This is a genomic window from Flavobacterium hydrocarbonoxydans, from assembly GCF_009789235.1.
Taxonomy (GTDB): Bacteria; Bacteroidota; Bacteroidia; order Flavobacteriales; family Flavobacteriaceae; genus Flavobacterium; species Flavobacterium hydrocarbonoxydans.
On sequence record NZ_WSTB01000005.1, the window covers coordinates 1 to 57,671 of the forward strand.

Annotated in this window: 51 protein-coding genes (1 of these 51 running past the window's edge); 20 read left to right on the forward strand and 31 right to left on the reverse strand. The window is 34.8% G+C overall.

All coding sequences use genetic code 11. The annotated features are described in order from the left end of the window. Positions 1-266: 266 nt before the first annotated feature. From GON26_RS10075 to GON26_RS10090, 4 genes are all read right to left on the reverse strand, one after another. Entirely contained in the window at positions 267-911 is a 645-nt protein-coding gene (locus tag GON26_RS10075; protein WP_160374689.1) for an alpha/beta hydrolase, read from the reverse strand. Positions 912-1,017: 106 nt separating this feature from the next. Then, positions 1,018-1,344, reverse strand: coding sequence for a hypothetical protein (locus tag GON26_RS10080; RefSeq protein WP_160374690.1), 327 nt, complete (start codon positions 1,342-1,344; stop codon positions 1,018-1,020). Positions 1,345-1,349: 5 nt separating this feature from the next. Then, on the reverse strand, positions 1,350-2,603 hold the full coding sequence (locus GON26_RS10085; protein WP_160374691.1) for a dihydroorotase: 1,254 nt from the start codon (positions 2,601-2,603) through the stop codon (positions 1,350-1,352). Positions 2,604-2,793: 190 nt separating this feature from the next. Next, on the reverse strand, positions 2,794-4,722 hold the full coding sequence (locus GON26_RS10090) for a vWA domain-containing protein (RefSeq protein ID WP_160374692.1): 1,929 nt from the start codon (positions 4,720-4,722) through the stop codon (positions 2,794-2,796). 243 nt (positions 4,723-4,965) lie between these two features. On the opposite strand from GON26_RS10090, the gene GON26_RS10095 reads away from it, so the two are divergent. Further along, positions 4,966-6,075, forward strand: coding sequence for a lactonase family protein (locus GON26_RS10095; protein WP_160374693.1), 1,110 nt, complete (start codon positions 4,966-4,968; stop codon positions 6,073-6,075). A gap of 306 nt (positions 6,076-6,381) precedes the next feature. Here the strand turns inward: GON26_RS10095 and GON26_RS10100 are convergent, their stop codons facing one another. From GON26_RS10100 to GON26_RS10135, 8 genes are all read right to left on the reverse strand, one after another. Continuing rightward, positions 6,382-7,734: a DEAD/DEAH box helicase gene (locus GON26_RS10100; protein ID WP_160374694.1), complete on the reverse strand. Its 1,353-nt coding sequence runs from the start codon at positions 7,732-7,734 to the stop codon at positions 6,382-6,384. Positions 7,735-7,843: 109 nt separating this feature from the next. Continuing rightward, a complete protein-coding gene (locus tag GON26_RS10105; protein WP_160374695.1) occupies positions 7,844-8,212 on the reverse strand; it encodes a response regulator transcription factor in 369 nt (122 codons plus the stop codon). Positions 8,213-8,222: 10 nt separating this feature from the next. Further along, positions 8,223-10,430: a DUF4838 domain-containing protein gene (locus GON26_RS10110; protein ID WP_230407917.1), complete on the reverse strand. Its 2,208-nt coding sequence runs from the start codon at positions 10,428-10,430 to the stop codon at positions 8,223-8,225. 2 nt (positions 10,431-10,432) lie between these two features. Continuing rightward, positions 10,433-11,686: a YaiO family outer membrane beta-barrel protein gene (locus GON26_RS10115; RefSeq protein ID WP_160374696.1), complete on the reverse strand. Its 1,254-nt coding sequence runs from the start codon at positions 11,684-11,686 to the stop codon at positions 10,433-10,435. Continuing rightward, on the reverse strand, positions 11,683-13,131 hold the full coding sequence (locus GON26_RS10120; protein WP_160374697.1) for a glycosyltransferase family 2 protein: 1,449 nt from the start codon (positions 13,129-13,131) through the stop codon (positions 11,683-11,685). Before GON26_RS10120 ends, GON26_RS10115 begins: the two co-directional genes overlap by 4 nt. Further along, entirely contained in the window at positions 13,128-14,189 is a 1,062-nt protein-coding gene (locus GON26_RS10125) for a hypothetical protein (protein ID WP_160374698.1), read from the reverse strand. Before GON26_RS10125 ends, GON26_RS10120 begins: the two co-directional genes overlap by 4 nt. 74 nt (positions 14,190-14,263) lie before the next feature. After that, positions 14,264-15,028 carry a TIGR02757 family protein gene (locus GON26_RS10130; protein ID WP_160374974.1) on the reverse strand — a complete coding sequence of 255 codons (765 nt, stop codon included), beginning with the start codon at positions 15,026-15,028 and terminating at the stop codon, positions 14,264-14,266. 122 nt (positions 15,029-15,150) lie between these two features. After that, positions 15,151-15,816, reverse strand: coding sequence for an ABC transporter ATP-binding protein (locus GON26_RS10135; protein WP_160374699.1), 666 nt, complete (start codon positions 15,814-15,816; stop codon positions 15,151-15,153). 119 nt (positions 15,817-15,935) lie between these two features. Between GON26_RS10135 and GON26_RS10140 the strand changes: the two genes are divergently transcribed. Then, entirely contained in the window at positions 15,936-16,229 is a 294-nt protein-coding gene (locus tag GON26_RS10140) for a hypothetical protein (RefSeq protein ID WP_160374700.1), read from the forward strand. 24 nt (positions 16,230-16,253) lie between these two features. Here the strand turns inward: GON26_RS10140 and map are convergent, their stop codons facing one another. The 8 genes from map to GON26_RS10180 form a co-directional block, all read right to left on the reverse strand. After that, positions 16,254-17,018, reverse strand: a complete 765-nt coding sequence (gene map / locus GON26_RS10145; protein ID WP_160374701.1) for a type I methionyl aminopeptidase — start codon at positions 17,016-17,018, stop codon at positions 16,254-16,256. Between the two features lie 43 nt (positions 17,019-17,061). Then, positions 17,062-17,466 carry a hypothetical protein gene (locus GON26_RS10150; protein WP_160374702.1) on the reverse strand — a complete coding sequence of 135 codons (405 nt, stop codon included), beginning with the start codon at positions 17,464-17,466 and terminating at the stop codon, positions 17,062-17,064. A 56-nt stretch (positions 17,467-17,522) separates the two neighbouring features. Beyond that, entirely contained in the window at positions 17,523-17,825 is a 303-nt protein-coding gene (locus GON26_RS10155) for a DUF6787 family protein (RefSeq protein ID WP_160374703.1), read from the reverse strand. Positions 17,826-17,875: 50 nt separating this feature from the next. Continuing rightward, positions 17,876-18,310: a DUF6146 family protein gene (locus GON26_RS10160; protein WP_160374704.1), complete on the reverse strand. Its 435-nt coding sequence runs from the start codon at positions 18,308-18,310 to the stop codon at positions 17,876-17,878. 492 nt (positions 18,311-18,802) lie between these two features. Continuing rightward, a complete protein-coding gene (locus GON26_RS10165) occupies positions 18,803-19,360 on the reverse strand; it encodes a DUF937 domain-containing protein (protein ID WP_160374705.1) in 558 nt (185 codons plus the stop codon). Positions 19,361-19,462: 102 nt separating this feature from the next. Then, entirely contained in the window at positions 19,463-20,413 is a 951-nt protein-coding gene (locus GON26_RS10170) for a D-2-hydroxyacid dehydrogenase (RefSeq protein ID WP_160374706.1), read from the reverse strand. A 202-nt stretch (positions 20,414-20,615) separates the two neighbouring features. Beyond that, complete coding sequence (gene serC / locus GON26_RS10175; RefSeq protein WP_160374707.1) at positions 20,616-21,686, reverse strand: 3-phosphoserine/phosphohydroxythreonine transaminase; 1,071 nt, start codon at positions 21,684-21,686, stop codon at positions 20,616-20,618. Positions 21,687-21,777: 91 nt separating this feature from the next. Beyond that, complete coding sequence (locus GON26_RS10180; protein WP_160374708.1) at positions 21,778-22,842, reverse strand: acyl-CoA reductase; 1,065 nt, start codon at positions 22,840-22,842, stop codon at positions 21,778-21,780. A 138-nt stretch (positions 22,843-22,980) separates the two neighbouring features. Between GON26_RS10180 and GON26_RS10185 the strand changes: the two genes are divergently transcribed. From GON26_RS10185 to GON26_RS10205, 5 genes are all read left to right on the forward strand, one after another. Beyond that, entirely contained in the window at positions 22,981-23,331 is a 351-nt protein-coding gene (locus GON26_RS10185; RefSeq protein WP_160374709.1) for a 4Fe-4S dicluster domain-containing protein, read from the forward strand. A 443-nt stretch (positions 23,332-23,774) separates the two neighbouring features. After that, a complete protein-coding gene (locus GON26_RS10190) occupies positions 23,775-24,854 on the forward strand; it encodes a hypothetical protein (protein ID WP_160374710.1) in 1,080 nt (359 codons plus the stop codon). A 340-nt stretch (positions 24,855-25,194) separates the two neighbouring features. Beyond that, the gene (locus GON26_RS10195; RefSeq protein ID WP_160374711.1) at positions 25,195-25,653 is read left to right on the forward strand and encodes an SRPBCC family protein; all 459 of its coding nucleotides are present in this window, start codon (positions 25,195-25,197) and stop codon (positions 25,651-25,653) included. Between the two features lie 328 nt (positions 25,654-25,981). Next, entirely contained in the window at positions 25,982-27,667 is a 1,686-nt protein-coding gene (locus GON26_RS10200; RefSeq protein WP_160374712.1) for a leucine-rich repeat protein, read from the forward strand. 136 nt (positions 27,668-27,803) lie between these two features. Next, complete coding sequence (locus tag GON26_RS10205; protein WP_160374713.1) at positions 27,804-28,967, forward strand: hypothetical protein; 1,164 nt, start codon at positions 27,804-27,806, stop codon at positions 28,965-28,967. A gap of 70 nt (positions 28,968-29,037) precedes the next feature. Here the strand turns inward: GON26_RS10205 and GON26_RS10210 are convergent, their stop codons facing one another. Beyond that, positions 29,038-31,671 carry a TonB-dependent receptor gene (locus GON26_RS10210; protein WP_160374714.1) on the reverse strand — a complete coding sequence of 878 codons (2,634 nt, stop codon included), beginning with the start codon at positions 31,669-31,671 and terminating at the stop codon, positions 29,038-29,040. Positions 31,672-31,988: 317 nt separating this feature from the next. On the opposite strand from GON26_RS10210, the gene ychF reads away from it, so the two are divergent. From ychF to GON26_RS10260, 10 genes are all read left to right on the forward strand, one after another. After that, positions 31,989-33,083, forward strand: coding sequence for a redox-regulated ATPase YchF (ychF, locus tag GON26_RS10215; RefSeq protein ID WP_160374715.1), 1,095 nt, complete (start codon positions 31,989-31,991; stop codon positions 33,081-33,083). A gap of 506 nt (positions 33,084-33,589) precedes the next feature. After that, entirely contained in the window at positions 33,590-34,267 is a 678-nt protein-coding gene (locus tag GON26_RS10220; RefSeq protein WP_160374716.1) for a TIGR02117 family protein, read from the forward strand. 8 nt (positions 34,268-34,275) lie between these two features. Further along, positions 34,276-34,953 (forward strand): hypothetical protein, encoded by a 678-nt coding sequence (locus tag GON26_RS10225; protein ID WP_160374717.1) that lies wholly within the window; start codon positions 34,276-34,278, stop codon positions 34,951-34,953. A gap of 116 nt (positions 34,954-35,069) precedes the next feature. Then, positions 35,070-36,008, forward strand: a complete 939-nt coding sequence (locus GON26_RS10230) for a YihY/virulence factor BrkB family protein (protein ID WP_160374718.1) — start codon at positions 35,070-35,072, stop codon at positions 36,006-36,008. Positions 36,009-36,056: 48 nt separating this feature from the next. Continuing rightward, positions 36,057-36,581, forward strand: coding sequence for an NADPH-dependent FMN reductase (locus GON26_RS10235; RefSeq protein WP_160374719.1), 525 nt, complete (start codon positions 36,057-36,059; stop codon positions 36,579-36,581). 54 nt (positions 36,582-36,635) lie between these two features. Then, complete coding sequence (locus tag GON26_RS10240; protein WP_317164700.1) at positions 36,636-37,571, forward strand: transglutaminase domain-containing protein; 936 nt, start codon at positions 36,636-36,638, stop codon at positions 37,569-37,571. A 76-nt stretch (positions 37,572-37,647) separates the two neighbouring features. After that, positions 37,648-38,826 carry a nicotinate phosphoribosyltransferase gene (gene pncB, locus GON26_RS10245; protein ID WP_160374721.1) on the forward strand — a complete coding sequence of 393 codons (1,179 nt, stop codon included), beginning with the start codon at positions 37,648-37,650 and terminating at the stop codon, positions 38,824-38,826. A 159-nt stretch (positions 38,827-38,985) separates the two neighbouring features. Next, a complete protein-coding gene (locus tag GON26_RS10250; protein WP_160374722.1) occupies positions 38,986-40,860 on the forward strand; it encodes a DNA topoisomerase IV subunit B in 1,875 nt (624 codons plus the stop codon). 127 nt (positions 40,861-40,987) lie between these two features. Next, entirely contained in the window at positions 40,988-41,605 is a 618-nt protein-coding gene (locus GON26_RS10255; RefSeq protein WP_160374723.1) for a hypothetical protein, read from the forward strand. Positions 41,606-41,641: 36 nt separating this feature from the next. After that, entirely contained in the window at positions 41,642-44,362 is a 2,721-nt protein-coding gene (locus GON26_RS10260; protein ID WP_160374724.1) for a DNA gyrase/topoisomerase IV subunit A, read from the forward strand. A 120-nt stretch (positions 44,363-44,482) separates the two neighbouring features. Here GON26_RS10260 and GON26_RS10265 read toward each other — a convergent pair whose 3' ends face one another. The 10 genes from GON26_RS10265 to GON26_RS10310 form a co-directional block, all read right to left on the reverse strand. Next, positions 44,483-46,267 (reverse strand): cytochrome-c peroxidase, encoded by a 1,785-nt coding sequence (locus GON26_RS10265; protein WP_160374725.1) that lies wholly within the window; start codon positions 46,265-46,267, stop codon positions 44,483-44,485. 70 nt (positions 46,268-46,337) lie between these two features. Beyond that, positions 46,338-47,819: a PhoX family protein gene (locus GON26_RS10270; RefSeq protein ID WP_160374726.1), complete on the reverse strand. Its 1,482-nt coding sequence runs from the start codon at positions 47,817-47,819 to the stop codon at positions 46,338-46,340. Positions 47,820-47,990: 171 nt separating this feature from the next. After that, on the reverse strand, positions 47,991-48,635 hold the full coding sequence (locus GON26_RS10275; RefSeq protein ID WP_160374727.1) for a 3'-5' exonuclease: 645 nt from the start codon (positions 48,633-48,635) through the stop codon (positions 47,991-47,993). Positions 48,636-48,637: 2 nt separating this feature from the next. Next, positions 48,638-50,557, reverse strand: coding sequence for a DUF294 nucleotidyltransferase-like domain-containing protein (locus GON26_RS10280; RefSeq protein ID WP_160374728.1), 1,920 nt, complete (start codon positions 50,555-50,557; stop codon positions 48,638-48,640). Between the two features lie 297 nt (positions 50,558-50,854). Continuing rightward, on the reverse strand, positions 50,855-51,226 hold the full coding sequence (locus tag GON26_RS10285; RefSeq protein ID WP_160374729.1) for a DNA topoisomerase IV: 372 nt from the start codon (positions 51,224-51,226) through the stop codon (positions 50,855-50,857). A gap of 127 nt (positions 51,227-51,353) precedes the next feature. Continuing rightward, positions 51,354-51,926, reverse strand: a complete 573-nt coding sequence (locus tag GON26_RS10290) for a DUF1572 family protein (protein WP_160374730.1) — start codon at positions 51,924-51,926, stop codon at positions 51,354-51,356. 2 nt (positions 51,927-51,928) lie between these two features. Then, on the reverse strand, positions 51,929-52,501 hold the full coding sequence (locus GON26_RS10295; protein WP_160374731.1) for a pentapeptide repeat-containing protein: 573 nt from the start codon (positions 52,499-52,501) through the stop codon (positions 51,929-51,931). A gap of 76 nt (positions 52,502-52,577) precedes the next feature. Then, positions 52,578-52,799 carry a DUF6095 family protein gene (locus tag GON26_RS10300; RefSeq protein ID WP_160374732.1) on the reverse strand — a complete coding sequence of 74 codons (222 nt, stop codon included), beginning with the start codon at positions 52,797-52,799 and terminating at the stop codon, positions 52,578-52,580. A 115-nt stretch (positions 52,800-52,914) separates the two neighbouring features. Continuing rightward, positions 52,915-53,727, reverse strand: coding sequence for an N-acetylmuramic acid 6-phosphate etherase (murQ, locus tag GON26_RS10305; RefSeq protein WP_160374975.1), 813 nt, complete (start codon positions 53,725-53,727; stop codon positions 52,915-52,917). Positions 53,728-53,888: 161 nt separating this feature from the next. Beyond that, positions 53,889-54,191, reverse strand: a complete 303-nt coding sequence (locus GON26_RS10310; protein WP_230407918.1) for a hypothetical protein — start codon at positions 54,189-54,191, stop codon at positions 53,889-53,891. Positions 54,192-54,267: 76 nt separating this feature from the next. On the opposite strand from GON26_RS10310, the gene GON26_RS10315 reads away from it, so the two are divergent. The 3 genes from GON26_RS10315 to GON26_RS10325 all read left to right on the forward strand — a co-directional run. Next, a complete protein-coding gene (locus GON26_RS10315) occupies positions 54,268-55,422 on the forward strand; it encodes a helix-turn-helix domain-containing protein (protein ID WP_160374734.1) in 1,155 nt (384 codons plus the stop codon). Beyond that, positions 55,423-56,571, forward strand: coding sequence for a helix-turn-helix domain-containing protein (locus GON26_RS10320; protein ID WP_160374735.1), 1,149 nt, complete (start codon positions 55,423-55,425; stop codon positions 56,569-56,571). It abuts the gene before it with no gap. A gap of 156 nt (positions 56,572-56,727) precedes the next feature. Continuing rightward, on the forward strand, positions 56,728-57,671 hold the beginning of the coding sequence (locus tag GON26_RS10325; protein WP_160374736.1) for a TonB-dependent receptor domain-containing protein. Its footprint extends 1,438 nt past the window's final position; only the first 944 of its 2,382 coding nucleotides appear in the window; its start codon is at positions 56,728-56,730; the stop codon falls past the right edge of the window.

The following is a 57,671-nucleotide window of genomic DNA, read 5'->3' on the forward strand; positions in this document are numbered from 1 at the left end:
GAAACGTAAGAAGTATAAAATATCTCTGTATATTTTATGCTTTTTGATTTCTCTTTTCTTGAATAAATGATTAGTTTAACTTAAATAATCAATTAAATCAATCAATAATTCATATTCAAATTTATCTCTGTTTGGAGTTCCAATTTCACCAATTAACTCAGCAGTAATTTCTTCTAAAGTATATGTTTTCATTTTAATAAAATGCTAAGGATATAGATTATTTATTTTTTGAATAATCTTACGTTATTCATCGACTCAGATTAAAACTACCCCAAAAGCCAATTCTTAAAATCAAAGAAATTCTGAGGCGCAACGCCATGACCAACAGGATATTCTTTATAAATAACCGGGATATTTAGCTTTTCTAAAGCTGCTGGTGTTTTTCTGGCCCAATCGATCGGAATTACCTGATCTACAGTTCCGTGTGAAGCGAATATTTTGAGGTTCTTGAAGTCGTTTTTCTCGTAACCTTCTTTGATGATTTCGTCATTAAAATAACCACTCATCGCTACTACACGCTGAATTTTTTCAGGATACGAAAGTGCCACAGCATAACTCAAAATAGAACCTTGACTGAAACCAATTAAGGTTACATTATTGGCATCAATTGGGTAATTAGCAACCAACTCATCTACAAAGTTTGCAATTGTATCACGCGAAATTTTCGCCTGCTCGTTATCTGAAAATTTATTCTGATCGGCATCAAAATTAATCGCATACCAGGCATAAGCTCCGTATTGCAAATCATAAGGCGCTCTGGCCGAAATAACATAATAAGTATCGGGAAGTTCTGTAGCAAAAGAAAATAAATCTTCTTCGTTACTGCCATAACCGTGCAATAAAAGTAATACTGGATTTTTATCTAAAACAACTTTTGGTGCCTGTATTTTATATTCTAAAGATAGATTCATTTTTTGAAAGTTATGCGTTTTGAGTTGTGGGTTATGAGTTGTGGGTTATGAGTTTTGTAGTTCAGAATTGAATTTTGACATTGAAATTGACATTGATATTGCAATTTTATCCGATAGTTTTAAACCATTTTTGGTACCATTCACCAACTAATGGCATAGGTCTGGTATGACCCTGAATGGCGCTAAAAATTCCATAGGTCCATAAAACAGAAACGCAAATCCACATTGGGAAAGTGATGAAAAAGCTGTCAAATGGACTGATAATTAAGGCTAACGAAATAAAAGTGAGCGATAATCCTAAAGCCTGACGTATATGAAAAGAAGCAAAACTATTTTTATTTTCAGAGTTCATCGACATTGCGATTAAAACACCAATGATTAAAATATAGCTGGTGATTGCAATTGATTTTCCCTCTTCGATTGAATTATTCATTGTAATTATTTTGAGATAACAAGTTGATTTTGATTGAAGATTCCGTAAACAGAACCTCTGATTTCAGTTCCTAAAAAAGCAGAATTTTTAGATTTAGAAAGAATGTTTTCTTTAGTAAAAATTGATTTTCCTTCAGGAGTAAACAACGTAAAGTTTGCTTTTTCGCCTTCCGTAATTGCATTATTTTCAATTCCGAAAATAGCTTTTCCTAAAGTCAGTTTTTCGATAACAGTTTCCAGAGGCAAAACATTTAATAAAGCTCCAAAAGCACTTTCAAGACCAATAGTTCCGTTTTTGGCCGTATCAAATTCCATTTTTTTGAATTCGATATCTATTGGATTGTGGTCAGAGGTAATCATATCGATCGTTCCATCCAAAACACCGTTTACGAGCGCAATTCTGTCAGCATCAGTACGCAATGGCGGTGTCACTTTATAACGGGTGTCAAAACCTTCTAACTGAACGTCTGTTAACGTCAGATGATGCACCGAAACACTGCAGCTTACTTGTAAACCTTTGGCTTTGGCTTCTTTAATTAATTCTAAAGATTTTGCTGTAGAAACCGTCGGAATATGTAATTTTCCACCTGTATATTCTAATAAAAATAAGTTTCTGGCTACTTGTAATTCTTCAGCCAGATTTGGGATTCCTTTCAAACCTAATCGGGTCGAAACGATTCCTTCATTAACAACTCCATTTCCTTTTATGTTGGCATCTTGTGCGTATGCAATTACCAAACCATCAAAATCCTGAACGTATTGCAGCGCAATTTTTAACAAATTGGCGTTGTCGATACTTTTATTATAATCGCCAAAAGCAACGGCTCCGGTATTTTTCATATCAAACAATTCAGCCATATCTTTTCCTTCGCTGCCTTTGGTTAAGGCGCCAATCGGGAAAAGTTCTGTTGCAAAACCATTTGCCTTATTTTTTACAAAATTCACCTGAGACTGATTGTCGATAACAGGGTAGGAGTTGGGTTGTAGGGCAATTGCTGTAAACCCACTTTTGACAGCCACATTCAGTCCGTTTGCTATGGTTTCGCGGTCTTCGTAACCTGGTTCTCCAAACGAAACACTGCTGTCGAACCAGCCTTGGGAAAGATGTAAATTATCGAATTTCACTTCGGTTGCGTTATCGCTTTCTAGTGAAGCTCCTATTTTTTCTATAAAACCATCTGCAATTAAAACATCAACGGTCTGGTTGTGAAACGGACTTTTTGAATCGATAATTTTGGCGCTTCTGATGATTATTTTCATATGTAGATAAATTTTATTTTAAATTAGAATCGTAATTTTTAACATTTTTAGTCATACTGTTTGTCATTCCGAGGAACGAGGAATCTCCACAAGAAACTCCGTAACCGAAAGCCAATCTTTGTCGAGCTTCTCACGGATATTCCTCGTTCCTCGGAATGACAAACTAAGAGCAAAAAGCAAACCTTTAAGTTTACTTTACGAATTTGATAATTGCCATTTCTAATGCTAAAAATAACAGTGCAAAGATAACAAACCATTTCCAAATTTGGCTGTCTGTCCGCTCAGTTTGTAGGGTATTAAAAATGGTCGAGATGGTATCAGCAGTTTTGAAATCCGAAACCACATTTGTGTTCACCTGGCTCAAATCACTTTCGCTTCGTTTGTAATTGAAACTCAGGTTTTCAACCCATTCTTTTCTGTCAAAAACACTATAATTTCCTGCTGATTCCGGCAAATCATTAAACGTTAATTTGACCTTGTTATTCAAGATTTGCTGAATCGGAATAAATGAATCGTCATTTCCTTTTACTTCCAGAATCGCATCTTTATTCATTAAAACATCCACAAAATAAGGTTGATTGTTACCAATTGTCAAGGCATTTACACCCGTTTTCTGATTGTTTTGTGCTAATTTATAAAACAACGGAACAATCAACGGAGATTGCTGAAAGTTAGAATTTACACTATTTATTGGTGCCGAAAAAACGGTAACTCCTGAAACTGGGTTTTGAATTGTGGTTACAAAAACGCTTTGGTCTTCATACGATAAAACGGCTGGATAAGCGCTTGAAATCGTGAAAGAACTATTTGTTTTTGGATATTGAAAATTTGTGATTTTATTTTCGAAAACACCTGAAAACAAAGGATGGTCAAAGTTGATTTGGGTAATTAATTTGCTTTTGGTTTCTAAATTCTGAAACTGAATTTTTCCAAAATTACCAAGGAAAGTATTCAGATTACTAACCGAACTTTTCTCTGAAGGAATCACAACTACATTGCCGCCTTTTTGTACAAAAGCTTTCAAAGTGGTTTGCAATGCTTGCGGAATATCTTCTAATTCATTTAAAATAATAGTATTTTGTTTTTCTACACTATTATAATCCAATCCGCTAATCGAAAAATTATTATAATTGAATTCGTCTGACGTATAAATTCTTGATAGAAAATTGCTTTTTTCAGGATTTCCAATACTGATAACATTTGTTTTTTTAGTTTTCGAAATGCTGAAATACAGTTTATTATCGTAAACCAAACCGTTATCTTCTATGGAAACATAACCATGAAAAGCTTCTTTTGGAATTGTAAAATTGATTTTCTTTTTCTTCGAATCGAAATTGATAATCGTTTTGGCAATCAGTTTGTTTTGATTGTATAAAGCGGTTGAAACGGGTGTGAAATCTTCGCCATAAGCGGATAAATTAACACTTATTTCGTAGAAATTCTCCAAAGTCTGATTGATAAAAACACTATCAATCGAAACATTATTTTTTTGTTCCGCTTCCGAAATTAAGAAATAGGGTTTTTCTTCAGAATCAATATTTTGAACATCTTTTTCGGCTAAACCAACAGCATCCGTTATAATGACAATATCTTTTTTATGAGCCGATTTATGTGCTTTTACTTTTGCCAAAATCGATGAAAGTTCAAACGGAGTGGCACTGTATTTCAGGTTTTGCAAATCAGTTCGAACCGATTTTATATCCGTATTCCAGTAGTTTTCAGTATTGGTAAGCAAGGAAAATTGTGCATTTTCGGGAGTATTTTCTAATAATTCCTGCACGGCACGTTTGAGCAATTCACCTTTTTTTCCTTTGGCTTGCATACTAAACGAATTATCCAGAATAATATACATTTCGTTCGAAGCATTTTTATGGTCTTTGGCTTCAAAAAAAGGTTGTGCAAAAGCTATAATGGCACAAGTCAGTAATAATAAACGCGTTGCGAGTAACAATCTTTTTTTGATTTTCGAACTTTTTCGCGTTTGAATCGAAAGCTCTTTTAAGAAACGAACATTGGTAAAATAAGAAGTTTTAAAACGTCTTAATTGAAATAAATGAACCAAAATTGGAACAATCAATAAAAAAAGAAAGTATAGAATTTCGGGCTGTTTAAAGTGCATTCGGGCTTAATTATTAGCGAGTGTATCGGTCAAAAATACAAATTTTTAATCAAACCAGACAGGCAATAGATTAGATTGTGAGTAAACATTTCTTTATTAAAAAAATAAACAAAATTAGAGGTTTCAAATTGTAGAATGCACATCGGAAAAATATAACTTTTGAATTTTCATTTGTAACAAAAATTCTATTTGCGAATGATTTAATTGCCTATTTTAGCCTATTCAAAAAACAAATTAAAAACTATGAAGAGATTATATATGCTGCTTTTTTCAACCTTTGCACTAACTAGTTTGCAGGCACAAAGCAAATTCAATTTATTGGTGGGCACTTACACCAATACGTGCGACAGTAAAGGAATTTATGTGTATGAATTCAATGCGAATACAGGTGAATTCAAATTAAAAAACGCATCAGAGAACGTTGTAAGTCCGAGTTATTTGTCGGTTTCGGCAGATAATAAATTTATTTATGCTGTTAATGAAAACGGGACGCAAAGTACCACGAGCGCTTTTGGATACGATTCAAAATCAGGAAAAGTTACTTTTTTAAATAAAAACGAATCATTAGGAGCCGATCCTTGTCATTTGATTAATGACAGTAAAAATGTAATTATTGCGAATTATTCTGGTGGAAATATTGCCGTTTTTAAGAAAAATACAGACGGAAGCATTTCGACTGCACAACAATTGATCCAGCACGAAGGTAAAGGACCAAATGTGGCGCGTCAGGAAAAAGCGCACGTACACATGGTTTGTTTCTCGCCTGATAAAAAATATGTTTTAGCAAATGATTTAGGTTTGGATAAAGTGTTTGTTTACAAATACAATCCAGATTCTAAAAACGAAATGCTGACACTAAAAGAAAGTGTCGATGTAAAAGCGGGTAGCGGGCCAAGACATTTAACATTCAGTAAAGACGGAAAGTTTGTATATTTAGTTCAGGAGTTAGACGGAACGTTAACTACTTTTAGTTACAAAGACGGAACACTGAAATTATTAGCAGAAACAAGTATTCTGGCAAAAGATTTTAAAGGTGGAACAGGCGCAGCAGCTATCAAAATTTCGCCTGACGGAAAGTTTTTATACGTTTCTGATCGTGTCGATGTCAATGCAATTTCGGTTTATAAAATCCTTAAAGACGGAAAAACAGAGTGGGTAGAGCAGGTGAGTACTTTAGGAAAAGGCCCAAGAGATTTCGCCATCGACCCAACTGGAAATTACCTTTTGGCAGGACATCAATATACCAATGATATCATCATTTTCAAAAGAGACAAAACGACCGGAAAACTTACAGACACAGGAAAGAAAATCGAATTGTGTTCGCCAGTTGGGTTGGTGTTTACTAAAATATAGATTTTTAAGTTACTAAGATTATAGACTTTGTATTATTACGATTTAAATAATTATAAAGTTGTTTTTTAGGAGCTATTTCCAGCTATCCGTTGCAATCTTTTGTGCCGAACCCCGGCACAAAAGGATTTCCACTACTATCTGGGCTAGTTCCGTTGATTGAGAGAAAACAGCCTTAACAGAATGACTAATTACAACAAAATAAAAATTCCAAATCCCAAGCTTAAACTTTGGAATTTGGAATTTTTTTATTGAAATTTTAATCTCAGAACCTTAGTACCTTAGCAACTTAGAACCTTCAAAAAAAATCTATTTATCCTTATCTTTTCTCTTCTTATCTCTGGTCTTCAGCATGTTTCTGTTGACAGAACCATGTGTTTTCTTTTTAGTTTTGGATGGGCCACCAAGATTGACTTTTTTATTCTTTTTGGCTTTTTCGTGAAAAGCGCCTTCACCATCAAGTTTTACTTTTTTCATCAAAAACTTAATCGGTTGTTTGTCTTTTTCAGGCTCGATTAATTTTGTTGAAATTTCAACTTCTTCAGGAAATTCAGTAGTTTCAAGTTCAGTATTCATCAAAACTTCTACTTCTACTTTAAATTCTTCTTCGCGAGGTGTCACAAAACTGATTGCAGTTCCGGTTGCATCGGCGCGACCGGTACGACCAATACGGTGCATATACAATTCTGGGAATTCCGGAAGCTCAAAGTTGATAACGTGCGTAATGTTCGAAATATCCAAACCTCTCGCCATAATATCAGTAGTAATCAAACCACGAAGATTTCCTTCCTGAAATTCAGCCATCGTACTCAAACGATAATTCTGAGATTTATTAGAGTGAATCACCCCAAACTGACCTTCAAAATCTTCTTCGATACGATCGTGAAGCATATCCGAAATCTTTTTATTATTCACAAAAACCAAAACACGACTCATGTCTTCGTTGTTTGCTAATAAATGTTTCAGCAAGTTTACTTTTGTATTAAAGTTAGGAACGTTGTATGTGATTTGTGTAATGTTCTCAAGCGGAGTTCCCGAAGCAGCCAAAGTAACTTCTTCCGGAAAATCAAAAAAGTCATTCAAAACGGCATCCACTTCATCGGTCATGGTTGCAGAGAAAAGAATATTTTGGCGTTTGGTTTTCATCATGGCCAATAATGCAGTCAATTGCGTACGGAAACCCAAATTCAGCATCTCATCAAACTCATCAATGACTAATTTTTGCGTTTCATCAAAACGTACAACAGCATCCAGCGCCAAATCCATCATTCGACCAGGCGTACCTACCAAAATATCAACACCTTCGTAAACGGCTTTTTTCTGAGTATTAATGTTTACGCCACCAAAAATCCCTAAAGTATTAACCGACATGTATTTAGTTAGTTTTTCAAGTTCTTCAACTACCTGAACCACAAGTTCACGGGTTGGGACAAGAATTACAATTTTTGGTGTGTTGGTGGGAGTAAATTTGTATAATTTTAAAAGGGGTAATAAATAAGCAAATGTTTTACCCGTTCCGGTTTGTGCAATTCCCATCATATCGCGGCCAGACATAATTACAGAAAAGGATTTTTCCTGAATAGGAGTAGGCGTAACAAAGCCCAATTCGTCGATTGCTTTTTGTACTGATTTTGGAAGATTGAATTTTTCGAAAGTGCTCATTTGCATTAAATTTTGTGCAAAGATAGCTATAAATAGCTGAAAATCGGCGATTGTTGAAAATTACAATGGTTTTTGGGATTCAGATTTCTCAAAAAATCAGTTTTAAATTCTATAAAAATCGTTTTATTCGCAATAAAAGCTCAGTTGGATTAAATGGTTTTGTAATAAAATCATCAACGCCCAATTTAAAAGCTTCTTCAACCGTATTTTCTTCTTCGCCTAATGATGAAAGTGCAATTACCGCCATACCTTTGAAATTTTCTTTAATATAATTGATGATTTCTAAACCTGATTTAAGGGGAATAATGATAGTAGTAATCACTAAATCAGGCAGAATAATCGGAATTCTTTCCACAGCATTGATGCCGTCTTTTGCGATGCTTATTTTATAGCCTTCTTTCTTCAGAAGAAATTTCAGGATTTCGATCGTCATTTCATCATTTTCGATAATCATGATTTTTTTGTCGCTTGTATTCATTTTCTAGTTTTTAATTTTTGTAGAGTTCCACTTCATCAATCATAATCATTGGCTTTTTGTTTTTTCTTTTTCGCCAGTCTGGTAGTTCAGTATGATTTTCAACCCGAATTTTTATTTTGGTAAAGCTACTAAAGTGCTTATTGGTAAACTCCCATGATTTTGTTGTAATTGATGTGTCTTCTGTTAAAATGTCACCATCTTTTCCCTCTAAGAGTTTCCATTTCTGGTCTTTATAACCGTAAATTTTTATTTTTTTTGGGGTAAAAACCCAATGGCGCTGATCGTTTAAAAAGTTAATTTTTAACCTTGAAAATTCTAGGTTTTGACTTAGAATCTCAAATTCGGGATTCGTTCCATACCAGCCCATCCAGTTGATGTTGAAATCTTTATATCCGCGGTTGCCATCAACTAAGCCATAACTTCCTTTTCCTTTAAAATCATCCGATGGCGGATTGATAAAATGTATTTTCAAATCTTCACCCAAATGACTGATTCTGTTTTTTACAATTTCCTGCCACTCCTTATAATAGTTGTCAGGCGTTATTCCGTCTTCGCTCAATTCATAAATTCCAAATTGCTTACATGCTTTTGTAAAAGCCAAAACTCTTTCGGTTAATCCTTCTTTGACTTCTTTTTCTCCATTATCATTTACGTAAAACATTCCATGTTGGTTTTTTCCATAAAATTTAGCCTGCTCAAAATAAACAAATTCCAAACCCAGACGCAGTTTTAGAATTCGGGAACTAAGTACCGAATCGCTTTCAACAGCAACGGAAGCTTTTTCCAAAAGAATATCATATTCAGTCATGGCTTCCGGAGTCAGAAAAGTATTTCGGGCCTGAACTGGACCGGAATAAATATCAAGATAGGTGTTGCTTTTCTTTTGCTTTTCTTCTAAAAGATTCAGGTATTGTTGAACAAACGGAGCCGCTTTTCCGTAAAAACCTCTTAAGAAATCAGCTGTTGTGGCTTCAATATCAATTTCCGTGTCCCATAATAATTTGGCTAAAAGATATTGCCTTAACTCCGAAAAATCTCCGGGCACATCAGCATAACCCTGTACAAACAATCCTTTTACTTTGTTTTTTTGAAAGGTTTTATAATTTTCTGAAAACGATTGGATATTTGGAAACGGAGACAAAAAATTAGAAAACTGAACGGTATAATCCCATAAGTACAAATGAGGAGCTGTGATAGACCAGTTTTGAAGTATTTTCATGAATGCCGCTGAATTTTCGCTGTTTAAAGTTTTACTGCGATCCAGTTCTATAGGGCAAAGAATGGTATAAATATTAGGTTCTATTTTAAGATTTAAAGGCGGTTTGAAAGTATGCAAATAGGCAAGTGTTGTAATTTTGTTGTTTGGAAAATGAGCCGCTATTTTATTCAAAAAATAATAAAATGATCCTTGTGGTCCTCCGTGTTTTTTATTGAGAGCATCGCATTTAGGGCATTCACAATATACCACATCGTCATTCTGGCTTACCGAATAAAATTGGGCATTGGGATGTGCTGCAATAATTTGTGTCATTTTTTTTGTAACCAAATCAACCACCGTATCATTAGTCATACAGAGAGATTCACTATTTCGGTCGTGTTCATAAAGCGCAAAAAGTTTTGAATTGGTTTTAAAAAAATCCTTAGCAGGAACAAGCTGATTAAAGGTGTGTCCCCAAATACCAAAATCAGCAACATGCCAGTCGAGTTTATGCCAGTCTCTAAAAGTTTCTTCGTAACAATCCGGATAAAGTAAGGTACGGTATTCAAATGCAGGATGATAGGTTTTGCTTTGATTTTGATTAAAGACAACCTGACTAATTTTCGGGATATAGGTTTCGCTGGCTGTGAATTTTCTGAATTCCCAAATCTCCAGCAAAGTATAAACCGCATAACGAAGCTGTTTTTCGTTAGAAGCTATTAAAAAAATACTATTTGAATTACTTTTGATAACAAATTCATCAGGCTTCAAGGCATCCGAAAACTGTAATACGATTGAGGATTCAGTATCATTTTGAACTTCAGAAATGATAGTAAATGATGATGAAAAAGCTTTGTCAAGATTTGTTTTTAAAAGTAACGCTGCAGGTTTTGTTTGCTCTGTTTCGGCAACAATATTACTTTTAGACGTAATGATAATAGGAGATTGTGCCATCATACTGAAGGGAATCAGGAGAAAAAAACAAATTTGAAATACGATATTGAACTGTTTTTTTCTCATTCTTAAAATTTATATTGAAAAGATAAACCGGCCTCTACTTCTTTTTGTCGGGCATTTTCGGCATATTCCTGATTGTTGTAAGTTGCTGAAATCCCTATGATGTAATGACTGCTAAATAGTTTCGAATACCCAGCGGTCATTCGATAAGAACTTAGCTGAACTCTTTGTTCTAATTGCCCTAAAGTGGTCCTGTCATCAGGAGAGGTTCCGTAGCCGCCAATTAAGGTCAGGTAATCAAATTTGGTTTTCAGATAATATCTTGAACTAAATATAAATGCCGGATTGTGTTTTTGAAGATACGTTCTGAAATTAAGCCAGAAAGAACCAATATATTTTCCGGTGCCAATATTGATAGCCGTTAAATCTGCTGAACCTGATTTGGTGTAGCGAAAACCCAAATCGGCTTCCCAGCTTTTCCAGTTATAATAAAAAGAATAAGCGAGGCGAATTTTCGGAAAAACAACATCAGGACTGTAAGCGGCGTCAAAATAGGAATATGTTTTTTTTCCGGTGTAAATATAGGATTCAGCTTCAAACTGAATTCCTTTTGCGATACTCATATCATAAGAATAACGATTCGCATAACTAACCCTGCCAATTAAGCTGCCCCATTTTTTTTGCCGGATATAATCAACGCTTCCTAAGTGCCATGGGCCAACGCCTTCTCTGTCGATAGAAGTGAGGCTATAATAAACACCAATCCGGTTAGAATTTAGAGTAGAATACAAATCTACAATCAGTTGCTGAATTTGAGGATCTTCGGGATATTTAGCTTTAATTGTTTTTAAATATTTTGCTTCATTTTTACTATCATTTTGCAAAGCATAAATGGAGATTCGCTGCAGTCGGAAATTTTTATTTTCGGGATAAATCTCAATGGCTTTGTTGACAACAACTTCGGCTTCAGTATATTGTTTGTCCTGAATGTCAAGATTAATCAGATAGAGATAAGCATCTTCGTATTTAGGATTTTTTTCAATCACATAATTATAATAATACCGTGCGCTGTCTTTTTGTTTGATAAGATCATAATTACGGCCTAAAAGCAAATGAAAATCAAGATAATCAGGAGCCAGTTTTTTGCCTAATAACGAACGTTTTATATTTTGTTGATAATCATTTTTGATTCTCATATCTTGTATAATAACATTCAAAAGACTGTCGGTATCTATTTTTTGAGCACTAATTTTAGAACTGAAAAACGATGACAGGATGAAAAAGGATATGATTATATGTAGCGTTTTACAAGGTTTCATAAGTTCAGATTTTTTTTATTGGGAAGATCAAATCCTTTTCGTACCATCGTTCCCCAGCGTTGTTCTTTTTTAGTCATAAAATACCAATATCCTTTTAAAGAAGCATACACCGTAAAGGGTTGATAAACAAAGGGTTCTATGATTGCAAATCCTATTAATATGATCAGTTCTTTATAATTAGCGTAACTTTTATATAAAAATTCATCAATCAGAATCGATATGATGGTAATAGTCAGGTAAAACAAATAGACCATAACACTAATAAGCAGCAAAAAATAACTGTTTATTGTACCTAAAATAATACTTGATACTAATGTAATAATACCAAGTGCTTCAATAATCGGAACCAAAAATTCGAACAAAAAGAAAAAGGGTAATACTAAAAATGCTGTTCTTCCATATTTGGGATTTAAAAACATTTTACGATGCAAAAAAAGCGTTTGTACTAATCCTCTTGCCCAGCGTATGCGCTGACGCAAAAAGACTTTTTTTGTTTCGGGAACTTCAGTCCAGCAGAGTGATTCCGGGATATATAGTATTAAAAATTTTTCTTTTTGTTCGTGCATGTATTTTCGCATTCGCGTCACGAGTTCCATGTCTTCACCTAATGACTGATGCCAGTAACCTCCAACTTTTATCACAATTTCTTTGTCAAACATTCCAAGACCTCCAGAAACCAGTAATAAACCATTAATCTGGCTCCAGGCCATTCTTCCAAAAAGAAAAGACCGCACATATTCTAACTCTTGAAAACGGGGATAGCAGTCTTTCGGAAAATGTACTTTGTGTAAAAAACCTTCTTTGATTTCGCATGAATTTGAAATTCGGATACCGGCACCGGTGGCAATTACTCGGGTTTCATTCTCCATGAATGGTTTGGCAAGTTTAAGAATCGTATCCCGTTTTAAAATACAATCTACATCCGTACATAAAAATAAAGGATACTGAGAGGAGTTGATACCGGCATTTGTGGCATCTGCTTTACTTTTTCCGTTTATTTTATCAACAATCAGTAATTTCGAGTAAATCGGATTGGTCGATTTATAATGCCCTCTTACTGGTTGCGTTATTATTTTTTCCTGATAATAAAAATCAACTTTAACCAAATCAAATTCTCGTATTAATTTTTCCAAAGTATCATCAGAGCTGCCATCATTAACAATTATAATTTCAAATTTTGGATAGGTGAGCGACAATAAGGATCTTACATTATATACAATGTTGACCCCTTCGTTAAAAGCCGGAGCCACAACAGAAACGCCTAATAAATGATTTGAGCGTAGTAGTACATCTTCTTCTAAGTATTTTTGATATCGTAAATGATTAATAATTGCCCAATAGGACAAGAACGACAGTACCACATAAAACAGAATGTAGGACACCGAAAAAAAAGCAACGAAAACCTCGTACGCTTTTATAAGATTCAATAAAAAATCGTGTATCATATTTGTAACTGCCTCACGTGATCAATCATTTTTTGAGTGTCCTGGTCTAGTAATCCTAAGCTATTTACGGTATTTCTATCGAGCTGGTTTAGGCAGGTCACCATTTTTAATTTTAAATCTTTCGTAGGTTCGTTTATGATTCTGTTTCTTAAAAAAGCAATGGTTTTCGGGCTTCCAATGATTTTTAGGGTTTTTAAAATTTCTAATTGTATTTCGAGTGGTTCTCTTTCAAAAAGGATTAATAATTCAGCTTCTGCTTCTTCCAGAAAAAGTTCTCTGATGGCTCTGATGACATCAATTTTTAAAGAAATATCCTCATCATGGAGTAAGTTAATGATTTCTGCTGAATTTTTCCTGTAATTATAAAAAACCATTGTCATAATGGCTAGTTTTAAAATGGTTCTATTTTTTGAAGCGATCCAGACCACGACATTTTCTGGCATCGGAATTTTTTTCGAATGAAAAATATCCATCACTTTTATCGTATTTAAAATCGAAATTTTAACCGGTAAGGTATCAACCGCCTGCCAGTCTCCTTTGGATAAGATGATGTAGGCAATATTAGCATTCGAACGGATAATTTTATTGGGGTGAAATAAGTATTTTTTGATTAATGAAATTCCAGGTTTGTAATCCAGTGACTGAAAATGATAAAAGCCCTGACATTTTTTGTAATTTCTAAAATCCCGAATTAAACCAGCCGAATAGTGATCTAAATCTAATAACTTGTAAATCCTATTCAGCGTTTTTGCCGTTTTTCCTTTCAGATTGTTTTTTAGCCGAATCATATCATCGATCAGCATTTCTTTGCACCAGGATTTATGAATTGGTATTGCCTCTTTAAATTCTGAAACTTTTTGTATTAAGGTTACATTATCCAGTTTTGATAAGGTTATTTCGGTCAAAAACGAATCGGCTTTTCTTGCAATAGAATTTTTGTAAACCAGATAATATTGATGACGAATCCTTTTTAATAACAAAAGAAAAGTGAAAAATATAGTACTGATTAAAAGAAATGGAATGACGTAATATTTGAGGTACATTATAAATTGTTCCATACAAAACCACTTTATACTGTAAATATAAGAAAAAAACAGCAATTATGTACAAAAAAAGCTGTTAATTTTTTAAGCTAAAATCCTTCAAAAACACCCAATCCAAATAAAGCGAAATCGTATTTTACAGGATCCAGAGCGTCCATTTCTCTCAATTTTAAGTCTAATTCGGCCAATGCTTTTCCGTCGTTTTGCTTACGCGAAAGTATTCCTAACTTACGGGCGACATTACCCGAATGAACGTCAAGAGGGCAGGACAAAGCAGCGGGCGAAATGCTTTTCCAAATGCCTAAATCTACTCCTTTAGTATCCTGGCGAACCATCCATCTCAGGTACATGTTGATGCGTTTTGCTGCAGAGTTGTTCAAAGGATCCGAAATATGTTTTTGTGTTCGGGGTAAATGCTCGATTTCGAAAAACAGTTTTTTAAACTCATGGATGCTTTTTTGCAAACTGTCCTGTTCCTGATGTTTTGCAAAAACATTTTCTAAACCACCATGATTGATATAAATATGTTGCAAGCCTTTTATAAAACCACCAAAATCTTTTCCGTTGAAGGTGCGGTGTACAAAATTTTCTAAGCGTTCTAAATCTTCCTCAGAATGGGACATGACAAAATCATAAGGGGTATTACCCATCAAATTCATCATTTGATGTGCATTTTTTATAATCATTTTACGATTTCCCCAAGCGATAGTAGCACTCAGAAATCCAGCAATTTCGACATCTTCTTTCTGAGAAAATAAATGCGGAATTTGCACAGGATCGCTCTCAATAAAATCCTGATTGTTATATTGAATGACTTTTTCGTCAAGAAATTCTTTGAGTTCGGTTTGGTTCATCATTAAAAAAAGTTCTTATATATTCTATAGCCCTAGCCCAGTCCCGATAGCTATCGGGAGTAACGGCATCCTTTTATGGCAGGGTTTGTCATGAAAGATATAGTGGACAGCTAGATCAGCTTCTAATTACTAATTAAACCATCAACCATTACCAGTTTTCTATCGGCCATATTTGCCAGTTCTTCATTATGCGTAACAATGACAAAAGTTTGTCCGAATTCATCACGAAGTTTGAAAAACAATTGGTGAAGATTTTCGGCAGAATGCGTGTCTAAATTCCCGGACGGTTCATCGGCAAAAATGACATCAGGTTTATTGATTAAAGCTCTTGCCACCGCTACACGTTGCTGCTCACCGCCTGAAAGCTCATTTGGTTTATGGTTGATTCTATGCGATAATCCTAAATAGTCCAGCAGTTTTTTGGCGTAAGCCTCAGTTTCAGCAGGTTTTCCGCCCGCAATATAAGCCGGAATACAAACATTTTCTAAAGCCGAAAACTCCGGAAGCAATTGGTGAAACTGAAAGATGAAACCTAAATTCAGGTTTCTGAATTTAGATAATGCTTTATCATTTAGTTTCAGAATATCTTCTCCGTTGATGGTTAGCGAAGTATCAGCTGACAATTTTTCCGGTTTGTCCAGCGTTCCTAAAATTTGCAGTAAAGTCGTTTTTCCGGCACCCGAAGCGCCAACGATAGAAACAATTTCTCCCTTTTTAATATGTAAGTCAACTCCTTTTAGCACCTGAAGTTTATCGTAATATTTCTGAATATTTTTTGCCTGTATCATTTTGAAACTGTTTTTACAAAGAAACAAAGATTCTGCCGATATCAAAATGAGTTCTAACAGAATTTTGGGAATAAAATATTTTGGAGCAATATTTGCAGTAACCACAAAAAATAAATGAAATGGAAACACAAAATATAACAGATACAAAGGATAATAGCGCTCAGAAATTACTTTTGGGACTGCTTTTTGATGCTATAGGAATGTTGACTTTTACCATTCCGGGAATAGGTGAGTTTGGCGATATTATCTGGGCGCCAATAGCGGCTTTTTTAATGAGCAGAATGTACAAAGGCAGAGTAGGGAAAGTAGCGAGTGTTTTGACGTTTATAGAGGAGATTATTCCGTTTACGGATATTATTCCTTCGTTTACCATTACCTGGATTTATACGTATTTTTTTCAGAAGGGGAAATAATATTTTTTTACTCCCCCTAAATTTTTAATTCCAGATCTCGTTAGCTGCGGTTAAAATCACCGGAGCATTATCCGTAATCAGTATGGTATGTTCGTGTTGGGTAACGTATCCTCCTTTATTACCTACCAGAGTCCAGCCATCTTTTAACTCAACGGCTATGGTTGAATTGGTTGAAATAAAAGTCTCAATGGCAACGGTGGTATTTTTTTTGAATCTTTCGGGATTGGTTTTTACCCTGTAATTCAAAATGTTTTCAGGTTTTTCATGGAGACTTCTGCCAACGCCATGACCTGCCAGATTTTTTATTACTTTGAATCCGGATTTTCTGGCTTCGGTTTCTATGAGATAGCCAATTTCCGAAATCTTAACACCGCCTTTGATGTTCTGAATTGCTTTATGCAGAATTTGTTTTGAGGCATCCACAAGAGGCTGATGATTATGAATGTCTTTTCCAATGATAAAAGAACCTCCGTTATCTGACCAAAAACCATCCAGTTCTGCAGAAACATCAATATTAATCAAATCGCCTTCTTTTAATATTTTTTTGGCTGATGGTATGCCGTGAGCCGCTTCTTCATTTACACTGATACAGGAATAACCCGGAAATCCATACGTTTCGTAAGGAGCCGATTTAGCGCCATAACTTTTTAGAATACGACCGCCATAATCATCTAATTCCTTAGTTGACATACCTGCTTTAGCGTATTCACGCATTTGTTTTAGTGTTAGGGCAACCACCTCACTAATTTTTTTCATTCCGATTAATTCTGATTCTGTTGTAATGGACATGATTGTATTTTTTACGCTTTATTTTTTTTAAAACAGTTAATTATTAACGTATTATCTCCCGAATATTTTCCTGAGTATTTTCCTCCAGAATCTTAAAATTGATAACATCTCCACTGTTTTTTTCTACAATTTGTAAAAGGTCAAATTTATTGAATAGTGCTTTGCTGTTTAAGTAATTTGTACTACTGATTAATTCCCGCTCTTTTGTATATGTTTTTTCTTTTAAGAAGATAGTTAAGTAGGTTGCTTCAAGAGAAGTACTATCTATTTTTAAATTTAAAAGATATTTCTTTTTTTTAAATATTAAATCGGATAACCAAAGAAAACTAATTACAACTAAAGCACCAATACTGACTTTTTTATCAAAGGCATAATAATTCAAAATAGAAATGATGGCATAGATAATAATATAGAAGAAGTAGTTGTCAAATAATATTCTCAGCTTCATTGCAAGGTTTTTTTTAGTTAGTAATGTAGAATTTTATATGGAGGTCGAAATAAATCCTATTCTTTAAACAAAAATCCCAGTCCCATACTTCTAAGCATCTTCTTTTCGAAGTTCCAAAAGAAACGGAATTGTCCAAAAACAGTCCCGATGGCGACTAATAAAACCTGATAGATAGGAAAAATGATAATCAATCGGATAAGGGTAAACCAACCGCCAAAATCTTCTTTGGTGATGCCTAACCATACACAAAAAGGTCTGGACAGCCATGCAGATGCCGATCCGGTGATGGCAAAAACAATAAATATAATGGTAAGTTGTAAGTTGGAGGTAATGCCCCAGCGCTGCTTTAATCGATTCATTTTTATTTGTAATGATTACAAATATAGTAATCTAAAGCTAAGGTTTAAAATTATCTGGCAGGAATATATCCAGCTCCGAGATTTTGTTTGTAGGTATTCTGAAAATAGACCATATAATTATAAATCAGGTAATTCACTTCGTAGCCATAATTGATGAAAGAATCATAATTAATGCGCATTTCGTATAAGTCCGGATTAAAACGCATCGGCTGATTCACGCGATTATTCCACTCTGCAACATACTGCTGGTTTTTATTTTCTAAGTACGATTGCGAATAATAATTGCGGGATTGTGCTCTCGAAACCAGCCAGCTGCTAAAACCGGGATCTATAATAATCACTTCGTATTCCAGAGAATCATTGGCAATACGCACTGTATCGTTTACCGCTACTTTTTGTTTGGAAGTATCATTCACCGTTTTTTGCGATGTCGAGCAGGCAATGATGATAAATAAAACAGCGAGTATGTAAAAGGGAGTTTTCATGTTCTTGAAATTGCGAACCTAAATTTACGAAAAAAAAGGATAGGTTTTGAGTTGTGGGTTATGGGTTATGGTTTTACCGCAAAGTTCGCAAAGGTTTTTTTTTGCTGGAGATATTGCTCGCAAAGACGCAGAGGCGCAAAGTTTTTTTAGCCACAGATTAAAAGGATTAAAAGGATAAAAAAAATCTGCGGTATCTGCTTAAATCTTTTTAAAATCTGCGTGAAACAAAAAACTTTGCGCCTCTGTGTCTTTGCGATAAAATCATATCTAAAAGACGCACTGCTGTGCGCCTCTACTTTTAAAATCTGCGTGAAACAAAAACTTTACGCCTCTGTGTCTTTGCGAGAAAATCATACCTAAAAGACGCACTGCTGTGCGCCTCTATTTTTAAAATCTGCGTGAACCAAAAAAAAGCTATTTACCACAACGGTAAACAGCTTTTATAAAATCTTAGTATCTTAGAGACTCAGGGCCTTAGCACCTTCAAAAAAACTATCTTCCAAATAATTTTCCTAATAACCCACTAAAGCCTCCTTTGCTGGAAGCCACAGCCACAACATCGCTCACATCTACTCTTCCGTCAGCATTTTGGTCTAATCCAAACTGCATTCCGTATTTCGAAATCGTATCCATAATATTCGATGCCTGACCGCTATTTCCAGAAATCGAATTGATAATGTCTGAAATCTGAAAACTTCCGTCATTCGGGTCTTTTGCTTTATTTACCAAAGAATTAAGTACCTGCGGAATCATACTTCCGGCAACATTGGATGATGTATCAGTACTTAAACCAAATTTCTGTCCCAGATTACCCGACAATTGCTCTGTAAGTTGTTTTACAACAGGATTAGAACTATCAATAGCACCACCCTGAAACAAACCAGCCAATTGTTCGGTACCACCTTCAGAAGCTATTTTTTGCAATCCAGAAAAGATAGAACTGCTGGCTTCATTCATTACATCTTCGTTTTGTTCGTTCGGAACAGCACTATTATTTACGACAGCATCGCCACCATATTGTTTTACTAATTGAGTTAATTGATCTAGCATGATAATTAGGTTTAGGTTAGAATTCAAAATTAGTAAAAAAAAGAAAAGGGATTTATTAAACAATGTTAATAAATCCCTCCTAAAATATTTAATTATAATAGATTAGCCTAAAATTGAAATGATTTGTGAGGCTAATTCAGTACCAATTCTGTCTTGTGCTTCTCCAGTAGCAGCTCCAATGTGTGGAGTCAACGAAATTTTTGGGTGCATTAGGATGGTCATTTCCGGTTTTGGCTCGCTTTCAAAAACGTCTAAACCTGCAAAAGCCACTTTTCCTGAATCCAAAGCTTTAATCAAAGCAACCTCATCAATAACACCACCACGAGCACAGTTTACAATACCCACACCATCTTTCATAGTAGCAAGAGCAGCTTCGTCAACGATATAACCGTTTTGTGCAGGAACGTGAAGCGTAATAAAATCAGCTTCTTTAAACAAAGATTCTAATGATTGCGAAACGATCGTTGTAGTAACAGATTGTCCGTCAAAAAACTCCACTTTTACATCTACAGAAGGAATAAAACTATCTGCAGCGATCACTTTCATTCCTAAACCAAGTGCCATTTTTGCAGTAGCCTGACCAATACGGCCAATACCCACAATACCAAGCGTTTTGCCTCTTAGCTCAACACCATTTGCGTATGCTTTTTTCAAACCATCAAAGTTTGAATCGCCTTCAAGAGGCATATTTCTGTTAGAATCATGCAGGAAACGAACACCTGAAAACAAGTGAGCGAAAACCAATTCAGCAACTGATTCAGATGAAGAAGCTGGCGTATTGATTACATGAATTCCTTTGCTTTTAGCATAATCAACATCAATATTATCCATACCAACACCACCACGGCCAATAATTTTAAGACCTGGGCAAGCATCAATAATATCTTTACGTACTTTGGTTGCACTACGTACCAACACTACGCTTACGTTGTTTTCGTTAACAAAATTAGCAACTTGTTCCTGAGCTACTTTTGTAGTGATAACTTCAAATCCACCTTTTTCTAAAGCTAGAATTCCACTTTTAGAAATTCCGTCATTCGCTAATACTTTCATTATAGTTTATGTGTTTATTTGGTTAACCGTTTAACAGCTGAACCTATATTATAATTTTTCTTTTTTTGATTTAGAAGCTATTTCCCGCTATCCATTGCAATCTTTTATTTTTTTAAAGGAAAAAAATAAAAGGATTTCCATTTCTATCGGGGCTAGGGCTTCAGTATTCATTAGATATTTTTCTGAAAACTGAGACTGAAAACTAAACTTTAGTTTCTAATGCTTTCATTACATCTACTAAAACCTGAACACTTTCGATAGGCATAGCGTTGTAAATAGAAGCTCTGTAACCACCTACAGAACGGTGTCCTGGCAATCCGGAAATGTTAGCCTCTTTCCATAATTTGTCAAAAGTCTCCGTGTGATCAGGGTTGGTTAGCAAGAAAGTTACATTCATGTTCGAACGGTCTTCTACCGCTGCAGCACCTTTAAACAATGGGTTTCTGTCGATTTCGTTATAAAGTAATGCCGCTTTTGCGTTGTTTAATTTTTCAACTGCTGCAATACCACCTTTACTTTTAATCCATTGTAATGTTAATAAAGAAACATAAACTGCAAAAACAGGAGGTGTATTGTACATACTTTCTGCTTTGATATGTTTAGCATAATCTAACATACTTGGAATAGTTCTGCCGCTTTTTTCTAAAATCTCTTCTTTAACCACTACAAGTGTAGTTCCTGCAGGACCCATATTTTTCTGAGCACCGGCATAGATCAAATCAAATTTAGAGAAATCCAATTCACGTGAAAAAATATCAGAACTCATGTCGCAAACCACAGGAACATTCGTCGCTGGGAAGTCTTTCATTTGAGTTCCAAAAATAGTATTGTTGCTGGTACAGTGAAAATAAGCTGCATCAGCCGGTATTTCGTATCCTTTTGGAATATGGTTGTAATTTTCTTCTTTTGATGAAGCTACGATAATAGTTTCACCAAAATTCTTTGCTTCTTTTATAGCTGCAGTAGCCCAGGTTCCGGAGTCTAAATAAGCTGCTTTTCCGCCTTCTTTCATCAGGTTGTACGGAGCCATCAAAAATGCTGTACTGGCACCACCTTGTAAAAATAAAGCCTGGTATCCTTTGCCTGTAAGGCCTAATAATTCTAAAGCCAGCGAACGGGCTTCATCCATAACAGCAACGAAATCTTTGCTTCGGTGCGAAATTTCCAGAATTGATAATCCAGAATTGTTAAAATTTAAAACTGCTTGTGAAGCTTTCTCAAAAACTTCCTGAGGTAAAATACTTGGTCCTGCGCTGTAGTTGTGTTTTTTCATGGTATAGTTAATAGTCCAAATTTTAAAAACGCAAATTTCGGCAATAGGAGCTGAAAAAGCGTTAAATTATTCGAAATAATTAAACAATTTTTTACTTTGTTGTTAACAAAAACGTTATAGTATCTACGTTATCAGCATAATCCCATAATTGGGGTTTTTGGCTTTGCCCAAATGCAATACTGTTTTTTGTCAAATTGTTGCTTGCGATACACTGAATTTGTTCGGCATCATTTTCGAGACGGTTTTGCAAATCTTCGAGGTTATCGTAAAATTCGTAAAACACACTCGAAATAGGAGAGGCGTAGCTTGCATCTTCTTTTATGGTCAAAAAGCCATTGTCGAGCAATTTAAAATTACTCATCAAAAACACGGCTTTGTTGTAGTCGTAATTGTTGGCATATTTTTCGTAATGAATCACGTCCTGGTATTTGAAAATCGCTTCAAAAAAACCATCAAAAACATAGCCTTTTGGTACAAAAAGCTTCGAAACATTGCGGCAGCCTAAACCAAAATAACGAAAGATATCTTCGCCCAAAGCTTCTAAATCTTCTTTAGATTCCTGACCGTTTAAAATTGCAACCGAGTTTCGGTTTTTGCGAATGATCGACGGTTTGTCTTTAAAATAATATTCAAAATAACGCGCTGTATTATTGCTTCCGGTGGCAATTACGGTATCAAAATTTTCGAGTTTCCCTTCCACGAAAGTGATTTTATCTTTCAGCGTTTCATCTGCAAAAACCAAATATTTAGCCAGAAAAGGCAAAAGATGCTGATCATTCGAAGAGGTTTTAATCAACGCTTTGTTGCCGGTAATCAGTACCGACAGAAAATCATGAAATCCTACCAACGGAATATTTCCGGCCAGAATCAATGCTACTGTTTTTTCATCCTGAGAAGCATCAAAAGTATAAGCCGAAAGCCATTGGTCCAAATTTTCTTCAGTCAGGGCTTCTGCCCAGGAATTTATAGCAAAATAAACCTGCTCAGGTGTGTACCAGCCGTTGTGCGATTGCGAAAGATGAATTAGATCTACGAAGGCATCAAAAAACAAATCATTACCCAAAACCGATTCTTTTTTAGTATTTCCGGCTTCAGAAAACTGACTTAAAAAGCGGCCTAGTGCTATAAAAGATTGTTTTTTTTCGTTTTGTAACATAAGTAATTTGTTTATGAAAGGTTTTGATTGTAATTTTGCACAAAAATAAGCTATATTAAGTTATAAGGCAAAGCAGAATAAAATGTTTGGCATTTTATTCTGAAATCGAATAACTTTTAACTCGTAACCAAGAACAAAATGGCAATAATTATAACTGACGAATGCATAAACTGTGGGGCTTGTGAACCAGAGTGCCCAAATACAGCGATTTATGAAGGAGCTGACGATTGGAGATATAAAGACGGAACAAGTCTTAAAGGAAAAGTAATTTTACCAGACGGAACTGAGGTGGATGCAGATGATGCGCAAACGCCAATTTCGGACGAAGTATATTATATCGTTCCTGGAAAATGTACCGAGTGTAAAGGTTTTCATGATGAGCCGCAATGTGCTGCTGTATGTCCTGTAGATTGTTGCGTACCGGATGATAATCACGTAGAAGATGAAGAAACCTTGTTGAACAGACAGGCGTTCCTGCATAATGAATAAATAGATTTAAAGTTTTATATAAAAATCCTGAGCTAATCCCTCAGGATTTTTTTTTGGACTATTCTCAATAAAGATGTTACGATTTCACCCCTTGAAGGGTTTTAAACCCTTCAAGGGGTGAACAAACGCGCTTGATTAGAAAGTTCGTTGCCATTTTTTTTTGTCTTCGTTTCTGATAGCGATTCTACAAAAACCGTATATATACCTGCTGCTACATTTTTATTTATGACTATCCCTGTCTTAAATAAATATCAAGCGATTGTGGTTTCCCGTAATGGAAGTTGGAATTGTTGTTTGATATTTGTTTTTATTGAAAAGTAATTTAAAAGTGTTGGGTAAGATTTTGTCTTGCTTATTACTATTTGATGAGATAGATTGTATGATTTAATTGTACGTATTTTGAGTTGGCAGCTAATCAACCTAAAGAACATAAAAATATCATTATGGAAGAATTTGAGAATTATGACGAGTTTAAAAAGATGCAAACTGAATGGGCTCTACTAAATCTTGTTCGAGAATTAAGAGGCATTTCTAATAAAGGCGCAACTCCGACATATTATAGTGCTATAAAGTTAGCTACTCAAATTGTTCCTGAAATTTTCAATGAAAAGTCTTTAATTGTTCAGCGACATCATGAACCCGATTTAGTTAGGTCTTTTAGACAAAAAGCAGAAGCACAAAGTAAGTTAGAAGGACGTATTGTAGAGGCAGTAGAAATCGTTGATCAAGAAATTACTAAATTAAATCAACAAATTGGAACAGATATAATTAACAATGACTTACTAAAAAAAGAATTAGACAAAGTTCAAATTGTTCGTTCATTACTTATTCCAAGAAATGTTCAAGAAGATTATATTCTTGAGCATGATGTAAAATCATTTAAATTCGATATTCAACCAATTGAAATTGGAACGAAACATGCAGATTATAAAGTTTCTGAAAATAGAATTATTAGAGTTAGACTCATTCATCCAAATGATGGAGAGCAATCGATGGGAGCTGATTTGATTTATGAACAATATGATCAAGAAAACAAAAAAGTGAGATTTACAATGATTCAATATAAAATTTGGGATGGAGAATTATTATATTGGTCACAAGCTAAAAATCTTGATCCGCAATTAAAAAAAATGGAGGATAATCTATGTAAAAACCATTTTTGTAAGTGTGAAAATGGTAATAATTACGCAACAACTTATAGATATCCTTTTTGTTGTGCCTTTCTCAGACCAACTGATAAACTACAGTTTAAAAATAGCAAATTCACTTCTTCTGGGATGCATATACCAATTTGCAAAATTAATGGTGTAACGGAGGAAAGTAAAGATGGTAATAAAATACTAAAGAAAAGGAATATGAAAGAAACTTCATTATCTCATAAAGTATTTGAAGAAAATTTTAATTTAAACCAAATCGGAAGTAGGTGGATGAGTTATTCAGATGCTGAAAAACTATATAAAGAGCATAAAATATTAGAAGATGATGAAAGGATTATTATTCATGTTCAAGAATTAGAATTGTAAAGTAGCTGCTAACAAATTTTTGTGGTTATTGGAATTTAATGGAATTATCATTTAAAGAACCACAAAGATTTATGCTGAATAATTTTATAATGATATGCTGGTATACGATTCTTATTTATTTTCTATCAAAAACACCAATCCCCAAATAATTTTCGTCTAAATAAAAATACACTCATTATAGTGATTTATTATTTCTTTTTAAGAAATAACTTTGTTTAATTTTTTGTCATAACCTTAGTATTAAGTTATGACCAGAACATTTGATTATAAAATTCTTTAAATACATAATCTTAAACCATTATCACTAACTTTACAAAACAACACCCAAAAAACCACAACAATGGTACACATCATTCATAGAGTAGGAATTAAAGCTGCGGTTCAGGAAGTTTACCAGGCATTGGCAACGACAAAAGGAATATCAAACTGGTGGACAAAAGATACGAGTGGCGCATCTGAAATAGGAAAAACAGTGGTAACACGATTTCATACTTTAGAAGGAAACGAAGTAGGCAGCATGCAATTTGAAATACAAGGTTTGGAGCCTGATAAAAAAGTCCATTGGAAATTCTTAGAAGGCCCACAGGAATGGATGGGCACCGAAGTGATATTCGAGTTGCATCAGGAAGAAGACTATACCATTGTGCTGTTTCGTCATATCAACTGGGCTGAAGAAGTCGAGTTTAAAGCGCATTGCAGTATGAAATGGGCAATATTTCTGCTAAGCTTAAAACAGCTTGTCGAAACCGGTGCAGGAAAACCTTCGCCCAACGATATCAAAATAGACAATTGGAATTAACGGTTACGAGGGGTTTATTTTCACGCAGATTTTCGCAGATTTTTTTCTTTTAATCTGTTGACTCAGTGTAATCCGTGGTCTATTTTATTCTCTCGCAGATTTAGCAGATTTAGCAGATTTTTTTTCTTTCAATCGGTTAAATCAGTGTCATCAGTGGTCTATATTTATTTTCACGCAGATTTCGCAGATTTTTTTAATCTTTTAAATCATTTTAATCTGTGGCCTAAAAAAAAAAATACTCATTTATAGTGATTTATTAGTGCTTTTCAAGAAGTAGTTTTGTACGATTTTATAATAAAACGAAAATTTTAAAAGCTAAAAGAACACTATGGAATTCAAATTTAAAAGCATTATATTTTTTCTGCTCACTGTGGTATTACTGTCATCGTGTACCGATGATGATGCGGTAGATCCCACACAAACCGCTGATTTGGGTATAGAAATTACCGCAAGCGATGAGGTTCTCAATGCGGGAACCAATGTCACTTTTACCCTTACAGCTACCAACAATGGCCCGCTAGATGCCACAGAAGTTACAGTCGTTAACAAAATACCTTCAGGCTATACTTATGTGAGTGCGGAAACCACTTCAGGCGAATACGACAGCGAAACAGGTAACTGGGCAATTGAGGATCTGGATAACGAAACCACGGCAACCCTTACGATTGTAGGTACAGTAAATGCTTCTGGCGATTACCAAAACAAAGCCATGATATCTGGTAATGAAAAAGACATACAGCCAGCGAATAATTCCGCTATGGTTTCGGTAGCGCCAAAAGCGGTAACGAACGACATGCTGTTTCAATATACTATCTCCGATGCGCCTAATCCCGAAGTAACCATTACTGGATTGTCGCCACTTTGGCAAGAATTGGATACAGAAGAAAAATACCATATCACAATCCCCACTACATTGGAGGGATATCCTGTTACGGTAATTGGCAATGCAGCCTTTGAAGATCAGGAGAATATTATAAGTGTCATTATTCCGGAAGGAATAAAGCTTATCGATACGAGAGCTTTTAACGATTGTTATAAACTGGAGAGTATTAATATTCCGGGAAGTGTAGAGGTGATTGGTTTGCATTCGTTTAGTGATTGCGAAGGTCTGAAAAGCATCACTCTTACTGAAGGAATAAAAACGATTGGCCCTGATGCGTTTGCGTATTGCAAAGGTTTAACCGAGGTTACAATTCCGAATACGGTTACGAGTATTGGCTCTTATGCGTTTTCGTATTGTTCAGAACTGAAGAGCGTTTCGATTCCGAATAGTGTAACCGAAATTGAGACAAGAGCTTTTTATGATTGTGAAAAATTAACTTTGATATCCTTACCCAATCAGCTAAGTGAAATTACAACAGAAGTTCTTTCAGGCTGTTCCAGTCTGGAAAACATTACGATTCCGGCTAGTGTAACCTCTATTGAAATAAATGCTTTTAGAGGATGCAGCAGTCTGACCAGTATCGAAATACCAGCCAGCGTAAAAGAAATTGGAGCAGGAGCTTTTGTAGATTGTACAGCTCTGACTTCTTTGACAGTAGCGGAATCAAATGATACTTTTAAATCGGTAGAGGGTGTTTTGTATAATAAAACAGTCAGTACCTTACTTTATTGTCCAACGGGGAAAGCGGGTTCGTTTACCATACCCAATACTGTTACCGCTATTGATCAGTTGGCTTTAGCCTATTGCAAAAACCTTACTCAGGTGGTTATTCCTAATAGTGTTACCCATATTTATTCGAATGCGTTCCGATATTGTACCAGTTTAACCACTGTTACTATTCCGGCCAGTGTCAAGAGTATTGGTTTTTATGCTTTTGCAGATAATCCGGGTATAACCAAAGTTATTATGAATCCGGCGACACCTCCACTGGTAAGTACCACTTTGCTGACTTTTGCAAACTGTAGGGCACTTACCGCAGCCGATGCGATACAAGTACCAGGCGGTAGTCTGGAGGCTTACGAAACCGCTGCCGGATGGTCTGATTATAAGGATGTTATTAGCGCACAATAATTTACATAAAAATAATCCTGAGTTTAACGCTCAGGATTTTTTTTTGGCTATGAAGTTTTTTTGTTTTTATTTTGTATAGTGTTGGTTTATAACGTTTTATTTTAGTTAATTTGAATAGATTTTCCAACAACAGTCTATGAAGAAATTAATACTTGTATTTCTTATATTTTATAACGCCACTATTTTTGCCCAAAAAGCCGAATATTCTATAGTCGTAAAAGATATAGAAACGATGTTGCCTATAGAAAATGCTACTGTTGTGGTGTTAAAAACCAAACAAGTTTTATTAAGTAATGAAGAAGGTAAGGTTACGTTTGCCTTAACCGGAGGCTCGAATATTGAGGTTTCTGAGATGAATTACGACAAAGTTACTGTTCGTTGGGGAACTTTAAAGCCAGATGCATTTGTAGTTTATCTTAAAAATAAGAACAATAAATTGGATGAAATTGTGGTTTCGAAAGAAGCTCCGGATAAAACACTTCAGAAAATTGTTTTGAATTCGATGAAGAAACTCGCGATGCCTTATCGGTTAAAAGTATATGTAAGAGAGTTTTTTATGCTGGACAACAAATATTCGTATTATAATGACGGTCTGGTAAATTTTCAGTTTTCAGGAGATAAAAACAAAATAACTACAACCTTACTGGTAGAGCAAAATCGTTCTTATGGATTAGTAGAAACAGATGTAAGTGCCGATCTAAAAGGATATAATCTGAATGTTATAATGGAAAATTATAATAATCTGAAATATTTTGAAGCACTCATACATTCGAAATCCAAAAAAGAATATGATTATGTTGTAAAAGGACATCCTAAAAACGAAGCCTATCGTGTGATGACGGTAACGCCATTGAGCAAGGCCAAAAAAGAACTGGAATCATTCGAAATTGTATATGATTTTGAAAAGAAATTAATCATAGAATTTACCGTTCTGAGCGTTCCGGGAGATCTTGTGGATCTGGAAGAAAAAGCGAAAATAGGTGCTAAGAACATCACCAAATCGCTTATAAATGTAAATTACAGAGTAGAAGGCGAAGATTATTATTTGTTAAATTCGAATGAGGAAATAACGTACGATCAGGTCTTAAAAGATAAAACTAAAAATATTCAGGTTCGCAATAGTTTTATAACGACCCATTTTAATAAACAGAAATTTACCTATAAGGATAGTGATGTTTTTAAAGAGAAAACACTTTTTAATAAAAAGAACAAAATCCTAACCCATTATTGGGACATATCCGGTTTTACCGCCACTGATGAAGAAAAAGCGATTATCAGTTCATTAGAATATGAGCAGTAAAAAGGAGATAAAAAAAAATCCTGAGTTTTGAAGGCTCAGGATTTTTTTTATGAAAAGGTTTTGCTTTCTGTTAGAAATTAAACCCAAGTCTTGCATAGTAATAAGCTCCGCTGAAACCCATTTGTACAGCGTCCCAGTATCCACCTGCTTCGGTATTTCCCTGTTCGTCTTGTTTAGTTGGATATACATTAAACAAGTTATTGCTACCAATACTTAATTTTAAGTTCTCCGTAATTTTATAGCCTAACGTCAAATCAGTAATCAGTCTTGGGTTGTAAACATCGTCTTCGTCAGCATAATCTACTAAAACTACTTTGCTAAAACGTGTAAAAGCTAAACCAGCATCGAACTTCTTGATGCCGTAATTCAGGTTTAAACCAAATTTATTCTTAGGCGCAGAAGCTAATAAAAAGGCTTTTTCACGTTTTCCAAAGAAAGTACCTTCGTCTAAACTTCCGTTTTTAACATCTTCGATTTTCATATCATTGATGTTTCCAACCAAAGTGGCACCAAAATTAGAGGCACCAAATTTTTTCTTCCAGGAGAAAACCAAATCCAAACCGTGTGTTTTGGTATCCACTCCGTTCGTAAAGAATTGTGCTTCCGAAACACCTAAATTTAAAGCACTGGCATCAAAATAACCTGTAAGAACGATACGGTCTTTAACTTTGATATAATAACCATCAACAGTTGCAGTAAAATCGCCAAAGTTAGCGGTAAAACCTAAAGAGGCGTTAACTGCTTTTTCTTCGTTTAATTTTTCGATTCCAAAAGCCTTGGTTACAGGACTGTCGTTTGGAGCCAAAAGCACTTCTGTAGCACCACTTGAGTTGAAGTTGGTGAAACGTAAGTTATAATAAATTTGTGCCAAAGACGGAGCACGGAAACCAGTACTTACAGAACCTCTCAGATTAATATGATCAGAAAGTTTAAGTCTCGAAGCTAATTTTCCGTTTACAGTACTTCCAAAATCGCTGTAATTTTCAAAACGTACCGAACCACTTACCATAAAGGCATCTGTGATATCCAATTCGGCATCTGTATATAAAGAGAAGTTCGAACGGCTTTCATTTACTTCGTTCGCTGGACTATATCCCGGGAAACCCTGAGAACTTCCTGGCCTTGGCTCTCCGGTAACGGGATCGATAGGAGCACTTTGCGTAGTTGGATCTGTAATAGGATCTCCGTTTGTGTCATAAGTAGTATATGAACCTTCTTCACCGGCAAAAATCTTGAATTGTTCAATTCTGTATTCAGCTCCAAAAGCAAGGTTTAGTCCGTTTAGAATACCGCCATAGTTTTTAGAAACATCAAAATTGGTAGTGTTTTGTAATAAGCTGTGTCCACCTGCATCAAAGCTGGTCGGAGAATTTTCTTCCAAAGAGGCGTTTAAGGTCCCTTTTATTTTATAATGAAATTTATTATTTCCTAAAGTATTACTAAAATCAAATTTCCAGCCACCGGAAGTTTCGGTTCTAATACCTGCCGCAACCGAATTATCATTGATTTTTGATGTAATTCTAGGCGTATAACCACCTGGATAAATTTCTTCAACCACTCTTTCACCATCATTTCTGGTAAAAGCGTAAGCATCTGTATCTCTAAAATTACTGCCTCCAAAAGCATAAAATTCTGTTTTATCAGAGATGGGAACAGAAAAATTTGCAAATAAATTGACACCCTGAATTTCAGCATCACCAAAACCTTTTCTAAAATCATAACTAGGTCTCAGCGTTTTGTTTTTATTAATGAATTCTCCGGTAAAGTTGGCATAACCGCCTTTAGATCCAAGTGCTACACCATAATTGGCTCCTACTTTTACAGATCCTCCATCAATATCCTGATCTTTTCCATAAGAGTTTCCGTTGCCGTCTTTATCCAGTCTAAAGCCTTCAGTGTTTGGAGTTCCAGGAAGGAAATCGCCTTTTGCATTTGTATTAAAGGCACCGTAGGTAATAGCTCCGGTAACCTCATCTACATTGTCATTCATTACAATATTGATAACACCTGCAATAGCATCAGAGCCGTATTGAGCGGCAGCACCGTCTCTCAGAATTTCGATTCTTTTGATTCCCGAAGCAGGAATTGCGTTCAAATCGGTTCCGGTGTTACCACGTCCGCGGGTTCCAAATAAGTTAATCAAAGACGATTGGTGTCTTCTTTTTCCGTTAATCAAAACTAAGGTCTGGTCTGGTCCCAAACCTCTTAACGAAGCCGGATCTACGTGGTCGGCTCCATCAGAACCGGATTGTTTATTCGCATTAAACGAAGGAGCAACATATTGCAAAAGCTCGTTGATTTCCAATTTTCCACTTTGTGTGGTCACATCTTTTACATTAATAATATCAATAGGAACAGCCGAGTTCACAACGGTTCTTTTGCTATTTCTGGAACCTACAATTACAACATCTTCCAGAACCTGACCACCGCTTTCGTCCAGTGACACGTCTATTTTATCTGAAGATGCTGATTTTTCGACTGTACCGAATCCAACATAACTAAAAACTAAAGTAGCCCCATCTTTGACTGTGATGCTGTAACCTCCTTCAAAATCGGTAGATACACCGTTTGTAGTGCCTTTTTCAACAACATTTACTCCTGGTAGAGGAGTTCCTGTTCTGTCTTTAACAACTCCTTTGACTTCTTTTTGCGCAAAAAGAAAAGCGCTGTTTAGTAATAATAGTAATAATGCAATCTTTCTCATAATTTATTGAGTTTGGTTTTGGTGTTTCTTTGTAGTTTGGATAAAAGTAGTAGTTTTTAACAAAATATTTGTAAAAAGTTTTAAATTTTTTAGGAATTACCTTTAAAAAACATTAATCCTCAATTTTAGTTAAGTTACAAGTTATTAAATCTTATATTTGCAAAATTTTAAAGTCAAAAAATATCATTTTGGCAGAAATAAAATTTCAAGAATAAATCATAATTCCATTAGCAGCACTACCTATATATAAGGTAGCAGTAATAATGGTAACGCCTGAAACAATTCAGGATTTAAATAAAAACAAATAGTAACTACAGATGAAAGCAGGAATTGTAGGATTGCCAAATGTTGGAAAATCAACATTATTTAATTGTTTATCAAATGCAAAAGCGCAAAGTGCTAACTTTCCGTTTTGTACAATCGAACCCAACATTGGAGTTGTAAACGTACCGGATCCAAGAATCAACAAACTGGAAGAACTGGTAAAACCAGAGCGTGTACAAATGGCAACTGTAGATATCGTAGATATTGCAGGTTTGGTAAAAGGAGCAAGTAAAGGTGAAGGTCTTGGAAACCAATTTTTAGGAAACATCAGAGAGTGTAATGCTATTATTCACGTTTTAAGATGTTTTGACAATGATAATATCGTACACGTTGACGGAAATGTAAACCCAATTCGTGACAAAGAAACAATTGATATCGAATTGCAGCTGAAAGATTTAGAAACGGTAGAAAAACGTTTGGAGAAAGTAAATCGCGCAGCAAAAACCGGAAATAAAGAAGCACAGACTGAAAAAGCACTTCTAGACAGAATCAGAGAAGCGTTGTTACAGGCAAAATCGGCTAGAACAATCGTTCCGCAAAGTAATGACGAAGAAGTTTTAATGGAATCATTTCAGTTGATTACAGCAAAACCGGTATTATACGTTTGTAATGTTGACGAAAATTCAGCAGTAAACGGAAACAAATATGTAGATCAGGTTCGCGAATTAGTAAAAGACGAAGATGCCGAAGTTATCATCCTTTCAGTAGGAGCAGAGGCTGATATTACCGAGTTAGAAAGCTACGAAGAGCGTCAGGTTTTTCTTGAAGACATGGGATTAACTGAGCCAGGAGCATCGGTTTTGATTCGTGCAGCTTACAAATTATTAAAACAACAAACGTATTTTACTGCAGGTGTAAAAGAAGTGCGTGCCTGGACCATCAACATTGGAGCTACAGCACCACAAGCCGCAGGAGTTATCCATACCGATTTCGAAAAAGGATTCATCCGAGCTGAGGTTATCTCTTACGAAGATTACGTTCAGTACGGTTCTGAAGCAAAAGCAAAAGAAGCCGGAAAATTCAAAGTCGAAGGAAAAGAATATATCGTAAAAGATGGTGATGTAATGCACTTCCGTTTTAACGTATAGTTTTCTTTTAGAAAATAGAAAATAGAATAAAGAATAAAGAATAAAGAATAAAGAATAAAGAGAATAGATTAAGACTGCTGGAGAAATTCAGCAGTTTTTTTATACTTAAAAAGTAATGTACACAAACTCTGTCAGAAATGGCAAAAACGAGAATAAATCTGTGTAAATCCGCGTTTTCGCTTTAGCGAATCCGTCTCATCCGCGTGCCATTTTAAGGACCCAATCCAGCTTTACACTACAAGATTTTTCCTGAATTGCTTTTTTTGTCTGGCATAAAAAGAGCTTCCTCCGGTCGCTTTTTTATCGCCACAAAAAATAGCAATTCATAAAAAATGCTTTCCGTTACAATCTGGGGTAGCAAAATGTAAAATGTAAAATGTAAAATGTAAAATGTGAAATGTGAAACGTGAAATGTGAAACGTAAAAAAGCATTATTTTATTTTTTGGCTCAAAAATTGGTTACAACAAAAAAGTACTTTTATTAACCCAAAAACAAACCAAAACCAATGCTAAAAAAAACCTTTAAAATGGCAGGCTGGACCCTTCTCGGAATAATAACTTTCCTTGTGCTGTATCTTATTGCGGTCTATCTTATCTCTAAAATCACAGTTAATTCGGATGTAGCTCAGCTAGACGAAAAAGACGCAATACCTATTTATATTCTGTCAAACGGCGTCCATACGGATATTGTAGTTCCCATCAAAAATGAAATCAAAGACTGGCGAAACGAAATTCAGTTTGCGCACACACAATCCAAAGATTCTTTAATGAATTTCATCGCTTTCGGCTGGGGCGACAAAGGATTTTATCTCGATACACCTGAATGGTCAGACTTAAAAGCAAGTACGGCATTAAAAGCCGCCTTCGGAGTAAGTTCATCAGCAATGCACACCACATTTTTCAAACAATTAAAAGAAGGTGAAGATTGCAAACGTATTTTGGTTTCAAAAGAAAACTATCAAAAGCTAATTACATATATTTCGAATAGCTTCAGCAATCCCACAAATCCGGAATGGCTTGAAGGCCACAGCTACGGAAAAAAAGATGCTTTTTATGAAGCAAAAGGCAGTTACAGTTTATTTTATACCTGTAATACCTGGGCAAATAGCGCCTTAAAAGCCGCCAATCAAAAAGCGAGCTTGTGGACGGTTTATGATAAAGGGATTTTTTGTCATTATCAATAAGAGCGGCTATGAAAAAGATATTTTTAATCCTGATTTTAATAGTTGTTTTAACTTCATGTAAAAAAGCAGATGCAGTAGCATTTTGCGATGACTGTCTGACTTTTTATTTTGAAAATCCACAGCCTGATTATGACTCTGAATTAAGAAGCTTTCCATCTAAATTTAAAGGCTTGTATGCGAATAAAGATTATACTTATATTAGAATAGAAGAAGACAGAATTTTAAGAGAATATTTTATTAAATTCAAAGTTCATAAACACAAAATGGATTCATTAAAATCTGAATATAATCTTGTTGACGGAAAATTAATTACTAAGGATACTAAGGATGAATTTGATGTATTTAAAATAGGCGATTCAATCGAGTTGTCTAAAAAAATAACCGATACATTATTTAGACTATCATACAATCAAAAAGCAAAACGTATTAACGGTCATTTAGTATTAAGTACAAGAGATTCTGTTTTTTGGAATATTGAAACAATAGCTTTGGAGAAAAATATCCTTAAAATTAAACGTATTTATTTACGAGAAGATTTAAAAAAATTAGATTCGGTGACGAAAATTAAGGGCAAGCAATTAGATTCAATGTCCTATTTGATAAAACCAAGCCGTCGTGAGTTTAAAAACATTCTAAAAATTAAACATTTAGGAACCGATCAGGAATTTAATAAAGTTTCAAAATAACAAATTATATAGGTAGAGAAACATGGTAAAAATGTAAAAATTAAGAAAAAAGCGAGAAAGCAGGCTCGGCGATTATTCCTTAAATTTGATAGCATATTTAAAAAATAGAAATTATCGTGAAAGTAAAAAATATATTCGCCAAGTCATGGTTTCTGTTAAAGAATGCCTTTTTAGAATTTAATGACGATAACGCCATTAAGTTAAGTGCGGCATTGTCGTATTACACCATTTTTGCACTACCGCCTTTATTGATTATTATCATTACGATATGTGGTTTCTTTTTTGGAGAAGAAGCCGTTTCAGGACAGCTTTACGGTCAGATAAACAGATTAGTAGGCAACGATGCGGCGATTCAGATTCAGGAAGCGATAAAAAATGTACAATTGTCTGACAGTAATGTTTTTGTAACGGTTTTTGGTATAGTGATGCTGCTTATCGGAGCATCGGGAGTATTTGCTGAAATACAAAGTTCAATCAATTTTATTTGGGGATTACGTGCCAAACCGGATAAAGGGCTCAAAAAATTCATTCAAAACAGATTAATGTCTTTTTCGATGATTGCCTCGGTTGGTTTTCTAATGTTGGTGAGTCTTTTGGTCAATACCACACTCGATTTAGTGAGTGCACGACTCAAAATCTATTTTCCAGAAAGTACCGTTTATTTGTTTCAATTGGTTAATATTGTGATTGTTTTGGCTAGTATTACGCTGCTTTTTACCATTATTTTCAGAACTTTGCCAGACGGAAAAATACGTTGGAAAGATGCTTTTATAGGTTCTGGAGTAACCGCTGTTCTTTTTATGATAGGTAAATTTGCCATTGGCTTTTATTTAGGAAGTTCAACTGTCGCTTCTATATATGGTGCTGCAGGTTCTGTAATAATTATTTTGGTTTGGGTGTATTATTCGGCAATAATTCTGTATTTTGGAGCTGAATTTACCAAAGTATATGCAAAATCGTATGGCGGTAAAATTTATCCAAACGAATATTCAGTAGAAATAAAAAAAGAGATTTACGAAATCGATGATCCCGATAAAAAAATAGTTGCAGATTAAATTTTATCTGCAGAGAAAAACGTACCCAACTAGTAAAACATAATTAGTATGAAAATTATAGCCTTTGGAGGAAGCAACAGTCAACATTCGATCAACAAACAGTTAGCAACTTACGCAGCAAATCTATTTGAAAATGCTGAGGTTGAAGTTTTAGATCTGAATGATTTTGCCATTCCGTTATTTAGTGTTGATCTGGAAAAAGAAATCGGTAAGGCCGAAAAAGCCCAATTGTTTCTGGATAAAATAGGAACGGCAGATGTTCTGGTAATTTCATTGGCAGAAAACAACGGAAATTATTCGGCTGCATTCAAGAATTTATTCGATTGGAGTTCGAGAATCGCCAAAGATGTTTTTCAGCAAAAACCTGTTTTATTGATGGCAACTTCTCCAGGACCAAGGGGTGGAGCTTCAGTTTTAGAAATTGCCAAAAATGCTTTTCCGAGATATGGCGCTCAGATAAAAGGTACTTTTTCGTTACCTGTTTTTACTTCTAATTTTGATTTAGATAAAAACCAAATTTCGAATCCTGAAATGGATACCACATTAAAAGGGTTAATAAAAGATAGTTTTTAATTCATGAAACTGAAAAACATTATAATGCTCACGTTCTTTCTAAATGTGTTTTTTGTGAATTTATCGTATTCACAGAAATACAACAGGATTGATAGTATCATATTGAAATATCCTAAAAACTTTGCCAGCACAGAGGATTTAGCAAAACGAATAGATAAAGATTTTAAGTCGGAGTACCAGAAAGCTAGAGCAATTTTTAGCTGGATTGCCTTAAATATTCAATATGATTACAAGGCTTATTTGAATCCTCAACCGTCTAAAAGATTTACCTATCGAACTGAATATGAAAGAAACAAGCAAATTCAGGATTTGCAGGATGATATTGTTCAAAAAGCTTTTACAAATAAAAAAGCGGTATGCGAAGGATTTTCGCTATTGTATGCCGAATTAGCCAATTCAGTTGGGCTTAACGTTGAGGTGATTCATGGAGATTCTAAAACGATGCTGAATGACATTGGCCGAAAAAACACCCAAACCAATCACGCCTGGAATATGGTTGAAATTGATGGAAAATGGCGATTGGTAGATGCTACTTGGGGACAGGGTTATTTCGATTTTTCAAAAAAAATTGCGGTCAAAGAGTTTAAACCGTATTATTTTGATACAGATCCAAAGTACTTTTTTGCCAAACATTATCCGGATTCCGGAACTTATCTGAATGATAAAATCGATAAAGATGCTTTTTTAAATGGTCCTTTGATTTACAACAATACTATTGGTGGTGATCATGAAATTTTAGAACCCAATTCCGGATTAATTGAAGTAAAGACGGGTGAAAAAATAACCTTTAGAATCAAGAACATTTCTAAAACGGATGATATTTGTTATTTGAATACGAAAGGACAACGTTTCGAAATTGAAAATCCCAAAGAAAAAAGAGGTTTTTTAGAATTTCAGGTTACAAATACCAATAACCTGAGCAAGTTTATCACTTTTTTCCTTAACGGAAATAGTATAGCATCTTTTAAGATTGTTCCAAAATCAATTTAATGAGAATTTATTTTTAATTTTATAAAAGCCTTAAAAGAAGTGTTGTCAATTTAGCTTTTAATACCAAATGATGGTTATGGAAACAACTTTTCTAAAATCGATTTTAGATAATGATTTCTACAAATTTACGATGCAGCACGCCGTAATAAAGCTTTTTCCAAAGGCAAAGGTTCGTTATGCTTTTATAAATCGTGGAAAGCATAAATTTCCATCAGGTTTTGCAGATTTACTCAGAAAATCGGTTGATGCCATGGCTGATTTGCGTTTGACTAAAGAAGAAAAGAATTACTTATCCCATTATTGTCCGTATCTCGATCCCACTTATTTAGATTTTTTGCAAGGTTATAATTATGATCCTTCAGAAGTTCATATTACTCAGGAAGGCTCAGACATAAAAGTTACTATCGAAGGTTTTTGGTACCGGACTATTTTGTGGGAAGTACCTTTGATGGCTTTAATTTCAGAACTTTTTTATAAGGCAAATCATTTAATCCGATTGAATGATGAAGCGGTTAAAAACCAGACAAAATCAAAAGTTGACAATTATAACAAACTGGGAGTTTCGGTTTTAGAATTTGGAACCAGACGCCGTCATTCTTATGATGTGCATAATTTGGTAAACGAAACGCTGCATACTTTTGGAGGCAATAGTTTCATCGGAACCAGCAATGTACATTTTGCAATGACCAATAATAAAAGACCTTTGGGTACGCATGCGCATGAGTGGTTTATGTTTCATGCCGCGCAATATGGTTTCAAAATGGCAAATTTAATCAGTCTGGAACATTGGACACAAGTGTATGGAGGTGATCTTGGAATAGCGCTGACAGACACTTATACAACAGAAATTTTCTTCCATCAATTTGATAAAAAATACTCCAAACTTTTTGATGGCGTACGTCACGATAGCGGTGATCCGGTAGAATTTGCTCAAAAAGTAATCCAGCATTATACCAAAATGGGAATTGATGCTAAATCCAAAACTATTGTTTTTTCAGATTCCCTTAATTTTGATAAAGTAAAAATTATCTCCGATTTTTGCAAAGACAAAATTAAAATGTCATTTGGCATTGGAACCAATTTCACCAATGATGTAGGACTTCCATCAATGAATATGGTGATAAAATTAGTCGAAACAAAACCTGATCATTCGCATTGGCAAGGTGTTGTTAAACTCTCAGACGAAAAAAATAAAAACACGGGAACGCCCGAAATGATTGCTTTGGCAAAAGAAGTCCTCGGAATTAAATCCTGATTATTTGTTTGAAAGCACTTTTTTTATATTTTTAACGGTTCCAATTTTTTAAAATCAATGAATTACGTTTTTGAGGTCATTTTATTGATAACTTTCAAATAATACGCTTTCATTTTTTAGGTAGAAATGGTACATTAGCCAAAAATCCAAACTTCATTTATGCTAGAGCAAAATCAATATAACGAAGATAATATTAGATCACTCGATTGGAAAGAGCATATTCGTATGCGTCCCGGAATGTATATCGGAAAATTGGGAGACGGATCTTCGCCAGATGACGGTATTTATATTCTTCTGAAAGAGGTTTTAGACAACTGTATCGATGAATTCGTGATGGGAGCCGGAAAAACTATCGAGGTGACTATCAAAGACAAAACGGTTTCGGTTCGTGATTACGGACGTGGAATTCCATTAGGAAAGGTGGTCGATGTTGTTTCGAAAATGAACACAGGAGGAAAGTACGATTCTAAAGCTTTCCAGAAATCAGTTGGTTTAAATGGTGTCGGAACAAAAGCTGTAAATGCGCTTTCGAGTGCTTTTCGTGTTGAATCTGTTCGTGAGGATAAACAAAAAGCTGCTGAATTTTCGGGAGGAAACCTGGTTTTGGAAGAAGATGTAATTGATACTACAAAACGAAAAGGAACCAAAGTAACCTTTACGCCAGACGAAACAATTTTCAAAAATTACAAATTCCGTATGGAATATGTGATCAAAATGGTCAAAAACTATTGTTACCTAAACAATGGTTTGACTATTATTTTTAATGGAGAAAAATACATTTCAGAAAATGGTCTTCGTGATTTATTAGAAGAAACTATCAGCGCTGAAGATCTTGAATATCCAATTATCCATTTGAAGGATCATGATATCGAGATTGCTTTAACGCACAGTAAAACACAATATAGCGAGGAATATCACTCTTTTGTCAATGGACAAAACACCACGCAGGGAGGAACGCACTTAGCGGCTTACAGAGAAGCAATTGTAAAAACCATTCGTGAGTTTTACAACAAAAGTTTCGAAGCATCAGATGTGCGTAAATCGATTGTGAGTGCGATTAGTATCAAGGTGATGGAACCGGTTTTTGAATCACAGACTAAAACCAAATTGGGTTCTATGGACATGGGTTCTGATGATGGCACGCCGCCAGTTTCAGTGCGTACTTTTGTAAATGATTTTATCAAAACCAAATTAGATAATTATTTACACAAAAATCCGCCTACAGCCGAAGCGTTATTGCGTAAAATTTTGCAGGCCGAACGCGAAAGAAAAGAATTATCAGGAATTCGTAAACTGGCTACAGACCGTGCCAAGAAAGCGAATCTTCACAATAAAAAATTAAGAGATTGCCGTGCGCATCTTCCAGACACAAAAAATCCAAGAAACTTAGAAAGTACGCTTTTTATAACCGAGGGAGATTCGGCTTCCGGGTCGATTACCAAATCGCGTGATGTAAATACGCAGGCGGTTTTCAGTTTACGCGGTAAACCTCTGAATTCCTACGGAATGACGAAGAAAATCGTGTATGAAAACGAAGAATTCAACTTATTGCAGGCAGCATTAGATATCGAAGATGGTCTAGAAAAACTGCGATACAACAACATCGTAATTGCAACCGATGCCGATGTCGATGGAATGCACATTCGTTTGTTGTTGATTACTTTCTTTTTGCAATTTTTCCCGGAATTAATCAAAGAAGGACATTTATATATTTTGCAAACGCCACTTTTTAGGGTTCGAAATAAAAAAGAAACCATCTATTGTTATTCTGAAGAAGAACGAAAAGATGCTATCGAAAAACTAAAACCAAAACCGGAAATCACCCGATTTAAAGGTTTGGGAGAGATTTCACCAGATGAGTTCAAGAACTTTATTGGAGACACGATTCGATTAGACCCAATTATGATGGATAAAAACACTTCGATTGAGCAATTGTTGTCTTTTTATATGGGGAAAAATACTCCGGACAGACAAGAGTTTATCATCAAGAATTTGAAGGTGGAGCTGGATACGATTGAGGATGTTGCTATTTAAAATACTAGACAGTGTCTAATATTTGTGAAAATAAAAACCGCAGACACTGTCTGCGGTTTTGAAATTTTCAATTTCATCACTAGTGTTGACGAAATTTATTCTTTGTGATTAGAAACGAAATTGTAATATGAAGAGAATACTATTTTTGATTGCATTCTTATTTTTTATTTCATGTAAAAATGAAAAAACAATAGATTCAGGCAAAATTGAAGTTGTAAATTCATTAAGCAGAATAATCAAAAAGAGAGATTTTCCATTAAAGAATTTTTCTAATATTGAATTAGTATCTTACTATAATAGAGTGGTTTGGGATACTATAAAAGTTAATGATAAAAGCCCATTTAATAAGATATTGGTTGATAATTACAGATTGACTTTTGATAGTTTAATGATACAAGAGAGAGTTACTTTGAATAAAATTCAGGAGAAAGAACTTTTGAATTTAATGATATCCGATACCTGCAGTACTGGTGAAACTCCTGCAGATTGTTACAAACCTCGACATATGATTTTATTTAGAGATCATAAAAATCGTATTATGGGTTACAGCGAGTTTTGTATAGCTTGTGCAGCCGGAAGAAATTCTGAAAATTTAGAAGAATTTCAAAAATATTGTTATTCTGATATGGAGATATTGTTTAAGAAATACGGAATTAAACTTTTTGTGCATGAGGGAGATGAAGATGATACCCAGGAAAATAGAGAATATGATTTTCTAAAACATAAAGGTTATATAAAAAATTAAAATTTATTAATACTGAAAATAAATTCAGCATAAAAAATGAAAGACGAAGAAGACGACAACATAATTCCAAACGACGACGAAAATAATTCAGACGAAAATCAATTTGATGACAATCAAAGTGAGGATTCTGATGAAATTATAGATGTAGACGCCAAACATTTTGAAGGGCAGCATTTTTACGAAAATCAGGAAGAAGAAGGCGAAGACGTAATTACGAAAGTAACCGGAATGTACAAAGACTGGTTTCTGGATTATGCTTCGTACGTAATTCTGGAGCGTGCCGTACCTGCGATTGAAGATGGTTTTAAACCGGTTCAGCGTCGTATTATGCACTCTCTAAAAGAGTTGGATGATGGTCGTTATAATAAAGTTGCCAATGTTGTGGGGCACACCATGCAGTATCACCCTCACGGAGATGCGAGTATTGGTGATGCCATGGTACAAATTGGTCAGAAAGATTTATTGATAGATTGCCAGGGAAACTGGGGAAATATCTTAACTGGTGACGGAGCGGCAGCTTCCCGTTACATCGAAGCACGTTTATCCAAGTTTGCTTTGGAGGTTTTGTATTCTCCAAAAATCACCGATTGGGGCGTTTCGTATGATGGTCGTCGTGCAGAACCAAACAATCTTCCGGTAAAGTTCCCGTTGCTTTTAGCACAGGGAGCTGAAGGTATTGCTGTTGGTCTTTCGACTAAAGTTTTACCACACAATTTCAATGAATTAATTGATGCTTCGATCAAAATTTTAAAAGGAAAACCTTTTACCTTATATCCGGATTTCATGACACAAGGTATTGCCGATGTGTCGAATTATAATGACGGACTTCGTGGCGGACGTGTACGTGTGCGTGCAAAAATTGCCCAATTAGACAAAAATACATTGGTGATTACGCAAATTCCGTTTTCGACTAATACCACGACTTTGATTGACAGTATTTTGAAAGCCAATGATAAAGGTAAAATCAAAATCAAGAAAATTGAAGACAATACGGCGGCAGATGTAGAAATTTTAATACATCTTTTTCCAGGTGTTTCTCCAGACAAAACGATTGATGCTTTGTTTGCTTTTACAGCTTGCGAAACTTCCGTAGCACCTTTGGGGTGTGTGATTGAAGATAACAAACCTTTGTTTATTGGTGTGTCTGAAATGTTGAAAATTTCGACTCATAGAACACAAGATTTACTTCGTCAGGAACTTGAAATTCAGTTAGAAGAACTTAAAAATAAATGGCATTTCTCGACTTTGGAGAAAATCTTCATTCGTGAAGAAATGTATATTGATTTCAAATTATATTCGGATAGAGAATCGCTTTATAAATATTTGTACGATCGTTTTGAGCCGTTCAAAAAATCATTCGTCAGAGAAATTACCGATGAAGATTTGCAGCGTTTGACTCAGATTCCGATGATTCGTATTACACGTTTTGACTCTGATAAAGCCGATGATTTTATCGCAAAGTTAGAAGAAGAAATGAAGGAAGTAGAGCATCATTTGGCAAATCTTACTGATTTTGCCATTGCCTATTTCACCAAATTAAAAGAGAAATACGGAAAAGGACGCGAACGCCAAACGGAACTACGTGTTTTTGATAATGTTGAAGCTACAAAAGTAGTTTTACGTAATACAAAATTATATGTAAATCGTGAAGAAGGTTTTGTTGGAACGAGCTTGAAAAAAGACGAATATGTTACCGATTGCTCGGATATTGATGACGTAATTGTATTCTTGCGTGACGGAAAAATGCTGGTTACCAAAGTTGATGCGAAGACTTTTGTAGGAAAAGATATTATTCATATTGCGATTTTTGATAAAAGTGATAAACGCACGATTTACAACATGATTTATCGTGACGGAAAATCAGGGCCATCGTACATCAAACGTTTTAATGTTACGGGTGTTACGCGTGATAAACCGTATGATTTGACTAATGAGAAAGCGGGTTCACAGGTGGTTTACTTTTCGCATAATCCAAATGGAGAAGCCGAAGTAATTACGATTTTGTTACGTCAGGTTGGAACAATCAAAAAACTGAAATTCGATATTGATTTTGCCAATTTAGCGATAAAAGGCAGAGCTTCAAAAGGAAATTTGGTGACGAAATATCCAATCAAGAAAATTGAATTAAAAGAAAAAGGAATTTCGACATTATTGCCAAGAAAAGTTTGGTTTGATGATACCGTAAAACGCCTGAATGTAGATGCAAGAGGGGAGTTGTTGGGTGAATTTAAGCCGAGCGACAAAATCTTAATCATCAATCAATCCGGTAAATTGAAGGTGATTATTCCAGAATTATCGACGCATTTTGATGAAGATATGATTGTTTTGGAAAAATGGAATCCTAAGAAACCAATTTCGGCAATTTATTTCGATGGAGAAAAAGAACGTTATTATCTGAAACGTTTTCTGGTTGAAAATGAGGGGAAAGAAGAAAGTTTCATTACAGAACATCCAAATTCACAACTCGAAATTGTATCAACAGATTACAGACCAGTTGCGCAGTTAATTTTCACGAAAGTGAAAGGCGTTCAAAAAGAAGATTTACATATTGATGTTGAAGATTTTATTGCTGTAAAAGGCTTTAAAGCACTCGGAAATCAATTAACTGCTGATAAACTGAAACAGGTTAATTTATTAGATCCTTTGCCGTACGAAGAACCTGTTGAGGAAATTCCGGAACCAGTTCAGTTAGCCGATGATGATTCAGTCGAAACAGAATTAGATGACGACGGCCAGATTGGTTTGGTTTTAGAATAAATAGAAAAAGAAATCGCCACGAATTCACGAATTACTAAATTTTAATTCGTGAATTTGTGGCGAAATTTTTTATTGTTAAGGATTCGAAGCGGTGTTATTTTGGTTTTTATTTTGAAAAAATTATTGATATTTTTTGTCGGTTAAGGTTTTCATAAAAGCAACTAAATCCCGTTCTTCTTTTTTAGTTAGCTTCAATTCATCAAAAGGAAGCGTTTGGTTATCCACTTCATATCCTAAACCTTTTCCTCCACCTTTATTGTAAAAATCTACTACTTCTTCCAGGGTTGTAAAAACACCATTGTGCATATAAGGAGCTGTTTTGGCTACGTTTCTAACTGTTGGAGTTTTAAAAGCACCTACTAATTGAGGCATTTTATTATATAAATAGCGGCCAACATCAAGGCTTAATCTTTTTCCTGAAATTTCGTTTGGAGTTCCTATAACTTCGTGTTCTGTTTTGGAATAACTAGGAGGAACTGTTCCATTAAATAAAGGTGTAAAATGACAGGTTGCACATTTTGCTTTGCCCATAAAAAGATTCATTCCATTTATTTCCTGAGCCGTTAAACTATTTTCATTTCCTCGCATATACTCATCAAATCTGGAATCTAAAGCATTTAAAGATCTGATATAACTAGCCAAGGCATTCTGTATCTGCCAGGGTTCTGGCTTTAATGTTTTTGGAAATGCTTTTTTGAAAAGTTTTTTATAACCTTCATTTTGCGAAATTTTAGCATGAATTTCTTCCATAGAGCCGTGCATTTCGTCTTTATTTTGAATGACATCTACACTTTGTTTTTCTAAATCTAGTTGACGCATATCCCAAAATTGAGCATTTTGCAACGAAGCGTAGGTTAGAGTTGGAGTGTTTCGGGCTAAATTAATTCCAGTCAAAGAAACATTGGTTTTTAAACCATCTGTAAATGCTTTTTCGGGATGATGGCAAGTCGCGCAGTTTCGATTATTATTTTTTGAAAGACTTTTATCATAGAATAATTTTTCTCCTAAAATAGCTTTTTCTGTAGAAAATTTATAATCATCAGAAATTACAAAGGCATTCACATTAAAAGCATCTTTGTCAAATAAAGTAGTAATTGTTGCTTTAAGCGGACTGTTTTTATTAACTGTTTTTATTTTTTCTTCTGTTTGAAATTCTTTAATCTTTCGGGAAATCGGATTTAGATATTTAGTGATAAAAATGGCTCGGTTAAACGAATTAAAATTATTGTTTTCGGCACAGTATTTTTTCGCTTCAAGCGTAATTTTCTTTAAATCCTTTACGATTTTACTGTTTGAATTGATTGTTTCCAGACAACTCGGAATTGCCATTAAACTCTCGGCTGTTTCTGGAATAGAAGATTGCAAAATTGGACTATCAAAACCTGTGATTCCTAAAGCAATTACTCGAACAATATTTTCGCGTAAAGCGTCTAAAACATAATCGTCGCTAATTGTAATCACTTCAAAATTACTTTTTACCTGTTTGATATTCGATAAAAAAATAGCGATTTCCCGGTTTAATTCTTCTTTACTTGAAACTTCATATTTTGGGTAAATAAGTTCTTCCATAACCTGAAAACCATGAGGTTCAAACGATTTGTTTTCTTCCAGTTCCATTTCGTCCAGTGCAGGACCATTCATAAAACGAGCCGTTTCCGGAATAAAGTATTCAATAGCCCATTCTACTTTTTTATACGATAAACGTGACTTTTTAAACTGTTCGATAATTTCTTTTTCTGAAGAATTATTGGTTGTAAGTTTTTGAAATAGAATAATTTCATTGTTTAATTTGCTTAAATCAACAAGTAAATTTTGTTTTATTGTTACTTTTGAAACTTCATTTTTTTGGCATGAAAAGAAAAAAAATAATGCTAAAGGCAAGAAAATTAAATATTTAAATTTCATAATAGTATTGTAATAGAAACAACCCTTATCGAAAAATAAGGGTTGTTTTAATTTAATTTTTTATAGATTATTATCGTTGTGCGTTTCTTATAATAACAGTCTGTCCACCTTCCTTAATATCACTAACTCCTGAACCATCCGCATTTTTAAATTTATCCGATTGCCAAGTATGCGGGTGAATATTTACTGTAAAAGTGTCTGGAACACCTATTATATCAGAGATGTCTTGCATGGCTCCAAATTCCCAGCTACCAAATTTCATTTGACCAGTTTGGTTGTATAAGTCATTCCAAGCCACATCAGTTCTTTTGTGATTCATGTTTAACCAAGGTTTATTTTGTTTTGTACCGATATTATATTGCCAGATATACGAATCGTGTTTTGCATTGGTATAATAGCTATCGCCATCTTCCTGAATGTAAACATAGTTTTCGGTAACGCAAAGGTTATCCGGATTTATGATTCCTGTTCCAGGTGTAGAATCGCCTTCAACAGCTAATTCTAAAGTGCCTTTAAGAGGATCATTTGCATCCATTTTCAATTTATAAACTCTTCCCCACATGGTATAACCTTCTACAGGTGTATTATAATCAGGAGATTGACCAGTAGCAGTAAAATAAACTTCTCTGTTATTGCTTGCACTTCCTTTTCTGTAATCAACATCTTCAACTCTTGAAAAACGGATAGCCCCCAATGAATTTACAGTAGTATTAATTACCGCTCCTGTTAAGTTTTTTGCATTTGGAATTTCTACAAACGATACAGGATAAGAATTGTTCAAAGTTATTGATGTTTCTACCTGATTTCCGTCGGTTCTTTTTAGTGCATATAATTTTCCGTTAGATAAATCACCGGTTGTACTCATGTACATAATCAATTGTCCCGCACTCACATGAGATGGTGCGTACGATTGATCTTCTCCTATAAGGATTACTGTTTTCCCAGGATATGCTTCTTTTGGCAACGGCACAGCATTTTCCATACTTGCTTTTCCTAAAGCGGGTAAAACTCTGTCGGTTTTGCTTTTGTCGGCCGACGATCCCAAAGGATTAATTCCGTGTACCATACTTTCCTGGCCACTTTCCCCAGCAGTTAAAAATATTGGTCCAAAACCATGAATTTCTGGAGTTGCCAAAGTTGCTGAACACAGACGCGTTAATCCGCCAATTGCGTCAACAAGGTAATCTCCTTTTACAGGTTTGAATGTTTTGTCTAAATAAACTCTTGAAACAGATTGTACTATCTCGTGATTGGTTATCATGATGTAACCTTCTCCGTTTGGATTTCTCATAATTCCAGCACCATCTGGTTGAGCTCCGTAAACAAATGTTGGCGATTCAGGCAAAACATCTGCACTAGTGATTAGGGTACTAATTTTTAAGTCCTCAAAGCCACTCATTGCATACACAAAAGCAGGAATTTTGGAATGCGTTGTAAAGTCAATGTCGGCATTTACTTTATTCGGATCATTATTGTCATCATCCTGACAACTGATTGCAGATAAGATTACAAATCCTAATAATGCTACGGATTTTAAAAAATTGATTTTCATGATATCTTTGTTTTTTTGGTTAAACAAATCTATCTCCGAAAAATAAAAAAGGTGTTAAGCCAATCTTTTAAAATTGCTAACAAACGATAAGGATTGTATTACTAAAAAGTAAATTTAAAGTATAATTGTAAAGTTAAGCTTCAGAAGGAAATTTTTAAACACCAATGTAAATTAGAGTTTAAAAAGCGAATTCAGATTGACCTCTTTTTTCTCCTTTAGTTTCTTTACAATCTTCAAAAAGGCAATTGCGGTTATGTAGGCATCGCCCAAAGCAGTATGTCGGTCTTTTTTCGAAATATCAAATTTATCCGCCAGATCATCTAAGCTGTAATGGTCTTTTCGTTCGAATAAATGCGATTCTATTAAGGTTTTTTTGTAAAGATATGCTGTGTCTAAAGTCTTATTTTCTAAGATTGGCAAACCATTTCTTTCTAGCGCTTTATTAATCATCGTGACATCAAAAACAGTGTGATGCGCTATGATAACCGAATCGCCTAAAAAGGCTAAAAATTGTTGTAAAGCTTCTGATTCTGAAGGACGTTTTAGAATAAAATCTTTCAAAATTCCATGAATTTGAGCGGTAGATTTATCATAATGATCCTGTTCAATATACATTTCAAAACTTTCCGGAATAGCAATGCTGCCATTTTGCAGTACAAGAGCACCAATGCACAATATCCGGTCATTTTCGTAATCAAATCCGGTGGTTTCTGTGTCCAAAACGACAAAACGGGTTTCTTCAATTGAAATATTTTCATCGAAAAGATTATCATCTTCTTTTTTCCAGAAATTAAAGAAAGGTTTTAATAAACTCATAGTTATACTAAATTAGAAACGTTAAATCTAACACTAATCAGCTCCTGAAGTTCTTTAATGGTTTTAAAAGTTCGTTTGAGTTTTATTTTTTCCATTTTAGATAACGATTCCAAAGCGATAAATTGCCCCGAATCATGATGCAAAAGACCTTGTTTGGTTCTAAATTTCAATAAAGCTTTAAACGAATAGGAGCAAGACAAATACAATTCGCTATTCTGTGGTTCCAGTTCTGCCAATTTTTCAAAACGTTCTGCCGTATTGCTAATTGATTTAACCGAATGTGACAATATCAAAACCCTCGCAGCGTCTGTAAGCGGCATCAAAGCCCTTCTTTTTATATCAAACTGATCTTTGTTGGCACCATCCTGTTCTACTAAAAACTGCCTGAAAAAGCCAGTAGGCGATGGACTTTGCAAAGCACCACTAACCAGATGAACATAAAAAATCGGATTGGCTTTTAATTTTTCAAAAATAAAATCAGATAGTTGGTTTGCCGTTTCGCTGTCGCCATAGGTCACACTAAAATCAAAGAAAATAAAAGATAATAAAACCTCATTTTTACCATGATTGGTTATCCAGTATTCTATTTGTGTTTTCCATTCGTCAAGGCTCAGGCACCATTTTGGGTTCGAGGCCATCATCTCGGCAGGACAATAATCATAACCAATGGTAAAAAGTCCTTTGTTGACATGTGCGGCAAATTTTCTAAAATAGGCCTGTGTTTCATCCCTGAAAACCTCAGAGACATTTTCGTAAACAATAGCATTATCCTGATCGGTGTGCAGCATTTGTTCGCTTCTTCCCTGACTTCCAAGAGCGAGCCACGCAAATTTTGCCGGTGGCGGACTACTCATTTTTTCTAACGACATTTCGATAACGCGGGTGATGCAGGCATCATTTAATTCGGTTATGATCTTAGAAATCAGAGTCATCGGAATATTCTGGTCAAGGTAACCCTGCAGCAATTGCATGATTCGGGCCCTAATGGGTTTGATTTCCTTGACCTTCGTAGTTCGTTTTAAGGCTTTAATCAAAACAGCAGGATTATTACCCAGCGCTACCATTAGGTCGTGTTTGGATAGAATTCCGACTGCTTTTGTATTTACGGTTCCATCTTTTGTTAAACACAAATAACTGATATTACTTTTCATCATGGCCATTTGCGCTTCGGTAACGGTCATTTTTTTTGAATAGGTAATAACAGGTTTGGTCATAATAGTTTCGGCTGTAGTCGTAATCGGGTAATCGCCGGAAACAATTTTGTTACGCAAATCTTTATCAGTAATAATTCCTATCGGGAGCATTTCATCTACAATCAAAATAGCACCTACTTTTTTCTTGGTTAAAATTTTAGCGATTTCTTTTGCTGTTGTTGATGGACCGCAGGTGACAATTTTTTTAGAATATTTTACGGGCTGTAAATCAAATAATTCCTGATCAGAGCGGGAAGGCTCCTCTCCGATAAAATCGCCGTAAAGTTTATTTTTATGAATATCAGAATACGGATTTTTAGTATTCGAAGCGTAACTTTCGATTAGGAAATTACCAATGTGTCTGTTTTCGAGTGCGTAAGGTTTAAAAACGGCAATCGGTATGGCATATAAAATAGTTTCTTCGTAAGCACGGGCTTCCATGATGTAGTTTTCCTGTGCCAAAAGCGGTCGAAGCCCAAAAATATCGCCTTCATCGCACATGTCCAAAACCGCATTTTTCAGATTTTTCTTTAGTGCCACCGCACCTTTGTGTACCACATAAAAAGAGTCGTGTGTGGCATCATTTTCGGCAAAAATAACGCTGTCTTTATCTTTATAAATAATCGAAATCTGCTCTGATAATTTTTCTAACTCCAGATGATGCAAAAAATTAAACGGAGGAAAGTTCTTTAAGAAGTCGGCTACTCTATGTGATATGGTATTTTTCATGCTTTATATTTAGGTTCTAATGTAAGATTTTAAATAGAAATGTAAAAGAAACACAAACAAGTTTTTTTTGGTTTTGCCACGAAGGCACAAAGACACAAAGTTTTTATAATCTTAGAGCCTTCGTGCCTTCTTGGCATAATTCGTTTTTTAAAAAAACATCTAAAAAGGCGTTTGTTTTTAATCCAGTTTTTTGGTTTTGCCACAAAGGTACAAAGACACAAAGTTTTTATAATCTTAGAGCCTTCGTGCCTTCGTGGCATAATTCAAAAAAAAAGCCCCAAAATGGAGCTTCTATTTTTAATCAAGTTTAATAACTTTTCCGCGTTGCTTTTCTTCAGAGCCTACCATTCCAAATTCAAAAGTATAAGAATCTTTCGTCGTGCTTAGGATTTTCATACTGATTGCTTTTTCTTCGGCCATATTCTTCGGATGTTTTTTCTGCAAAATATATTCGCAATCACTCACCCAGCGAACTGTTGAAGTATCGGTTTTTCCATCAAAAGTTTCGATTTCGATGCTGTCTTTACGCTCAAAAAGGGTTGTTTTTTTTACGCCATCTACTTCAAATTCAAATTTAAATTTTCCGTTTTTAAAACTTTTACAGTCGTGCTTCGCTTCATAACAAGATAGTAGTGATAGTAGAGGGATAAGGAAAAGTATTTTTTTCATATTATATTAAGGTGTTTTTTTAGGAGCTTTTCAATTTCAATGTCAATTTCAATGTCAATATCAATATCAATTTCAATTTCAATTTCAAAATTCTAAATTCTACAATCTACAATCTAAAATCTAAAATCTAAAACCTCTTAAGCTCATCGTCTGTAAAGTTCTTAATTTCTTTTTCCTTAGCAAACTTTTCGGCGTTGTAATTTCCGGATTTATTCTTCGGGATAGAGAGGCTATTCCATTCGTTGGTTTTGAGTTGTTTGGCATAAAAAACAATCTGTCCCACATGATACGGATAATGCGCCAACTGCCGATTAATAGCTTCCATAACCGTGTGGCCTTCGTTACGAATATAAATAATGTCTGTGAGCTGTTCCGGTTTTAAACTTTCCAAAGCATTCAAAAAGCAATCCCAGCCTTTGTTCCAGATTTTCAGAACCTCTTCTTTTGACTGTACGTCATTTTCGAATTCGGCATCACGATTGCGCCATTCTTTTTCGCCGTCAGTAGTCAGAAAATCAGTCCATCTTGATAACATATTGCCCGAAATGTGTTTGATAATCGTTGCAATAGTATTAGTGTCTTCGTTTACAGATATAAAAAGTTGTGCGGGCTCCAGTTGCTCTATCGCTTTTTCGCCCAGCATTTTATAATACAAAAACTGCTTTTTTACACTTTCTAAATAAGATTGGTTTGCTTCCATAGCTATACAATTTTAATATCGTATTTATCTAAAAGTCCCACAATTCCCTGATTAGAAAATTGTGCTTTTCGCATCGGATTAAATTCTGGGTCAATTTTATAATTGTAAGCTGTTCTAAAATCAACAGAGGCTAACTGCGTATCATTAAAGATTGCACCGTCAAGATCGCAATTGTCGAACACCGAACTCGTTAAATTGGTTCCTATAAAAGTAACTTCTCTTACCGAGGAGTTGATAAACTTGGTTTTAGGCATTTTTTTATTCGAAAAAATAGCATAGTCCAGGGCACTTTCTTCAAAATAAACCTGAAATAAGAAATCGTCACATTCGTTAAAAGCGATTCCTAATAATTTACAGTTTTTAAAAGTGACATTCTTTAAGCTGGTTCCTGCGAGACTTGTCATCGATAGGTTACAATCGATAAACTCGCAATCCAGAAAAGTGTTGTAGGCAAAATTGCTGTTCGAAAAATCGCAGTTTTTAAAAACACAATCTTCGAACTCGCGGTTGTTTATTTTTTTATCGATATAAATAACTTTCTCGAATGTTTTCTGAATGTGAATTAGACTTTCCATGAATGTTGATTGTGATGAAACCTAACAGGTTTTAGAAACCTGTTAGGTTTGTATATATTTTTTGTATTGCTACAAATTAGTCATTAAATAAACCTCTCATTATGGTTTTCAATCCATAAAAAATCAAATACATGGCGCTTAGGCAAGCTACGATTCCGATTCCCAGAACCAGGTAATGCCAATTGGTATGCTGATTCATAAACGCATTATAAATCAACGTTGGCCCAATAAACAGTAGGGGTAACGAACCTGATAAATAGGTAACTCCTTTTTTTAATAATTCTGTGTTTGTTGCCATTTTTATAGATTCAAGTTTCAGGTTTTGAAAGTTTCAGGTTTCAGGTTTTAGTAAAATGGTTATTTTCTGTACATCTCACATCTCACATTTCCCATCTCACAAGAAACCCTTTTACCTATATATTATAATTGTCAACAGCATTTCGAACACTGCCGTATTTCTTTAATAATTCAGATGCTTCTTCATACGAAACAGCAATTTCGTCCATCACCATTTTTACACCACGATCAACGAGTTTTACGTTGCTAAGTCGCATATCTACCATTTTATTGCCTTTGACTTTACCAATCTGAATCATGGCAGCGGTCGAAATCATATTAAGTACTAATTTCTGAGCTGTTCCTGCTTTCATACGGGAACTTCCGGTAATAAATTCAGGACCTACCACTACTTCTATAGGGAACTGAGCCGTTAACGCTAAGGGGCTACCTGCATTGCAAGTGATGCAGCCTGTTGTGATATTGTTTTCATGACAAGCCTCTAATCCGCCTATAACGTAAGGAGTTGTGCCAGAAGCTGCTATGCCTATTACAACATCAGTATCTTTAATATTAAGTGCTTTTAAGTCTAACCAGGCTTGTTGATTGTTGTCTTCGGCGTTTTCTACAGCGCGACGAATGGCAGAATCTCCACCAGCAATGATACCGTTTACCAGATCAAAAGGGACGCCAAAAGTAGGAGGACATTCTGAGGCATCCACGACACCTAAACGACCTGAAGTTCCAGCTCCGATATAGAAAAGGCGTCCGCCAATTTTTAGTTTAGCAACAACTTGCTCTATCAGTGCTTCAATTTGAGGTAAACATTTTTCTACCGCATAAGGAACGGTTTTGTCTTCCTGATTAATGTTTACAAGTAATTCATGAACAGACATTGTTTCTAAATGTTCGTATTTTGAAGCTTGCTCGGTAGTTTTTGTAAAGGTCATTTCTTTAGTGGTAATTAGGCTGTCCAAAATTAATCTTTTTTATTTCAATTTCGAAATTTAGAAGGCAAGTAGTTAAAAATTACAGTTCTTTTTTATAAAATGATTTTTTTAGATTAAGATTTGTTTAAACTTTATTGATTTTTCTTTAAATTTTATTTTTTTTATGTTGTCTTCTTAGTTCTTGTCATGTCAAATTTGACATCAGGGACGTCAAGTTTGACGTCGGGAACGTCAAATTTGACATCTGAGACGTCAAATTTGGCATCGGGAACGTCAAATTTGGCATCGGGAACGTCAAATTTGGCATCGGGGATGTCAAGTTTGACATCGGGAACGTCAAATTTGACATCAGGAACGTCAAATTTGACATCAGGAACGTCAAATTTGGCATCAGGGACGTCAAATTTGGCATCAAGGACGTCAAATTTGGGGTTTTTGATACCTATCCAAAAAATCTTTGTCATATCCAAAAATTAAAAATTAAACGAAATCGCTTAATTAATCCCAACAGATTATATTTGTTAAATATTAAACCGATACATGGATAAGTTACATTTTTTAGATGGTATTGCCAGGATTGCTGTTTTTGTTTGCTTATTGCTGGCCGTATTTGTATTCACAGTAAGAACCGAAAATAAATTGGCCAACAGATTATTTGGCTGCTTTATTGTTTTTTCGGCGATTGATTTCAGTGGTTTATTGGTTTTTGAATTTCCAAAGGAATTGGCGGCTTTAGAGATTATAAGAAGTACGATTTGTCTGCTCGAAATGCCTTTGATTTATCTCTATGTTTTAGCAGTTTGTTATTCTGATTTTAGATTAAAATGGAAACACCTTATCTATACGCTTCCTTTTATTGTAATGAATTTAGTTTTCATGCCGAGATTTTATTTGCAATCGGGTATTGAAAAAGAGCTCTTTATCGCAAATTACAGTCAAATGCCTGAAGTTTATTTTTTTCAGGTTTTAATCGAAGTACAATATTGGTTTTATATTATAAGTGTCTTTTTAATTTTAAAAAAGTACAGAAAAATTTACCTCGAAAACTATACAAATCCAAGTGCCTCCACCTACAAATGGCTCTTTCAGATGAATTGTGTTTTTTTGATTATGCACTGTATTACAGCTTCAAAAAATGTATTGCGTTATACTGCTTCCAGAGAGATTTTCCTTTGGGGAAATGTGCTAATGGTAACCATGGCTTTGTCTGTAATTTGCTGGTTTGTCATGATGGCCCTTAATCATCCGGAACTTTTTAGAGGCATCAATTCTAAATTACAATTGACAAAAGATTTTCTTCCGCAGGAAAATGGTCTTACAAACGATACAATATCCCAACAGGATGAAGCGATTACTTCTCAGATTTCAATGTTAAAAAAATACATGGCAGAAAAACAACCTTTTCTGGATCCGTCACTTACTATTCAGGAATTGGCCAACCAGATTGATGTTCCGGTTCGGGATTTATCAATTTTGATCAATCATCATATGAAGCAGCATTTTTTTGATTTTGTAAATGAATACCGCATTCAAAAAGCGATGGGTATTTTGAAAGATCAGTCTAAAAGTCAGCTTACAGTTTTAGAAATTCTGTACGAAGTAGGTTTTAATTCGAAATCATCTTTTAATACTTCTTTTAAAAAACATACTAATCTAACGCCTACAGCTTACCGCAACACTTTAATAAAAAACTAAATGAATATAGACAGCTTTTTAAATATCCTGAGCGGGATGTCGGTTTTTGTTTCCTTATTAATGGCCTTTTTTTTACTCACTGTAAAAACCGAAAATAAATTGGCAAACCGTCTATTTGCTTCTTATTTGGTAGTTTTTGCAATTGACATTATTGGTATTTTTATTGGTGAATCTTTCATTAAAAGCCATTTGAATCTAGAATTTTTCAGATGGACTATTTGCGCTTTGATAATTCCTCTTTTTTATTTGTATATCGTTTCCGTTTGTTTTACTGATTTCAGACTGAAAACCAAACATCTGCTTCACGCAGTTCCTTTTGTAGTAATCAATGTAGTTTTTGCCTTCAGGCTTTACTTTTTGAACGATGCACAAAAAATGCAGTTTTATAACCATCGCAGTCAATATCCTGAATTGTATGATTTCCAGGTGATGTTGGCTATACAAATTATAGTGTATAGTATTGGAGTATTTCAGGTTTTAAAAAAGTACAGAGAAATATACCAGGAAAATTATACCAATCCTAAAACTTCTATTTTCAAATGGTTATTTCAAATATCGACCGGGCTCTTTATTTTGTATTATTTATCTATAGCCAAGAATGTTGTAAGATATACAGAAATTGAGGCATTATGGATTTGGGCAAATGTTTTTATGCAGATTCTGGTGCTAATTGTAACCTGTTGGTTTGTACTAAAAGCGTTGAACTATCCTGAACTTTTTCGTGGTATCGATTCCAGATTGCAGTTGGCCAGAGATATTCTTCCTCAGGAAAATCAAAATTTTGCCAAAACAAAAGTGAATCAGAGTGAGGAAATTAGCACTCAAATTTCAGTTTTGAAACAATATATGGCAGCCAAAGAACCTTTTCTTGATCCGTCGCTAACGATTCAGGAACTTTCGAACCAGATTGAAATTCCGGTTCGGGATCTGTCTGTTTTAATCAATCATCATATCAATCAGCATTTTTTTGATTTTGTAAATGAATATCGCATTCAAAAAGCCATGCATATTTTGAAAGATCCTTTAAAAAGTGATTTGACAGTTTTAGAAATTCTGTATGAAGTAGGTTTTAATTCGAAATCCTCTTTTAATACTTCTTTTAAAAAATATACTAATTTAACGCCTACAGCTTACCGAAACGCTTCATAATTAGCGTTTTGTAAAAAGTCGTACGTCACACCCAATAAAGTCGAACCAATTTCCTAAACAGAAATTGGTTCGACTTTTTTTTGTCGGTCGCGTATCGGAAATTTCTAAGGCAACTTTGCTTCAAATTAATCGAAACAAGTTTTAAAATTAGAAATCATGAAAAAAGCAAACCTCCTTATCTTTTTATTATTGCCTTTATTTTGTTTGGCACAATCATTTAAATTAAAAGGAAAAATAGCAAGCGAAACAACTCCATTAGAATGGGCTGATGTTTCCATATCCAATTCAGAAGGAAAAATTATCGACGGAACTACCTCTAAACAAGAGGGCAGTTTTGAAATCACTATTAAAAAAGGTTCTTATAAAATTGGAATCAGCCTTTTAGGATTTACAGATTATGAAAAAGAATTTACAATAGAAAATGATACGGATTTAGGAACCCTCATTTTAAAAGAAAACACAACCAATTTGACAGAAGTTGTCATTCAATCGAGAAAAAATACGATCGAACAAAAAATAGACCGTCTGGTTTATAATCCTGAAAATAATGTAACAACGGCTGGGGGTGATGCTTTGAGTGCGATCAATACAGCGCCGGGAGTTGTAGTACAAAATAATGCGATCAATATATTAGGAAAAGGAACTTCCCGTGTTATGATTGATGGAAGAATGATTGAATTAACGGGCGAAGAGCTTAATAATTTCCTGAAATCTATTTCGGCAAGTGATATTAAGAATATCGAAATCATAAGCAACCCTCCAGCAAAATATGAAGCCGAAGGAGCTGGCGGACTGATTAATATTGTGATGAAAAAAGGCGCTCGTGATTCCTGGAAAAATACCACCACAGCATCGTATGACCAAAATAAATATGGAATTTATGCTTTAAGAAATAATTTCTTTTACAATAAAAATAAGTTTCGATTTTCGGCCAGTGTAAACGGAAAAGCGGGTTATAGAAATATTACGGAAGCTCTGGATATGTACTTTGCTGAAGGACCTTCGAAAATGAAGGCAGAAACGAAATTAAATGAAGAAAACGTATCGGGAAAAATAGCTTTGGATTATGATTTTTCAGAAAAAACAACCTTGGGTTTTCA

Bases quoted from the DNA above. Each gene is read 5' to 3' on its own strand.
- GON26_RS10075 (WP_160374689.1), bottom strand. From the start codon at position 911: ATGAATCTATCTTTAGAATATAAAATACAGGCACCAAAAGTTGTTTTA.
- GON26_RS10080 (WP_160374690.1), bottom strand. From the start codon at position 1,344: ATGAATAATTCAATCGAAGAGGGAAAATCAATTGCAATCACCAGCTAT.
- GON26_RS10085 (WP_160374691.1), bottom strand. From the start codon at position 2,603: ATGAAAATAATCATCAGAAGCGCCAAAATTATCGATTCAAAAAGTCCG.
- GON26_RS10090 (WP_160374692.1), bottom strand. From the start codon at position 4,722: ATGCACTTTAAACAGCCCGAAATTCTATACTTTCTTTTTTTATTGATT.
- GON26_RS10095 (WP_160374693.1), top strand. From the start codon at position 4,966: ATGAAGAGATTATATATGCTGCTTTTTTCAACCTTTGCACTAACTAGT.
- GON26_RS10100 (WP_160374694.1), bottom strand. From the start codon at position 7,734: ATGAGCACTTTCGAAAAATTCAATCTTCCAAAATCAGTACAAAAAGCA.
- GON26_RS10105 (WP_160374695.1), bottom strand. From the start codon at position 8,212: ATGAATACAAGCGACAAAAAAATCATGATTATCGAAAATGATGAAATG.
- GON26_RS10110 (WP_230407917.1), bottom strand. From the start codon at position 10,430: ATGAGAAAAAAACAGTTCAATATCGTATTTCAAATTTGTTTTTTTCTC.
- GON26_RS10115 (WP_160374696.1), bottom strand. From the start codon at position 11,686: ATGAAACCTTGTAAAACGCTACATATAATCATATCCTTTTTCATCCTG.
- GON26_RS10120 (WP_160374697.1), bottom strand. From the start codon at position 13,131: ATGATACACGATTTTTTATTGAATCTTATAAAAGCGTACGAGGTTTTC.
- GON26_RS10125 (WP_160374698.1), bottom strand. From the start codon at position 14,189: ATGGAACAATTTATAATGTACCTCAAATATTACGTCATTCCATTTCTT.
- GON26_RS10130 (WP_160374974.1), bottom strand. From the start codon at position 15,028: ATGAACCAAACCGAACTCAAAGAATTTCTTGACGAAAAAGTCATTCAA.
- GON26_RS10135 (WP_160374699.1), bottom strand. From the start codon at position 15,816: ATGATACAGGCAAAAAATATTCAGAAATATTACGATAAACTTCAGGTG.
- GON26_RS10140 (WP_160374700.1), top strand. From the start codon at position 15,936: ATGGAAACACAAAATATAACAGATACAAAGGATAATAGCGCTCAGAAA.
- map (WP_160374701.1), bottom strand. From the start codon at position 17,018: ATGTCCATTACAACAGAATCAGAATTAATCGGAATGAAAAAAATTAGT.
- GON26_RS10150 (WP_160374702.1), bottom strand. From the start codon at position 17,466: ATGAAGCTGAGAATATTATTTGACAACTACTTCTTCTATATTATTATC.
- GON26_RS10155 (WP_160374703.1), bottom strand. From the start codon at position 17,825: ATGAATCGATTAAAGCAGCGCTGGGGCATTACCTCCAACTTACAACTT.
- GON26_RS10160 (WP_160374704.1), bottom strand. From the start codon at position 18,310: ATGAAAACTCCCTTTTACATACTCGCTGTTTTATTTATCATCATTGCC.
- GON26_RS10165 (WP_160374705.1), bottom strand. From the start codon at position 19,360: ATGCTAGATCAATTAACTCAATTAGTAAAACAATATGGTGGCGATGCT.
- GON26_RS10170 (WP_160374706.1), bottom strand. From the start codon at position 20,413: ATGAAAGTATTAGCGAATGACGGAATTTCTAAAAGTGGAATTCTAGCT.
- serC (WP_160374707.1), bottom strand. From the start codon at position 21,686: ATGAAAAAACACAACTACAGCGCAGGACCAAGTATTTTACCTCAGGAA.
- GON26_RS10180 (WP_160374708.1), bottom strand. From the start codon at position 22,842: ATGTTACAAAACGAAAAAAAACAATCTTTTATAGCACTAGGCCGCTTT.
- GON26_RS10185 (WP_160374709.1), top strand. From the start codon at position 22,981: ATGGCAATAATTATAACTGACGAATGCATAAACTGTGGGGCTTGTGAA.
- GON26_RS10190 (WP_160374710.1), top strand. From the start codon at position 23,775: ATGGAAGAATTTGAGAATTATGACGAGTTTAAAAAGATGCAAACTGAA.
- GON26_RS10195 (WP_160374711.1), top strand. From the start codon at position 25,195: ATGGTACACATCATTCATAGAGTAGGAATTAAAGCTGCGGTTCAGGAA.
- GON26_RS10200 (WP_160374712.1), top strand. From the start codon at position 25,982: ATGGAATTCAAATTTAAAAGCATTATATTTTTTCTGCTCACTGTGGTA.
- GON26_RS10205 (WP_160374713.1), top strand. From the start codon at position 27,804: ATGAAGAAATTAATACTTGTATTTCTTATATTTTATAACGCCACTATT.
- GON26_RS10210 (WP_160374714.1), bottom strand. From the start codon at position 31,671: ATGAGAAAGATTGCATTATTACTATTATTACTAAACAGCGCTTTTCTT.
- ychF (WP_160374715.1), top strand. From the start codon at position 31,989: ATGAAAGCAGGAATTGTAGGATTGCCAAATGTTGGAAAATCAACATTA.
- GON26_RS10220 (WP_160374716.1), top strand. From the start codon at position 33,590: ATGCTAAAAAAAACCTTTAAAATGGCAGGCTGGACCCTTCTCGGAATA.
- GON26_RS10225 (WP_160374717.1), top strand. From the start codon at position 34,276: ATGAAAAAGATATTTTTAATCCTGATTTTAATAGTTGTTTTAACTTCA.
- GON26_RS10235 (WP_160374719.1), top strand. From the start codon at position 36,057: ATGAAAATTATAGCCTTTGGAGGAAGCAACAGTCAACATTCGATCAAC.
- pncB (WP_160374721.1), top strand. From the start codon at position 37,648: ATGGAAACAACTTTTCTAAAATCGATTTTAGATAATGATTTCTACAAA.
- GON26_RS10250 (WP_160374722.1), top strand. From the start codon at position 38,986: ATGCTAGAGCAAAATCAATATAACGAAGATAATATTAGATCACTCGAT.
- GON26_RS10255 (WP_160374723.1), top strand. From the start codon at position 40,988: ATGAAGAGAATACTATTTTTGATTGCATTCTTATTTTTTATTTCATGT.
- GON26_RS10260 (WP_160374724.1), top strand. From the start codon at position 41,642: ATGAAAGACGAAGAAGACGACAACATAATTCCAAACGACGACGAAAAT.
- GON26_RS10265 (WP_160374725.1), bottom strand. From the start codon at position 46,267: ATGAAATTTAAATATTTAATTTTCTTGCCTTTAGCATTATTTTTTTTC.
- GON26_RS10270 (WP_160374726.1), bottom strand. From the start codon at position 47,819: ATGAAAATCAATTTTTTAAAATCCGTAGCATTATTAGGATTTGTAATC.
- GON26_RS10275 (WP_160374727.1), bottom strand. From the start codon at position 48,635: ATGAGTTTATTAAAACCTTTCTTTAATTTCTGGAAAAAAGAAGATGAT.
- GON26_RS10280 (WP_160374728.1), bottom strand. From the start codon at position 50,557: ATGAAAAATACCATATCACATAGAGTAGCCGACTTCTTAAAGAACTTT.
- GON26_RS10285 (WP_160374729.1), bottom strand. From the start codon at position 51,226: ATGAAAAAAATACTTTTCCTTATCCCTCTACTATCACTACTATCTTGT.
- GON26_RS10290 (WP_160374730.1), bottom strand. From the start codon at position 51,926: ATGGAAGCAAACCAATCTTATTTAGAAAGTGTAAAAAAGCAGTTTTTG.
- GON26_RS10295 (WP_160374731.1), bottom strand. From the start codon at position 52,501: ATGGAAAGTCTAATTCACATTCAGAAAACATTCGAGAAAGTTATTTAT.
- GON26_RS10300 (WP_160374732.1), bottom strand. From the start codon at position 52,799: ATGGCAACAAACACAGAATTATTAAAAAAAGGAGTTACCTATTTATCA.
- murQ (WP_160374975.1), bottom strand. From the start codon at position 53,727: ATGACCTTTACAAAAACTACCGAGCAAGCTTCAAAATACGAACATTTA.
- GON26_RS10310 (WP_230407918.1), bottom strand. From the start codon at position 54,191: ATGACAAAGATTTTTTGGATAGGTATCAAAAACCCCAAATTTGACGTC.
- GON26_RS10315 (WP_160374734.1), top strand. From the start codon at position 54,268: ATGGATAAGTTACATTTTTTAGATGGTATTGCCAGGATTGCTGTTTTT.
- GON26_RS10320 (WP_160374735.1), top strand. From the start codon at position 55,423: ATGAATATAGACAGCTTTTTAAATATCCTGAGCGGGATGTCGGTTTTT.